This is a genomic window from Streptomyces sp. NRRL B-1347, from assembly GCF_000720325.1.
Classification (GTDB): domain Bacteria; phylum Actinomycetota; class Actinomycetes; order Streptomycetales; family Streptomycetaceae; genus Streptomyces.
Map to the genome: position 1 here is coordinate 57,257 of NZ_JOJM01000024.1, position 55,704 is coordinate 112,960.

The window sequence follows — 55,704 nt, forward strand, 5'->3', positions numbered from 1 at the left end:
GGCTGCTGCGCCGCGGGCAGGTTTCGCCAGGTGTTGCCAGCGCTCGCGCTGGTCTTAGCGTTCACGGTCACGCCGTCAACACTAAGGGGTCACCCGGCCCGTCCATTCACCCGCTCACAAAGTGAGACGGGACAGACACCGAGCGCTCGGCGGCGCTCGGCGTCACCAGCGCGAGCCTGCGGTGTGTGCGGCGCAGTGTCAGGCGGGCCAGGAAGGGGTGGCCGAGGCGGACCACGCTCCAGTAGAGGCGGCCGCGGGTCGTATCAGTCCGCACGGCTGTACTCAGGGTGACGTACTGCTCGTCGATCAGGATCGACCCCCGTGCGGTCAGCCCCTTGACCTGGACGTCCATGAGCACCTCGCCGCCCTCGCGGGCCAGCACCGGGAAGCCGCGCAGGACGCCGGTCCAGGCGTCGGGGTCGCGGGGCTGGCCGGGGAGCAGGGGCATGCGGTACGCGTCCCGGTATCCGGGGCGGTCGACGGCGGTGCGGATCAGCCGGGCCGCTTCGGGCCAGGCGACGGCTTCCGCGCGGTCCCAGGAGAGCAGGTTGAACAGTCGGACACGGGGCATCCAGCGGGCGGGGCGGGCGCAGGTGCCCGTCGCGGCGCGCTCGGCGTTGTCCAGGAGCTCCTCGACCACCGTGTCGTGCACGGGCCGGATCGCCGCGTGCCACGTGATGCGCTCCAGGCCCTTCGGCCGGGCCTCCAGGACGTGCCGCACGCGGCAGCGGCGCTCCCCCAGCGGCTCGACGGTCAGCTCGTGGAAGCCGCCCGACGGGCCGGTGAAGTCGAAGCGGACCCGGCGTCCCGGCTCGTACGCCGCCACGCGGTAGCGGATCGGGCCGTGGCCGCCGACGGCGCCGACGGCGAGCGGGCCGTCGAAGGTCATCGCGGGCCAGGCGGGGGTGGGGAAGAGCGGGTCGTCCGGCGCGGACAGGCGGTCGAGCAGGGCCCCCACCGCGTCAGCCGGGGCCTCGACCACTCGCTCGTGCTCATTGCGTACGACACCCGTGACACTCACGACGCACCTCCATACGCTGGCGTACGGAAACCATACGGTAGCGTATGGACATGGCGCAACGGCAGCGGAGGACGACCCCGGCGAAGCCCCGGCTCAGCGCGCGGGACTGGGCGGACGCGGCGCTCGTCGCGATCGGCGAGGGCGGGCTCGCGGCCGTCGCCGTGGAGCCCCTCGCGGTCCGCCTCGGCACCACGAAGGGCAGCTTCTACTGGCACTTCGCCAACCGCGACGCCCTCATCGAGGCCGCCCTCGACCGCTGGGAGGAGCGCCACACCGACGAGACCATCAGCGAGGTCGAGGCGGAGCCGGACGTGCGGCGGCGCGTCCGGCTGCTCTTCGCCGAGGCCATCGGCTCGGCGGCCGACGACCCGCTGGAGGTCGCGCTGCTCGCGACCGCGTCCGATCCGCGGGTCACCGAGGCCATGCGGCGGGTGACCGAGCGCCGCGTCGCGTACGTCGCCGAACTCTTCGCGCAGCTCGGCTTCCCCGGCCCGGAGGCGCGCCGCCGGGGCCTGCTCGCGTACTCCGTCTATCTGGGCCACGCCCAGCTCGGGCACGCGGTGCCCTCGGTGCTGCCCGGCGAAGCCGAGTTCGGTGCCTATTTGGACGAGGCGCTGGACGTGCTGATGATGCGCTAGGGTGCGGGCATGTTCACGCAGTCGACCCGTTCCTGGTGGTGGCCCGCTCTTCCGGCGGCCCACTGACTGCGCGTACCCAGCAGACATCGCGAAGGCCGCCCGAGGGGCGGCCTTCCGTGCTTCCCGGACGGTGTCCGGGACCGGCCGTTCCTCTCCCTCCCAGCGAAGGAACAGCTCCCATGCACCTCTTGGACCTCCTGACCGACGACCGTCCCTTCGCCCTGCTGCGGCGCCGCACCCCGGGCCGCGACCACGACGTGGTGGAGGTGCTGCGGGGCCCCGTGACCACGTACGAGCGCCTCGCCGACCTGCCCGAAGGGCTCGCGCTCGTACCGTTCCGGCAGATCAGGGAGCGCGGCTTCGACGTCACGGACGACGGCACGCCGCTGGCCGTGCTCACCCCCGACGAGACGTACGAACTCCCGCTGGAGCAGGCCCTGTCGGAGCTGCCCGGACACGACGTCCGGGTCACGGGCCACGGCTTCGACGTGAGCGACGACGCGTACGCGGAGATCGTCGGCCGGGTCCTGCGCGAGGAGATCGGGCGCGGCGAGGGCGCCAACTTCGTGATCCGGCGTACGTACGAGGGCGAGATCCCCGGCTTCGGCCGTGCGGACGCGCTCGCGCTGTTCCGCAGGCTCCTGGAGGGCGAGCGGGGCGCGTACTGGACGTTCGTCGTGCACACCGGGGACCGGACGCTGGTCGGGGCGAGCCCCGAGGTGCACGTGCGGATGTCCGGCGGCACGGTCGTCATGAACCCGATCAGCGGGACCTACCGCTACCCCGCCGAGGGGCCGAGCGCGGCCGGGCTGCTGCGCTTCCTCGACGACGCCAAGGAGACCGAGGAGCTCTCGATGGTCGTCGACGAGGAGCTCAAGATGATGTGCACGGTCGGCGACATGGGCGGCGTGGTGGTGGGGCCCCGTCTGAAGGAGATGGCGCATCTGGCGCACACCGAGTACGAGCTGCGCGGCCGCTCGTCGCTCGACGTGCGGGAGGTGCTGCGCGAGACGATGTTCGCGGCGACGGTGACCGGCTCGCCGGTGCAGAACGCCTGCCGGGTGATCGAGCGCCACGAGGCCGGGGGGCGCGGCTACTACGCCGGTGCCCTCGCGCTCGTCGGCCGGGACGCGGGCGGGGCGCAGACCCTGGACTCGCCGATCCTGATCCGCACCGCCGACATCGACGCGGACGGCCGCCTCCGGGTGCCGGTCGGCGCGACCCTGGTGCGCGGCTCGGACCCGGCGGGCGAGGTGGCCGAGACCCATGCGAAGGCGGCGGGGGTGCTCGCGGCCCTCGGGGTGCGGCCCGGGCGGCCGCGGGCGGAGGGCGGGCGGCCCGCGCTCGCCGACGACCCCCGGGTGCGGGCGGCGCTCGACGCGCGGCGGGCCGGGCTCGCGCCGTTCTGGCTGCGGATGCAGGAGGTGGCGCACGAGCTGTCCGGGCACGCCCTGGTGGTGGACGGCGAGGACACGTTCACGGCGATGCTCGCGCACGTGCTGCGCTCGGCGGGCCTCGGCGTGACCGTGCGGCGCTACGACGAGGCGGGGCTGCGCGCCGCGGTGCTCGGCCACGAAGGTCCCGTGGTCCTCGGCCCGGGGCCCGGCGACCCGTCGGACACCGCGGACCCGAAGATGCGGCTGCTGCGCGGGCTCGCGGCCGAGCTGCTCCGGGAGCGGCGCGGCCCGGTGCTCGGCGTGTGCCTGGGCCATGAGCTGATCGCGGCCGAGCTGGGCCTGGACATCGTCCGCAAGGACGTCCCGTACCAGGGCGCGCAGACGACGATCGACCTGTTCGGGCGGGCCGAGACCGTCGGCTTCTACAACAGCTTCGCGGCGCGCTGCGACGACGACGCGGAGCTGGAGCTGGGCGCGCACGGCATCGACGTGAGCCGGGACCCGGCCACGGGCGAGGTGCACGCGCTGCGCGGCCCCGGCTTCGCCTCGCTCCAGTTCCACCCGGAGTCGGTGCTGTCCCTGCGCGGGGCCGCGGTGGTGCGCGAGCTGCTCGGTCAGCTGGCCGGGAGCGCGGGCACCAGCACGTTCTCGGAGCGGCGGCCCGCCAGGTAGTCCAGGACGTTGGTGACGGTGGCCTCGATGATCTGCCCGACGGCGTCCTCGGTGTAGTACGCCTGGTGCGAGGTGACCACCACGTTCGGGAAGGTGACGAGGCGGGCCAGGGTGTCGTCCTCGACCACCTCAAGGGACTTGTCCAGGAAGAAGAGCCCGGCCTCGGCCTCGTACACGTCGAGGCCGACGCCGGTGAAGCGGCCCGCGCGGAGCTCGGCGACGAGGGCCTCGGTGTCGATGAGGCCGCCGCGGCTGGAGTTCACCAGGATCGCGTCGTCCTTCATGGCGCGCAGCGCTGCGGAGCCGATCAGGTGCCGGGTCGCGGGCAGCAGCGGTACGTGCAGGCTGATCAGGTCGGACTCGGCGAGGAGCTGGTCCTTGTCGACGTACTTCATGCCGAGTCCGACGCAGGCGGGGTTCTCGGCGACGTCCCAGCCGAGCAGGTTCATGCCGAAGCCGTGCGCGATCCGGGTGAAGGCCTCGCCGATCTTGCCGGTGCCGAGGACGCCCGCGGTGCGGCCGCGCAGGTCCCGGCCCATCAGGCCGTCGAGGCGGAAGTCGAAGTCGCGGGTGCGGTTGGAGGCGCGGACGATGCGGCGGTTCACGGCCATCGCCAGGGTCCAGGCGAACTCCGCGACGGAGTACGGGGAGTAGGACGAGACGCGGGCGACGGTGAGGCCCAGGCGCTCGGCGACCTGGAGGTCGATGTTGTTGAAGCCGGTCGAGCGCTGGGCGATCATCTGGGTGCCGCCGGCGGCGAGGGTCTGCAGTACGCGGTTGTCGAGGATCGCGTTGACGCTGGTGGAGATGACCTCGTAGCCGGCGGCGATGGGGGCGGTGTCCTCGGTGAGGAAGACGTCCAGGCAGCGGATGTCGTGGTGCGGGGCGAAGGCCTTCTCGATGAGGGGGCGCTCGTCGGCCTGGACGCCGAAGGCGAGAATCTCCACGGTTTCACTCCCGTTCAGGGGGCGCGGGTCCTGTACGGGGTGAATATACGTTTTGGCCTGGTCAGTGGCGCGGGGCGGTGGGGGGCTGCGCCCACAGCGGTGGAGGACGCAGGTGTCAGCCGAAGAAGACTCCTACCTCCTTGTAGAGGGCCGGGTCCACCGTCTTCAGTTTGGCCGTGGCCTCGGCGATGGGGACGCGGACGATGTCAGTGCCGCGCAGCGCGACCATCTTGCCGAAGTCGCCGTCCCGGACGGCGTCGATCGCGTGCAGGCCGAAGCGCGTGGCGAGCCAGCGGTCGAAGGCGCTGGGCGTGCCGCCGCGCTGGACGTGGCCGAGGACCGTCGTGCGGGCCTCCTTGCCGGTGCGCTTCTCGATCTGCTTGGCCAGCCACTCCCCCACGCCGGAGAGGCGCACGTGCCCGAAGGAGTCGAGGGACTGGTCCTTGAGGACCACGTCGCCGTCCTTGGGCACCGCGCCCTCGGCGACGACCACGATCGGCGCGTACGAGGCCTTGAACCGCGAGGTCACCCAGGCGCAGACCTGGTCGAGGTCGAAGCGCTGCTCGGGGATGAGGATGACGTTGGCGCCGCCCGCGAGCCCGGAGTGCAGCGCGATCCAGCCCGCGTGGCGCCCCATCACCTCGACGACCAGGACGCGCATGTGCGACTCGGCGGTGGTGTGCAGCCGGTCGATGGCCTCCGTGGCGATGCCGACGGCGGTGTCGAAGCCGAAGGTGTAGTCCGTGGCGGACAGGTCGTTGTCGATGGTCTTGGGCACGCCGACGACGGGCACGCCGTACTCGTCGGTGAGGCGCGCGGCGACGCCGAGGGTGTCCTCGCCGCCGATCGCGATGAGCGCCTCGACCTCCAGTTTGGCGAGGTTCTCCTTGATGCGGCGGATGCCGTTCTCGGCCTTGAGGGGGTTGGTGCGCGAGGAGCCGAGGATGGTGCCGCCGCGGGGCAGGATGCCGCGGACGGCCGGGATGTCGAGCTGGACGGTGTCGCCCTCGAGCGGTCCGCGCCAGCCGTCGCGGAAGCCGACGAAGTCGTAGTCGTACTCCTGTACGCCCTTGCGGACGACGCCCCGGATGACGGCATTGAGTCCGGGGCAGTCGCCGCCTCCGGTCAGAACTCCGACCCGCATGGAAATGTCCCTTCGCCGCAGTTGCGCTGACGCGGGCCACGCTAATGGTGATCCGCGTCACTCCGGGATGGGGCGAACGGTGAATTCCCTTGTGTGGGGCGGGAGTTGCTGGAGAGGCGATCGCCGCGGTTCACCCGAAGGGGGCACGCCCGGGGTCGCTCCCCGGGCACCCCCCAGGGGTCACGCGTCGTCCGTGTCGAGGCCGCGTTCGATCGCGTACCGCACGAGCTCCACCCTGTTGTGCAGCTGGAGCTTGCCGAGGGTGTTCTGGACGTGGTTCTGGACCGTGCGGTGAGAGATGACGAGGCGCTCGGCGATCTGCTTGTAGCTCAGGCCCTTGGCGACCAGGCGGAGGACCTCCGTCTCGCGGTCGGTCAGGCGCGGGGCGCCCGGCTCGTCGGCGGTCGCGGGCGCGGGCTCGGAGGCGAGGCGGCGGTACTCGCCGAGGACCAGGCCCGCGAGGCCGGGGGTGAAGACGGCGTCGCCGACGGCCGTGCGGCGCACCGCGTCGATCAGCTCGTCGGTGGACGCGGACTTCAGCAGATAGCCGGTGGCGCCGGACTTGACCGCCTCCAGGACGTCGGCGTGCTCGCCGCTCGCGGACAGGACGAGGACGCGCAGGGCCGGGTTGGCGCCGACGAGTTCCTTGCACACCTGGACGCCGGGCTTCAGCGGCAGGTTCAGGTCGAGGACGAGGACGTCGGGCGTGGCGGCCCGGGCCCGGCGCACCGCCTGCTCGCCGTCGCCCGCGGTGGCCACCACGTCGAAGCCCGCCTCGCCGAGGTCGCGGGCGACGGCGTCGCGCCACATCGGGTGGTCGTCGACGACCATGACCTTGACCGGGTCCGTGGTGTCCCGCTCCGTCGGTTCCGTGTGCTGTGCGCTCATGTCCGTGCTTCCGCCTTCCCCCGTGCGCCCTTCGGGACGCGTAGTTCCACTTCCGTGCCCTGGCCCGGTACCGAGATCAGCTCGGCCGTGCCGCCGATGTCCCGCAGCCGGCCGCGGATCGACAGGGCGACGCCGAGCCGCCCCTCCCCCTCGGCCTGCGCGAGGCGCCCCTCCGGGATGCCGGGCCCGTCGTCCCGGACGGTGACGAGCACGGCGTCCGGTTCGTCCTCGACCAGGATCCAGGCCCGGGCGCCGGTCCCCGCGTGCCTGCGCACATTGTCCAGGGCCGCGCCGACGGCCGCGGCGAGTTCCCGGGCCGCGTGCGGGGCCAGCGGCACCGGGGCGCCGGGCTCCGACAGGGTGACCTTCGAGCCGGCGTACGGGGACAGGAGCGTCCGCAGGTCGCACGGCGAGGCCTCGGCCGACGCGTCGTCCGGCTCGTCGACGACGCGGACGACGGCCCCGAGCGCGGCGTCCTCGGAGACGCGCGAGGCGGGCACCAGGCCGCCCGCGACCAGCGAGCGCAGGGCGACCTCCTGCTCGCCCGCCATCCGGCCGAGCTCGGCCGCCTCGCCGCCGATGGCGGTGCCCTGGCGCTGCACCATGGCGAGGACCTGGAGGACGCTGTCGTGGATGTCGCGGGCGAGGCGCTCGCGCTCGCGGGTCGCCGCCTCGATCTCCAGGGCGCGGGCGAGGGTGCGCTCGGAGGCGCGGGCCACCTCCACGACGTAGCCGATGGCGATGGAGGCGATGCAGACGAGCAGGACGTTGTGGACCGTGTCGCGGCTGAAGGCGCCGCGCTGCACGACGTTCGCGACGCCGACGAGCAGCGAGGCGAAGGCCGCCCAGCGCCAGCCGCCCTTGATCGCGAAGGCGAGGACGGCGCCCGCGGTCCATATGGAGGGCAGCGTCGGGCCGCCGTCGGTGATCCGCTCGGCGGCGTCGGCGGCCCGGGTCAGCAGGATGCCGGTGAGGGCGACCGCGAGGTCCACGGCGAGGAAGCGCTTGGTGCAGCTCGCGGCGTTCGCGACCTTCGGCAGCGTGGCGAGGGTCCAGACGGCGAGCACCGCGAAGTAGGCGACGGCGACCCAGGGCCGGGCGAAGTCGTCGTGCGCGGCGACGAACAGGCCGATGGCGTACAGCATCGTCAGGACCCGGTACCCGGCAAGCGCGCGCCACAGCGGCTGCTCGACCGACATCCTCATGACTCTCTCGCGCTTGGCCATGCCCCCCCACCCCACGGGACGCCCGGTGCGCCCCTCTTGCACCGACGCCGCGGGGAGCCGGACCGTTCCGTTCCCGCGGCGGCCGCCCGGAAACTACTCGGCGTCGGCCCGCTGCGCCTTGTCGGTCCCGGCCTGCTCGGTCCCGGCCTGCTCGGTCCCGGCCTGCTCGGTCTTCTCGGCTTCGGCCTTCTGGGCTTCGGCCTTCTGGGCCTCGGCCTTCTGGGCGCGCGCGAGGTCCTTGGCGGCTTCCTTCTCCGCCTTGGCCGCCTCCTGGAGCTGACGCTTCGCGGCGGTGGCGTAGATGTCCACGTACTCCTGGCCGGAGAGCTTCATGATCTCGTACATGACCTCGTCGGTGACCGCGCGCAGGACGAAGCGGTCGCCCTCCATGCCCTGGTAGCGGCTGAAGTCCAGCGGCTCGCCGATGCGGATGCCGGGGCGCATCAGCTTGGGCACGACCTTGCCGGGCGGCTGGATCTTCTCCGTGTCGATCATCGCCACGGGGATGACGGGCGCGCCGGTGGCGAGGGCCACGCGCGCGAGGCCGCCGGGCTTGCCGCGGTAGAGGCGGCCGTCGGGCGAGCGGGTGCCCTCCGGGTAGATGCCGAACAGCTCACCGCGCTCCAGGACCTCGATGCCGCTCTTGATCGCGGCCTCGCCCGCGCCGCGCGCGCCGGAGCGGTCCACCGGGAGCTGGCCGACGCCCTTGAAGAAGGCGGCCGTCATCCGGCCCTTGATGCCGGGGGTGGTGAAGTACTCGGCCTTCGCGATGAAGGTGACCTTGCGGTCCAGGACCGCGGGCAGGAAGAAGGAGTCCGAGAACGACAGGTGGTTGCTGGCCAGGATGGCGGGGCCCTCGGCGGGAATGTTCTCGAGGCCTTCCACCCAGGGCCTGAAGGCGAGCTTCAGGGGCCCTCCGATGGAAAACTTCATTGCGCCGTAGATCAAACCGAGTGCCTCCTGTGTCTGTGGATCAGACCATAACCCGAGCGGGGCTCCGGCTCTCCCCGGAGCGGGGCCGACGGGCCCGGGCCGCCGCCCGGAGCAGGGCCCGACGGACCTGGTCGGTGTCAGTCCGGTCGCGTACGGTGAGGTACTCCCCGAACGCGACGTGCCCCACCGCAGAGCCTCATCGCACGACCCTTGTCACCACCCCTGTCACGACCCTGCACGACCCCTCTCACGAACCCTCTCCCCTCTCACGAAGGAGACCGAAGGTGCCGGTCCTCCCCGGAGCCGAGCCGTACCGCCACGAGGGCGGCGAGGTCGGCGTCCTGCTGTGTCACGGTTTCACCGGATCCCCCCAGTCGCTGCGCCCCTGGGCGGAGTACCTGGCGGAGCGCGGCCTGACCGTGTCCCTGCCACTGCTGCCAGGACACGGCACACGCTGGCAGGACATGCAGGTCACGGGCTGGCAGGACTGGTACGCGGAGGTGGACCGCGAGCTGCGCCTGCTCCTGGAGCGCTGCACGGAGGTGTTCGTCTTCGGGCTCTCCATGGGCGGCGCCCTGACGCTGCGGCTCGCGGCCAAGCACGGCGACGCGGTGCGCGGCGTCGTCCTCGTCAACCCGGCGAACAAGGTGCACGGCCTGGCGGCGCACGCCCTGCCTGTAGCCCGCTTCCTGCTGCCCACCACCAAGGGCATCGCCAGCGACATCGCCAAGGACGGCTCGGAGGAGATCGGGTACGACCGGGTGCCGCTGCACGCCGCGCACTCGATGCGCCGCTTCTTCCGCCTCGTGGACGGCGAACTGCCCCAGGTCACCCAGCCGCTGCTGCTCCTGCACAGCCCGAACGACCACGTGGTGCCGCCCGCCGACTCCGCCCGGATCCTCAGCCGCGTCTCGTCCACGGACGTCACGGAGATCCTGCTGGAACAGAGCTACCACGTCGCGACGTTGGACCACGATGCGGACCGGATCTTCGAGGAGAGCTACGGATTCATCGGCCGGCTCGCCCCCAGCGCAGGCAAGGAAGGGACGGCCACCGGTGGCTGAGCAGCAGGACCGCGACGAGAGCCGCGAGCCCGACGAGCGGGCCGCGCCCCCGGGCGAGGAGCGCGCGGTGCCCCTGGACGAGGACGCCGCGTGGCGGGCCATCGTCGCGGGGTACGGCGAGGAGCCCGCGGACCCGCCCGGCGCCAAGCCGTTCAAGTCCGTGGAGGACCTGGCCCTACTGGAGACGGAGGCCAACGACACGCCGGGCGACGGGCCGCGCCCCGACCTGTCGAAGGACACCGGCGACAAGTCCGGCGGCGGCGACGCGGCACGCCCGCTGGGCAGCTCCGTCTCCTTCGCCCCCGGCGTCGGCGGCGCGGGCCCGCGCGACTACACCGAGACCGAGGCCTCGGACGACGACTTCGACGCGGACGACGAGGGCCACTTCGTGCCGCCCGAGCCGCCGCCGCTGCCGGACGCGGACGTCACCGCCAAGTTCGCCTGGCTCGCGGTGCTCGGCGGTCCGCTGCTGCTCCTGCTCGCCGTGCTGTTCGGCTGGCAGATGACGTGGTGGCTCACCACGATCGGCATCGGCGGCTTCCTCGGCGGCTTCGCGACGCTGGTGGCCCGCATGAAGAGCGGTGACGACGAGGAGGACGAGGACCCCGGGCGCGGGGCCGTGGTCTAGCCCGTCGGCTCCGCGGGCACTCTGAGCGCCGCGAGCACCGGCAGGTGGTCCGTGGCCGCCCTGAGGTCCTCGTCACGGACGCCGGGGTGGCCCAACGGGACGCCGCAGCCGAGGACTTGGACGCCCGGCGTGGCGAAGATGGCGTCGATGCGCTGGTGCGGGTCGGCCGGTGTCGAGGTCTGTTCGCCGCCCCAGGGGGCGGTGGCCCAGCAGTCCTGGAGGCCGTCGGCGAGCCTGCGGAAGGTGCGCCCGCCGGGCCGGTCGTTGAGGTCGCCGCCCGCCACCGCGTGCGGTACGCCCATCCCGGCGAGCCGGTCGAGGAGCATGCCGCCCTGCGCGTAGCGCTCCTCGCCCTGGAGGCTCAAGTGGCAGCTCAGGACGCCGAGCCGGGCGCCGCCGAAGCGGACGACGGCCGTCGCGAAGCCGCGCCGGTGCAGGCCCGGCGTCAGCGGGAGCAGCACGTCCTCGGTCCGCTCGACGGTGGCCCGCAGCGAGCACAGCAGCGCGGGGCCCGCCGCGCTGCCGCCGCCGGAGAGCATCACCAGGTCGCTGGCGCGGGCCAGCCGCGCGAGCTTCTTGCGCCAGCGGAAGAACCGGGGCGCCTCCTGCACGAGGACCAGGTCGGGCTCGCACGCGGCGACGACACGGGCGAGCGCGTCAGTGTCGTCGCGCATCGAACGGATGTTGTAGCTGAGCACCCGGATGACGGCCGAACCATCCGGTTCGGTGCGGGAGTTGGGCAGCGTACGCGTCGGGCTCGTGGGCATGGCGATCAAGATACGGGAAACGCCGGGCGAGCCGGACGGTGCCGGCTCACCCGGCAGGCATCCGGCCCGTCCGGCGTTCGGGGACGAGCGTGCGGCGCGATCGACGGCGGCCCCGGTTCCGCGCGGCGCGGTCGACAGCGGCCCCGGCTCCGCGCGGCGGGGGGGCCGGTGGCGTCACATCACCGGGTCGGGCTCCCTGGCGAGGTCGGCGGCGCCGACCAGGCCCGCCTTGTTCCCGAGCTGGGCGGCGATCACCTTGGCCTCGGGGCGCCACTGCGCGCCGACGAGCCAGCGCTTGAAGGACTTGCGGATCGGTTCGAGCACCAGCTCGCCCTCGTCCGAGAGGCCGCCGCCGATGATGAACGCCGACGGGTCGAAGAGCGAGGCCAGGTCGGCGAGGCCCGCGCCGACCCAGCGGGCCAGCTCGCGGTAGGAGTCCACGGCGACCAGGTCGCCCTGGCGCGCGGCCATGGAGATGTGCTTGCCCTCGATGCCGTCGGGGGTGCCGTCGCCGAGCGAGAGGAGGTACTCGGCGTTCTCCGGGGCGGCGTTGGCGCGCTGCTTGGCGTACCGCACGAGGGCGCGGCCCGATGCGTACTGCTCCCAGCAGCCCTGGCTGCCGCAGCCGCACAGCAGGCCGTCCGGCACCATCCGGATGTGGCCGAACTCGGCGGCGACGCCGAAGTGGCCGCGGCGCAGCTTGTTGCCGATGATGATGCCGCCGCCGAGGCCGGTGCCGAGGGTGATGCAGATGGCGTTGCGGTGGCCCTTGCCGCCGCCGAACTTGTACTCGCCCCAGGCGGCCGCGTTGGCGTCGTTCTCGACCACCACCGGCAGGCCCACGCGCTCTTCGACCTTGTCCTTGAGCGGTTCCTGGCGCCAGTCGATGTTCGGCGCGAAGTAGACCGTGGACCGCTGGCGGTTGACGTATCCGGCGGCGCCGATGCCCACGCCGACGATCTCGTGCCCGGCTCGCGCGCCCGCCACGGCGGAGGCGATCGCGTCGACGATGGCCTCGGGGGTGCCCGGCGTGGGCACCTTGAACGTCGACAGGATGTGACCGTCCTCGTCGACCACTCCGGCCGCGATCTTCGTGCCGCCGATGTCGACGCCGATGGTGAGTCCCATGTATCCCTCAGTTCGATCGAGCCCCGCTACGGCCCACCGTACCGGAGGGGGGTCAGTCCAGATCGATGTGTTCCCCGGGTCCGGGACCCTCTTCGGGACGCCCGGAGCCGTCCGGGGCCGCGGTGCGGCCGCCCGCGTCGCGGGTCCAGCGGCCCTCCTGTCCCGTGACCGCGCTGCGGTAGGCGGCGAGGAGTTCGGAGCCCGCGGCGGCGAGGTGGTCGAAGACGTCGGGGTTGCGCTCGATGACGGGCTCGACCGCGGCCCTTGCCTGCCGGACGACCTGCTGCACCGTCTCCTGCACGGCGCCCTGGGCGACCGCGCCGAGCAGCGGCGACTGGAGGCCGGACAGCTTCTCCGACACGGCGTCGACGAGCTTGCGCAGCTCCTCGGCGGCGGAGCCGGGCGGCGGTCCGTACTGCGCGCGGCGGCGGGCCTTCTCCGCCGCGAGGTCCTCGGCGCACGCGGTCGCCCAGGCGTCGTCGTCCGGGGCCGCGGCCGGGTCCTCGTGGGGCTCGGGGCCCCGGGGGGCGGCGTCCCGCGGACGCTCCGGCTCGGCGGCGTCGTACGCGTCACGCTCAGTGGCATCGCTCATGGCGGGCTGACTCCTGCGCAGGGCCGACGATTTCGTACTCTCGACGTTACCCGAATGGCGGCAGGGCGTTCACCGGGCCCGGGGCCACAGGTCCGGGTCCGGGGTGAAGCGGACGTGCAGGGCGCCGTCGCGCAGGCCCGCTCCGCTGACGGTGCAGCGGCGCAGCGCGGAGGGCAGCGAAACGATCCGGCGGAACGGGCCCGCCCGCACCACGAGTTCGTCGCCGCGCCGCACCAGGCCGAGGTCGTCGCGGACGGCGCCGGGCAGCGGGACGGTCCAGATCAGCAGGGACTCCTCGGCGAGCGCGTCGGTGACGGGCCAGTCCAGGGGCGCGGGCGCGGGCCCCGGGCCCGCCGGGCGGAGCGCGGCGAGGTCGTCGAGGCCGCGCGGGTCCTGGCCGAGGTGCGGGACGCGGTGCGTGGGGTGGGCGGCGTCCCACTCCGCAAGGGCCTTGTGCTGCTGGGCGCGGAGCGCGGCGAGCCAGGGGGCGTCGCCGTCGTCGGGCAGCACGCGGTTGGCGACGAGGCCGTCCAGGCGCAGGCCGTGCAGGGCGAGGCCGAGCGCGGTGCGGGCCACGGCGTCCACGGCGGCGGGCCCCGGTTCGACGACGAGGCGCACGCTGGTGCCCGGGGCGTCGAGCAGGCTCCGCGCGGCGGCGAGCCGGTCGTCCCAGCGGGCCGCGTTCTCGTACAGGGAGGCGGCGGGCACGGGGACGCCCGCGAGCCGGCCGAGGACCGGGCGCAGCGCGCGGGCCGCCTGCCGCTCCGGGGGCAGCAGGCGGCGCAGATAGCGGCGCAGCTGTTCGGGCAGGGCGAGCAGGGCCAGGGCGCGGGGCGCGGCGGGCAGGTCGACGACGACGGTGTCGTACGTGCCGTGCGCGCCCTCCGTGACGGCGCGCAGGGTGCGCAGCAGGGCCAGCTCCTCGGCCCCCGGCAGCGGGGTCAGCTCCTCGCCGTCGAGGCGGTCGGCGCCGAGGAGGTCGAGGGCGGATCCCGCGTGGTCCTGCAGGGCGAGCAGGTCGTCGCGGAAGGAGCCGTCCGGGTCGGGCCGCAGGGCCGTCAGACCGTCGGTGACGGCCCGGGGACGGGGTCCCGTGGGGGCGCCGAGGGCCGCGCCGAGGCTGTCGTGGGGGTCCGCGGAGAGCACGACGGCGCGCCGGCCCTCGCGGGCGGCGGCCAGGGCGGTGGCCGCCGCGAGGGTGGTCCGCCCGGCGCCGCCGGGGCCGGTGATCAGGAGGGTGCGCATGCTTCTGTACGAGGCCTAACTGTCCGGTTGCTCGGCACCTCGGGCTGCGCGCCCTCGGGGCTACTTCGTCTCCACCCGCTGCTTCAGGCCCGCCAGGGCGCGGTCGATGATGACCTTCTCCGCCTTGCGCTTGATCATCCCGAGCATGGGGATCTTGACGTCGACGGTGAGCCGGTAGGTGACCTCGGTGCCCGTGCCCGCCGCCTTGAGCAGGTAGGAGCCCTCCAGGGAGCGCAGCATCTGGGACTTGACGAGGGTCCAGGAGACCTCGTGCTCGCCGGTCCAGGTGTAGGCGAGGGTCTGGTCGTCCTTGATCGCGCCCGCGTCCATGACGAGGCGGACCTGCTCGGCGCGGCCCGCGTCGTCCGTCGCGAGGACCTCGGCCTGCTTGACCTCTCCGGTCCACTCCGGATAGCGCGCGAAGTCGGCGATCACGCCCATGACGTCGGCCGGTGCCGCCTCGATCGTGATGCTCGAGCTGGTGTGTTCCGCCATCGCGGTGGCTCCTCCAGATGCGGTCCCGTACGGGGTGGTGTGTCTGCCGCGTGAAGGCTACCTCGGGCGCTGCGGGCGCACGTCACCACTCCAGGGTCCAGGGCCGCCCGGCGCTCGCGAAGTGCCCGACGTTGACGCACTCCGTCGACCCGATCCGCATCCTCCTCACGAGCGGCTGGTGGACGTGGCCGAAGAGGGAGTAGCGCGGCCGGGTCCTGCGGATGGCGTCGAGCAGGGCGCGGCTGCCGCGCTCGAAGCGGCGGGCCACGGTGTCGTAGACGAGCTCGGGGACCTCCGGCGGGATGTGCGTGCACAGCACGTCCACCTCGCCGACGGCCTCGATCTTGGCGGCGTACTCCTCGTCGCTGATCTCGTACGGCGTGCGCATGGGGGTGCGCAGGCCGCCGCCGACGAAGCCGAAGACGCGGCCGCCGATCTCCACCCGCTCGCCGTCGAGGACGGTGGTGCCGGGCCCGGCGTATTCAGGCCAGAGACGCGGAATGTCGACATTGCCGTACGTGGCGTACGTAGGGGCGGGAAAGGCCGCGAACAGTTCCGCGTACTGCTTGCGGACCGCGCTCTCCACGGCGGGGCCGCGGTCGATGCCCGCCCACAGGGACGCGCCGAACGTGCGGGCCTCGTCGAAGCGGCGCGCGGTGCGCAGCTCGACCAGGCGGGTGGCGTTCGCCTTGCCGAACAGGTCCGGGAAGATGCCGCGCGCGTGATCCGCGTAGTCGAGGAAGAGCACGAGATCGCCCAGGCAGACCACGGCGTCGGCGCCGTCGCCCGCGCGGGCCAGATCCTTGGCGTTGCCGTGCACGTCACTGACCACATGGACCCGGAAACCTGGCATGCCGGTCACCCTAAGCCGCCCGGTACGGGGCGGGACAGGGCGGGGTGAGGGGACCGGGCGCGGCGGGGGACCTGCGGTTACTTCCGAGTCAGGAAGTGCGTGGCGTACTGTGCGGTTCAGACCACAACGTCGTGTGACGCACGGAACATCTGGCCCGGCCCCCCTACCGAACCAGCCATACCGGTGGGTAACGTCCGGGCAGTCCAGTAGCGCTCGGCCCCTCGACGAACCCCCGAAAGCCCCTTCGGCTGAGCGCCTGCCCGACCTTGGACCGCACCGTCGCATCGCACAACGTCGTGGCGTCGGCGCCCTATGTAGGAGCAGCAGTCTTGCGCGAGTTCAGCCTTCCGGCCCTGTACGAGGTCCCCGCGGACGGCAATCTGACCGACATCGTCCGCCGCAACGCCGCGCAGCATCCGGATGTCGCCGTCATCGGCCGCAAGGTGAACGGACGTTGGGAGGACGTCTCGGCGACGGCCTTCCTCGCCGAGGTGCGGGCCGCCGCCAAGGGGCTGATCGCGGCGGGCGTCGGGCCGGGCGACCGGGTGGGCCTGATGTCCCGCACGCGCTACGAGTGGACGCTGTTCGACTTCGCGATCTGGAGCGCGGGCGCGGTCACCGTGCCGGTGTACGAGACCAGCTCGGCCGAGCAGATCCAGTGGATCCTCGGCGACTCGGGCGCCGTGGCCTGCGTCGTCGAGTCGGACGCGCACGCGTCGGCCGTGGAGTCCGTGCGCGACCGGCTTCCGGCGCTCGCGCACGTGTGGCAGATCGACCGGGACGCCGTGGCGGAGCTGAACCGCACGGGCGCGGAGGTCTCCGACGAGACCGTGGACGAGCGCAGCGCGGTCGCGGGCGCCGACGACCCGGCGACCATCGTCTACACCTCGGGCACCACCGGGCGCCCCAAGGGCTGCGTCCTCACCCACCGCAGCTTCTTCGCGGAGTGCGGCAACGTGGTGGAGCGGCTGAATCCGCTGTTCCGCACGGGTGAGTGCTCGGTGCTCCTCTTCCTCCCCGTCGCGCACGTCTTCGGCCGTCTGGTGGAGGTGGCCGCCCTGATGGCCCCCATCAAGCTGGGGCACGCCCCCGACATCAAGCACCTCACGGACGAACTGGCCGCGTTCCGGCCGACGTTGATCCTCGGGGTGCCGCGCGTCTTCGAGAAGGTCTACAACGGGGCGCGCGCCAAGGCCCAGGCCGACGGCAAGCTCAAGATCTTCGACAAGGCCGCGGACACGGCGATCGCGTACAGCCGCGCGCTCGACGCCCCGAGCGGCCCTTCGCTGGGCCTGCGTCTGAAGCACAAGCTCTTCGACAAGCTCGTCTTCAGCAAGCTGCGGGCCGTCCTCGGCGGGCGCGGCGAGTACGCCATCTCCGGCGGCGCCCCGCTCGGCGAGCGCCTCGGCCACTTCTTCCGCGGCATCGGCTTCACCGTCCTGGAGGGCTACGGCCTCACGGAGTCCTGCGCGGCCACCGCCTTCAACCCCTGGGACCGGCAGAAGATCGGCACGGTCGGGCAGCCGCTGCCCGGCTCGGTGGTCCGCATCGCCGACGACGGCGAGGTGCTGCTGCACGGCGAGCACCTGTTCAAGGAGTACTGGAACAACGAGGGCGCCACCGAGGAGGCCCTCGCCGACGGCTGGTTCCACACCGGGGACATCGGCACGCTCGACGAGGACGGGTACCTGCGGATCACCGGCCGCAAGAAGGAGATCATCGTGACGGCGGGCGGCAAGAACGTCGCGCCCGCCGTCATCGAGGACCGCATCCGCGCGCACGCGCTCGTCGCCGAGTGCATGGTCGTCGGGGACGGGCGCCCGTTCGTGGCCGCGCTCGTCACGCTCGACGAGGAGTTCCTCGGGCGGTGGGCCCAGGAGCACGGGAAGCCCGCCGGGGTCACGGCGGCCTCGCTGCGGGAGGACCCCGAGCTGCTCGCCGCGGTGCAGCGGGCCGTGGACGACGGGAACGCGGCGGTGTCCAAGGCGGAGTCCGTGCGCAAGTTCCGGGTCCTGTCCGCGCAGTTCACGGAGGACTCCGGGCACCTCACGCCGTCCCTGAAGCTGAAGCGCAACGTGGTCGCGAAGGACTACGCCGACGAGATCGAGGCGCTGTACCGGGGGTAGCCCGCAGCTCGATCGGCGCTCCGCGCCTCGTCCTCAAACGCCGGACGGGCCACATCACCTCGGCCGCGTCCGGCGTTCGCCCCGCGAGGCCCTACAGCAGCTCGCGCAGCCGCTCCGCCAGGAGGTCCCAGCGCCAGCGGTCCTCCACCCAGGCGCGGCCCCGCTCCCCCATCCGCGTCCGCAGCTCCGCGTCAGCGAGCAGCGCGACGATCCGTTCGGCCGCGTCCTCGGGGGAACCGCCCCGCACGACCCAGCCGGTCTCCCCGTCGAGGACGGCGTCCGGCGCCCCGCCGGAGTCCCCGGCGACGACAGGCAGGCCGGTGGCGGAGGCCTCCAGGTAGACGATGCCGAGGCCCTCGACGTCGAGCCCGCCGCGGCGGGTCCTGCAGGGCATCGCGAAGACGTCGCCCGCGCCGTAGTGCGCGGGCAGCTCGGCCCACGGCACGGCCCCGGTGAACACCACGGAGTCCGCGACCCGCGTCTCGGCGGCGAGCTTGCGCAGCTCCTTCTCGTACGGCCCGCCGCCCACGATCAGCAGCACCGCGTCCGGCTCGGCGGCCAGTATCCGGGGCATGGCGAGGATCAGGGTGTCCTGCCCCTTGCGGGGGACGAGGCGGGACACGCAGACCACGACGGGGCGGTCGGTGAGGCCGAGCCGCGCCCGCACCGCGGCGCCGCCGGAGCCGGGGTGGAAGGTCTTCTCGTCGACGCCGGGCGGGAGTTGGACCATGCGCCCGGCCGCGGCGGGAGTCAGCGCGGCGGCGATGCGCGAGCGCGTGTACTCGCCGAGGTAGGTGATGGTGTCCGTGGACTCGCCGATGCGGCGCAGGAGCTGACGGGACGCGGGCAGCTGGGCCCAGCCCGCCTCGTGCCCGTGCGTCGTCGCCACAAGCCGCCGCGCCCCCGCCTTGCGCAGCGCGGGCGCCATCAGGCCGAGCGGCGCCGCCGCGCCGAACCACACCGACGTACAGCCGTGTTCGCGCAGCAGCGAGACGGCGCGGCGCGTCACGCGGGGCGTGGGCAGCAGCATCGTCGTCCGGTCGCGGACGACCGTGAAGGGCTGCTCGGCGTCGAAGGCGGCGGTGGCCTCGGCGCCCTCGCGGCCGTGCTTCCAGGTGGAGGCGTAGACGACGAGCTCGGCCGGGTCCAGGCGCAGCGCCATGTTGTGCAGGAACGCCTGGATGCCACCGGGCCTGGGCGGGAAGTCGTTCGTGACGATCAGGGTCTTGTGCATCGCGGCTGACAGTACCGGCCGCACGCCCCCGCGCGCCGCACGGCCCCGCCTCACGCGGCCCCGCCCCCGGTCCGGGCATCATGACGCCACGAATAGGTATGAAGTACTAGAAAACGGGCGAGGTGCGCATGGCGGGCACGAGCACGGGCGCGAGCACGAACGCTGCCGCGAGCACGGACGCTGACACGGGCTCAGGCACGGACACTGACGCGGGCCCGGCTCCGGCCTCGCCCCCGGCCCCCGCACCGCGGACCGGCGCGCACGAGCTGGGCCTCCTGGCCGGCTGGGTCCTGACCCGGGCCGTGCTGCTGCTGTGCGTGTTCCGCGTGATCGTCACGCCCGGACCCGACGTCACCAGTGACGTCACCTTCATCTACCAGGGCTGGTTCGAGGTCCTGCGCACCGGCACGTTCCCGCTCGACGACGTCACCTGGCAGTACCCGCCCGCCGCGGCGCTCGCGGTGCTCGGGCCGGGGCTGCTGCCCTTCCTCAGCTACCCCGCCGCGTTCTTCCTGCTCTCGTTCGTGGCGGACGCGGTGGTCACGGGCCTCCTCCTGTACGCGGGCGGGCGGCCGGGCCGCACGCTGCGCGGGGCGTGGGTGTGGACGGCGGGCGTGGCGCTGCTCGGCCCGACCGCCTACGCCCGGTACGACCTGATGGTGACGGCCCTCGCGGTCGCCGCCCTGCTCGCCGGGGCGCGCCGGGCCCGCGCGGCGGGGGCCCTGGCCGGCTTCGGCACCCTGGTGAAGGTGTGGCCGGTGCTGCTGCTCGTGGGCGCCCCGCGCGGTCGGGCGACGCGGCGCTCCTGGGGCGCGGCGGCGGCCACGGCGGCCGCGGTCACGGTGGTGTTCGCGGCGACGATGCCGGGCGCCCTCGCGTTCCTGGCCTTCCAGCGCGACCGGGGCACGGAGGTGGAGTCGCTCGGCGCGCTCGTCTTCCACGTGGCGCGCCACCTGGGCTGGCAGGGCTCGGTGCAGCTCAACTACGGCTCGGTGGAGTTCCTCGGCCCCTACGTCCCGGTGGTGAGCACGGCGGCGCAGGTCCTCTCGGTGGCGGCCCTCGGCTGGCTGCTGCTGTGGCGGGCGCGGGCCCGCGCCTGGTCGGTGACCACGCCCGCGGACGCGGCCTTCGCCGCGGTGCTGCTCTTCACCACGACGAGCCGGGTGATCAGCCCGCAGTACCTGGTGTGGCTGGTCGGCGTCGCGGCGGTGTGCCTGGTCCACCGGGACAGCCGCATGGCCGTGCCCGCCCGGCTCGTGCTCGTCGCCACGTTCGTGACGTTCCTGGAGTTCCCCGTGTGGTTCTCGCACGTGGTGGCGAGCGACCCGCTCGGCGTGACGCTCCTCGTCGTCCGCAACGGCCTCCTTGTGGCGGCGACGTTCCTCGCCTGCCGGACGCTGTGGCGGCGGACGGTCGTCGAGGCCGCCGCGGTCAGCCCAGTTCCCGCCGCAGGTAGTCCCGCCAGCGCGCGGTGAAGTCCTCGGGGCCGATGTCCAGGACGTCACGCAGCTCTTGGGCCACCGCGCCCGCGCGCTCGTCGTGGGCTCCGACGGCCGCGTAGAACTCCACGAGCTTCCGCTCGCCCCACTGCTCGGCGATCATCCGGCAGGCCAGCCAGGACCCCTCGTACGCCCGGGAGAGGCGGTTCGCGTCGCCGCTGAAGCCGAAGTCGGCGTCCTCGGGCAGCGCGGCGGGCAGCGCGCCGTCCACGACCGCGCGGCGCAGCTCCGGGGCGGCCTGCTCGGGGTCGCGGCCCGTCCCCCGGTAGCCGACCCAGTCCGCGAAGCCCTCGGAGAGCCACAGCGGGGTGGCCCGCGAGGTGTCGGCGCGGGTGGCGACGTGCGTGGCCTCGTGCGTGAGGACGACCTGCTTGCCGAGGTCGCCTAGGACTCCGTACGCGTCGGGGTTGATGATGATCCGGTCGGCGGGCGCCGCGCCCGAGCCGCCCGCCTCGCCGGTGGTCACCGCGGCGATGCCCTGGTAGCCGGAGGCGGGCGCGCCGAGCAGGTCGGCCATGCCGTCCAGGGACCTCGGCACGAGGACCACGACCCGGCCCGCCCAGGGGCGCGGCCAGGCGGCGCTCACGTCGGGCACCGCGTCGTCGGCCAGGCGCGCGTACCGCCTGAGGTCCGCACGCTCCCTGCCGACGCCGAGGACCAGGCTGTGGGTGCCGCGCACGGACTCGACGCGGCCCTGGTCCCACAGCTGCTCGGCGGCCTTGCGCGCGGGCCGCTCGGAGCTGACGTACCAGCGGCCGTCACGCCGGCGCAGGGCCAGCGTGCGGTCGACGCTCAGCGGCGCCCGGTCGTAGCCCGCGACGCGGTAGCGCAACGCGACGGTGGCGGTGGCCCGTGACCCGTCGCGGTCGAAGTCCTTGAGGCGGTACGACCACGACCGCAGCGGCAGCTCGCGGAGGTTGTCGTACGCGGTGACCGGGCCGCCCGTGGCCCGGTAGGCCCGCTCGTCGCGGTCGAGCACCGCCGCCGCCCGCCGGTCCAGGAGCCGCTGCACCCCGTCGGGCACGGCGTCCGCCGACTCGGGGCCGCCGCAGCCCGCGAACGCGAGGGGAGCGAGCACCGCGAGACCGAGTCCCGCCGCCCGCACTCCACGTCCACGCCGTCGACCAGCCACGTTGTCGATCGTACGGGGGCGGGCCGCGCCGCCCCCGGCCGACGGCGGCCCACCCGCACAATCGCGTCACTCAGACGCGTGTCACGGACGACACCGGCATCATGCCCACCGGGTCGTAGCGCACCGCCGCGCCCGGGTAGGGCGCGTGCACCACCTGGCCGTTGCCCACGTACATCCCGACGTGGCTGGCGTCGTCGCGGTAGGTGACCAGGTCACCGGGTTGCGCCTGGGAGAGCGGGACCTGCGTCCCGGCGTACCGCTGCGCCTGCGAGGTGCGCGGCAGACCGACGCCCGCCTGCGCGTACGACCACTGGGTGAGGCCCGAACAGTCGAAGCCGGAGGGGCCGTTGGCGCCCCACACGTAGGGCTTGCCGACCGCCGAGCGGGCCGCGGCGATGGCGGCGGCCGCGCGCGAGGACGCCGGTGCCCCGGCAGTGGAGAGGTCGGGCCGGGACTCGCCGCCGCCCGTGGAGCGCGAGGACCTGTCGTACTCCTCGCGCTGCGCCGCCGAGAGGGAGTTGAGCAGCCGCCTCGCCTTGGCCAGCTTGTCCTCGACGGAGCGCTTGTGGCGGGCGACGGTCTTGCGGCTCGACTCCAGTTCGGCCAGTTTGCGTCCCGCCTCGGTGCGCTCCTGGGCGAGCGCGCGCTGGGCCCGCTGGAGCTTGGTGAGGTGGCCGGTCTGCCGGGAGCTGATGCGGTCGAGGGCCGAGGCCTTCTCCAGATAGGCGTCCGGGTCGGAGGAGAGCATGAGGGCGAGCGAGGGGTCGATGCCGCCCGAGCGGTACTGGGCCTCGGCGAGCGTGCCGATCGCGCCGCGCATCTCGTTGATGCGCTCCTGGCCGCGGGCGACCTTGTCCTTGGACCGCTCGACCTGGCGGCGCAGCGTGTCCGCGCGCTCGTCCGCCTTGTTGTACGCCTCCGTCGCCTGCTCGGCCTGCTCGTAGAGCCGGTCCACCCTGGCCTTTGTCGCGGCCGGTGTATCGACGGGGGCGGCGCTCGCGGGGACCGCGAGGGCCGCGGCCGCGGTGGCGGCGGACAGCACGGTGACGGTGGCGGTGCGCGCGCTCCGGTCGAGGCCGGTGATGGCGGGACGGCGATGGGACCCCACGGGTAGCCGCTCTCCCTTCCGCTGGACGGACCCCCGCCGAGGCGGGAGCCGCACCCCGGTTGTCGGGGAACGCGCGCGACAGTAGCCGCGTGATCAGGTCGCGGCCAAAGACCCTCGGTGCCTACGCACGGTGACGCCCCGCCTCAGACGCAGGTCATCGGCGGGGCGCGGGGTCACTGGAAGGTGGCAGAATTCGCCCGATTGGGCGGTGCCGCTACGGCCGTCGGGGTCAGATGCGGACGCCGAACTGGAACGGCATGTTGTTGATCGACTCGTAGCGCACCACGGCGCCGGTGCGCGGGGCGTGCAGCACCTGGCCGTTGCCCGCGTAGAAGCCGACGTGGTGCAGGTCGCCGTAGAAGATGACCAGGTCGCCGACCTTGAGGTCGCTCTGCGACGCGATGCGGGTGCCGAAGCTGGCCTGGGCCTGCGAGGTCCGGGGTATGGAGACGTCGGCCTGGGCGTAGGCCCAGGAGGTCAGGCCGGAGCAGTCGAAGGAGCTGGGGCCGCTGGCGCCGTAGACGTACGGCGAGCCGATCTTGCTCTGCGCCGCGGCGTAGGCGGCCATGGTGCGGCTCGAGCCCTTGACGCCGCCCTTGGGCGCGTCGGTCTTGGGCGCGTCGGCGGCGTCCGACGCCTTGCGCTCGGCGTCGCGGCTGGCGCGGTCCTCCTTGGCCTTGAGGGCGGCGCGCTCCTTGGCGGACAGCGTGTTGAGCAGCCGCTGCGCCTCGCCGAGCTTGCCCTGGACCTCGCGCTTCTTCTTGCCGAGCTCCTCGCGCGTGGTGGCGAGGTCTGCGAGCTTGTCGGAGGCCTCCTTGCGCTGCTGCGCGAGGGTGCGCTGCTTCGCCTGGATCTTCTTGAGGGCCTCGGCCTGCTTGGTGCTCAGCTGGTCGAGCGCGGAGGCCTTGTCCAGATAGCTGTCCGGGTCGGAGGAGAGGAACAGCTGCAGGGAGGGGTCGATGCCGCCGGAGCGGTACTGCGCGCTGGCGAGCGAACCGAGGCCGCCGCGCAGGTCGTTGAGGTCGTCCTGGCCGCGGGCGACCTTGTCCTGGAGGCGGTCGACCTGCTTCTCCAGCTTCTGCTGCTTCTCCTTGGCGCCGTTGAACTTCTCGGACGCCTTCTCCGCCTCTTCGTAGAGCTTGTCGACCTTGGACTTCACCTCGTCCTTGCTCGGCTTCTCGCTCGGCGCGGCGTTGGCGGCCTGCGAGGTGAGCGCCACGGCCGCCGCCGCGGTCGCGGTGAGCACGGTCACGCGGGCGCGGCCCGGCTGCTTGAGACGACGGTGGGAAGCCACGAAGGCGGCTCCTTCGATGAGTGATCAACAGAGCGGAGGTCTGGCCGCGACCCTAGTGACCCCGTTGTGATCAGATCAAATCCTGACCGCGAAAAATTCGGTCAACGAGCGTTTTCTTTACAGTTGATCGACGGACCGTAGCGGTCAGTTGACGCTCCGTCGCATGCGACAGCGGTCCAATTCGGGCATAGGGAACGCCAGTTACGGATCCCGGCTAGCCGCGCGTAAGCCGCTTCAGGAGCACCGCGGACGCCACGGGCCGCGCCCCGGCCTTGGCGATGCCGTCGGCCACCTCGCGGTCGGTGGAGGCGACGATCACCGGCCGCCCCGGCGGCTCGGCGCGCACCAGCTGACGGATCAGCTCGTCCGCCGTGACGCCCGGCTTCGAGAAGAGCACCCGCACCCCGCGCGGCGGCGCGAGCAGCACGGGGGCGGCCAGCTCGGCGCCGTCGAAGACGCAGGTGACCTCGGCCCCGGTCTGCAGCGCCAGCTGCGAGAGCGAGCCGAGAAGGCGCAGGCGCTGCTTCTCCAGGGGCATCGTGGGATAGCCGGTCTTGGTGACGTTGTAGCCGTCGACGACCAGATGGGCCTGCGGCAGCGCGAGCAACTGGTCCAGGATCGCCGGGTCGTTCTCGGACAGGGCGCGGGCCGCGATGTCCTTGGGCGTCATCCGGCCGGGCTCGACGGCGTCCACGGTCTCGGCGGGGCGCACCGACACCGGCGGCAGCGCGAGTTCGCGGCGCAGCCCCTGGGCCGCGTCGAGCACCGTGTCGAGCAGCAGGCGCAGCCGCATGTCCTCGACGCTGCGGCCCTCGCGCGCGGCCCTGCGGGCGGCCTCGAGGGCCGCCTCCGCCTCACTGAGGCGGGACTTCAGCCGCCGGGTCTCGCTGTCGGCCGCCGACAGCTGCGCCTGGTCCTCGGCGCGCGCGGCCTCGGCGTCGGCGGCGGCCTTGCGCAGGGCCGCCTCGCCGCGTTTGACGTCGCTGAGTGCCCCGCGCAGCTTGCGGTGCATCGATTCGGCTTCCTTCTTCGCCGCGTCCAGCTCCGTGCGCAGGCGTTCGGTCTCGGCCTTGGTGTGGGCGCGGGCTGCGGTGAGCTCCGTGCGCAGGCGCTCCAGCTCGGCCCGGGTCTCCTCGTCGGCGCGCTCGGCGTCCGCCCGCTGGGCCTCCTCGCCCGCGGCGGTGACGAGCTTCACCCAGCCCGTGGGGCGCAGCACATAGGCGGCGGCCGCCACGTCGAGGGGGTCGGCGGCGGGCGGCGGGGTGCCCGCGTCCAGGGCGGCGGTCAGCTCGGGCTGGGCCTCGCGGAGGCGTTCGCCGATGCGCTGGCGGAACACCGGGTCGTTCTCCAGGGCCGTGGCCATGGCGTTGCCCGCGAACTTCACGCGCCTGGTGGGCGTGAAGCGCGCGTACTGGCGCAGCTGCGGCGGCAGTTCACCCACCGTGAGCCCGCCGAAGCCGTCCGACACGATCTGTACGACCGCCCGCCGCACGCCGTCGGGCAGCGGACGGTCGAGCACCTCGGCGGCGCCGTCCTCCGGCGTTCCGCCCGCGCTCTCCACCATCGGTCACCCCACTAGCTGTGCGGGGCCCGCTCCGTTCAGGAGCCGGCCCCGGGCCTGTCCACGAGTTCCACCTGGTCCACCGCGTTGCACCAGCGGCAGCGGACCGACTCGATGGTCTCACTGACCACCTCGCGTTCCTCGACCTTCGGCTCTCCGGCCAGGTCGAGGTGCACATATTCGACGACCTTCGAGGAGCGGGTCACGTCGAACCGCGTGAGGTTGCCGCAGAGCGTGCAGCGCCATCGGGTGGTGTCGGTCGGCAGGGGAACCGTCATCGTGACGTTCGCTTTCCTTCGGGAGGCCGTGATGCGTATTTCCCGTAACCCTAAGGCCTGCGTAAGGACCACCGTGCGCACCTCTGGAGGGTGCCCCTCTGGCACACGGGACCGCCCGGGCGAGGCGGTCTGTACCGTTTGGCTCGCTTACGCCATGCTCTGCGCATGATCAACACGTGGGGCGTGGCGACGGGCCGCGCACTCAGGCACCCGACCGCCCCGGTGACGTACGCGCTGATCGCCGTCTGCTGCGCCGTCTTCGTCCTGTCCCCGCTGTCCGGGCTCAACCCCTCGTACGGCACGGGCGACCGGATCGTCGCCGCCCAGCAGGCCTACTTCGAACGCTGGGGGGTGGTACCCGTCGAACTCCTCAGCGGCAAGCCGCGCGCCGCCCTCACCCCTCTGACGGCGCTCTTCGTCCACGGCAGCTGGCTGCATCTGCTGGGCAACATGCTGTTCTTGTACGTGTTCGGGGTCATGGTCGAGGAACGCATGGGCCACCTCCAGTACGCGCTCTTCACCGTGGGCTGCGGCTGCCTCGCCCTGTTCGGCTACGCCGTGGCGCACGCCGGGTCCGGCCAGACGCTCGTCGGCGCGTCCGGGGCGATCTCCGCCGTGCTCGGCGCCTTTCTCTATCTCTTCCCGAAGGCGCGCGTCACCAGCCTCTTCCCGTTCCTGTTCTTCCTGCCGCTGCGGTTTCCCGCCTGGGTGGTGCTGCCGTTCTGGGTGGCGCTGCAGTGGGTGGCGGCGGGGCAGCAACGGCAAGGGCCGGGCGTGGCGTATCTGGCGCACCTGGTGGGCTTTTCGCTCGGGTTTGTCTACGCCTGGGTGCGCTACCGGCGGGCGGATAGAGTGAATGCCTCAGGACCGGCCACCGAGGGAGACAGCCAGCCGTGATCACCGCGATCGTGCTCATCAAGACCAGCGTGGACCGGATCCCGGAGATCGCCGAGTCGATCGCCGCCCTCGACTGCGTCAGCGAGGTCTTCTCCGTGACGGGCACGTACGACCTGATCGCCATGGTCCGGGTGTCCCGCCACGACGACCTGGCGGACGTCATCCCCGGCCGGATCAGCAAGATCCCGGGCGTCGAGGGCACGGACACGCACGTCGCGTTCCGCACGTACTCGCAGCACGACCTGGAGGCCGCGTTCGCGATCGGCCTCGACTCCTAGCGGCAGCGCGCCGCCGGATGAGGGTTTCTTCATCCCCGGCTCATCCAGATGACGCGGTACGCCCCGCACGCTCGCTGCCATGGTCTTCTCCCACCGCATGGCAGCCCTGGCGGCCGTCGTGGCGATCCCCCTCGGCATCGCCGCGACCAGCTACGCCCTGACGGACTCCCCGTCGGAGCCGAAGGTCCCGCCCAAGGTGGAGCTGGAGAGCGGCTCCCCGTCGGGCACGCCGACCGCGCCGGAGCCCACCCCGAGCGACCAGGTCGTCGACCGGCCTCCGGTCAGCGAGAGCTCCGAGGAGAGCGGCAAGGGCAAGGGCGGCACGGGGGACGCGGATGACGATGACGACGACCGGGGCTCCGGATCCGGCACCCCCGGGAAGCCGGGGGACGACGCCGACGACGCCGACGACGGGCCGGGCGACGACGGCTGAACCCCACGGCTCCCAGGGCCCCCACAGCTCGGCCGACTCCCCTGACGCCCCCGGCTCCCGTGCCGCGCACGACGCCCGGGGAGCCGTGCGCCGCCGCATCTCGGCGCGCGTCCGGATCCTGCTGTGGCTGCTCGTGGTGATGGCGGTGGCGTTCGCCGCGGTCGCCGCGACCACCCGCTCGATCCTGCTGCGCGACGTCGACCACCGGGTGAGCCGGCTGCTGACGCAGGAGACCGGCGAGTTCACCCACTTCGTGGACCGGGGCGTCGACCCGGTGACCGGCGAGCCGTTCACCGACCCGCGCCGCCTCCTGGAGGTCTTCCTGGAGCGGCAGTACGCCGACCCGGGTGAGGAGCTGATCGGCCTCGTGCGCCGCTCAGGACAGGGCCCCGCCCAGCTCACCCAGGCCCGCGAGCTGTCCGTCGCGCACCCGCTGCACCGCGACCCCGCGGCCCGCCGCCAGATCTTCGCGGCCGCGGGCTCCACCGGCACCCTGGACCGGCCCTCCGGCGAGCTGCGCTGGGCCAAGGTCGAGGTGGCCCCGCACGGCGGCGAGCCGGAGGCCGCCTTCGTCGTCGCCTTCCACCCGGGCGCCGAACAGGCCAAGGCGGACGACGTGTTCCGCATCCTCCTCGCCATCTCCGGCGTGGCACTGCTGCTCACGACCGGCATCGGCTGGGTGGTCGCCGGGCGCATCCTCAAGCCGGTCCGCCTGGTGCGCACCGCCGCAGCCCAGCTCACCGAGCAGGACCTGACCCGGCGCATCCCGGTGCGCGGGCACGACGACATCGCCGCGCTCGCCGAGACGTTCAACGGCATGCTGGACCGCCTGGAGCGGGCCTTCGCGGCCCAGCGCGAGTTCGTCGACGACGCCGGGCACGAGCTGCGCACCCCGATCACCATCGTCCGCGGCCACCTGGAGCTGATGGGCGACGACCCGGCCGAGCGCGAGGAAACCGTACGCCTGGTCACCGACGAACTGGACCGGATGAGCCGCATCGTCGAGGACCTGCTGCTGCTCGCCAAGGCCGAGCGCCCGGACTTCATCACCCCGGAGCCGGTGCGGCTCGCCGAGCTCACCGCCGACGTCTTCGTCAAGGTCCGCACGCTCGGCGAGCGCCGCTGGGAGCTGGCCGAGGTCGCCGACCGCGAGGCCGTCCTCGACCCGCAGCGCATCACCCAGGCCATGGTCCAGCTCGCCCAGAACGCCGTGCAGCACACCACCCGCGGCGAACGCATCCGTGTGGGCTCCCGCATCGCGGGCCCGCACGTCGAGCTGTACGTGGCCGACAGCGGGCCCGGCGTGCAGGCACAGGACGCCGAGGTCATCTTCGAGCGCTTCCGGCGCGGCACGTCCCGGCGCGGCGCCCGCACCAGCGGCGCGGGCCTGGGCCTCGCCATCGTCCGCGCGATCGCGGAGGCCCACGGCGGCCGCGTCGGCCTCGACGCCACCGAGGGCGGCGGCGCCACCTTCGCCCTCACCCTGGAACTCGTCCGACCCCTGGAAGAGGTACGCACGTGAACCGCATCCTCATCGTCGAGGACGAGGAACGCATCGCCTCCTTCGTCGAGAAGGGCCTGCGCGCCAACGGCTTCACCACCACCGTGGTCGGCGACGGCGACGCGGCCTACGAATACGCCCTCACCGGCGGCTTCGACCTGGTCGTCCTGGACATCGGCCTGCCCGGCCGCGACGGCTTCACCGTCCTTCGCGAACTGCGCGAGGCCCGGGTGACGGTGCCGGTGATCGTGCTGACCGCCCGGGACTCCGTGCGGGACACGGTGGCCGGCCTGGAGGGCGGCGCCGACGACTGGATGACCAAGCCGTTCCGCTTCGAGGAGCTCCTCGCCCGGGTGCGCCTCCGGCTGCGCACGGCGGCCCGGGCGCCGGAGGTGACGGTCCTCAAGTCGGGCTCGCTCTCCCTGGACCTGCGCACCCGCAGGGCCCGCGCCGGGGAGCGGACGGTGGACCTGACGGCCCGTGAGTTCGTGCTCCTGGAGCTGTTCCTGAGACACCCCGGACAGGTGCTCGCCCGCGAACAGATCCTGTCCCACGTGTGGGGCTACGACTTCGACCCCGGGTCCAACATCGTGGACGTCTACGTACGGGCGCTGCGCAAGAAGCTGGGCGCGGAGCGCCTGGAGACGGTGCGCGGGATGGGGTACCGGCTGCCTGCGTGAACTTTCCTTCATGCGGGCCTCATTGAGGGCTCACCGCGCCCCGTGACGCTGAACGCGTGACAGCGACACCGCGGCAACTGATCCTCCTGTGCCTGGCCCTGAGCCTGTGCGCGCTCCTCGCCGTCCCCGGCAACTTCGCGGGCCTGAGCAGCGACGCCCGGCTCACGCTCGCCGTGTTCGCGCTCGCCACCTGTGCCTGGATCGGCACGCCCATCGACGACACGTACATCGCGCTCGGCGCGGGGCTCGCCCTCACCGCCACCGGGGTGATCAGCAGCGACACCCTCTTCGGCACCCTCGGGGACGCGACGGTGTGGCTGCTGATCTGCGCGTTCGTGCTCGCGGCCGCCGTGGCGCGCAGCGGCCTCGCGGGCCGGGCCGCGGCGTTCCTCGTCAGCGGGGCGCGCAGCGTCCGGCAGCTGACGCATCTGACGACCGCCGCGCTCGTGGTCACGGCGTTCGCGGTGCCCGCCACCTCCGGCCGGGCCGCGCTCGCGCTGCCCGTCTTCCTCGCCCTCTCCAAGGTCCTCGCCGACCGCAGGCGCCTGGTCGTGATGCTGGCGCTGCTCTTCCCGACCGTCATCCTGCTGTCGGCGGTGGCGACCCTGATCGGGGCCGGCGCGCATCTGATCACGGTGTCCGTCCTGTGGGAGAGCACCGGGCAGGAGATCGGCTTCACGAAGTGGCTGCTGCTCGGCCTGCCGCTGGCGATCGCCTCGTCCCATCTGGCCGCCGAGGCCGTGCTCCTGACGACCACGCGCCGCGCGGACCGCGAGGGTCCGGTCGCGATCACCGCCGAGGACATCCAGGCGCACAGCGACCGCCCCGTGACCGGCCCCTGGGAGCCCGCGGAGACGCGCTGCGCGCTGCTGCTCGCCACGGTCGTCGCGCTGTGGTGCAGCGAGCCGCTGCACCGCGTACCGCCCGCCGTGGTCGCGCTGATCGGCGCGGTCGTCGCGTCCTCGCCCGCGCTCGGCACCGTCCGGCTCAAGGACGCCCTGAAGACCGTGCCGTGGTCGCTGCTGCTCTTCATGGCGGCGACGATGGCGATGGGCGTGGCGCTCGCCGAGTCCGGCGCCGCGAAGTGGCTGGTGACGGGGGTTCCCGTCGACGTGCCACCCTGGGTCTTCCTCGCCGTCGTCATCGCGGTCAGCACGGCGGCCCACCTGGTCCTCCAGTCCCGCTCGGCCCGCTCGTCGGTGCTCGTGCCGCTGGTCGTGGCCGCCGCCGTCGGCGCGGGCGTGAACCCGGTCGCCGCGGCCCTCGCGTCCACGGCCGCCGCGGGCTTCTGCCACACCCTGCCCGCCTCCGCGAAGCCGGTGACCCTCTTCGCGGAGATACCAGGGACCCCCACCTACACCCCGCGTGACCTGCTGCGGCTCTCCGCCGTCCTGGCCCCGCTCACGGCCGCGCTCGTCCTGCTGTTCGCCCTCGCGGTGTGGCCGCTGCTCGGCGTGCCCGTCAGCCGCTGAGCCCGCCCCCGCCCCAAGGAGTACGCCCCATGCCGCACACACCCCCCGCCCCGTCCTCGCTCAGCCGTGTCGCTGTCGCCCCCAGCGGCTTCAAGGAGTCCCTGTCCGCCCAGTCCGCGGCCGAGGCCATCGCGCAGGGCGTCCGGCGCGTCCTGCCCGCCGCCGAGGTCGATCTGATCCCGCTCGTGGACGGCGGCGAGGGCACCGCTCAGGCCCTCGCGGCGGCCACCGGCGGGCGGCTCGTCGCGCTGCCCGCGACCGGCCCGGTCGGCGAGCGCATCGGCACCCACTTCGCGCTCCTGGACTCGGGCACCGCCGTGGTGGAGATGGCGGCGGCCGCGGGCCTGCGCCTGGTGCCGCGCGAGCTGCGCGACCCCGGCGCCACCACGACGTACGGCGTGGGCGAGCTGATCCGCGCCGCGCTCGACGCGGGCGCCCGGCGCATCCTGGTGGGCTGCGGCGACTCGGGCACGTCGGACGGCGGCGCGGGCGCGCTCCAGGCCCTCGGCGTCCGCCTCCTGGACGCGGACGGCTGGGAGCTGCCGCGCGGTGGCCGCGAACTGCCGCGCCTGCACCACGTCGACGCCTCCCGCGCCGACCCGCGCCTCGCCGAGGCCGAGCTGCTCGTCGCCTGCAACCAGCACAACGTCCTGTGCGGCGAGCAGGGCGTGGCCCGCGTCTTCGGCCCGCAGAAGGGCGCGACACCGGCCCAGGTCGAGGAGCTCGCCGCGGGCCTGGAGCGCTGGGCGTACGTCCTCACCCGCGATCTGAAGGTCACCACCGACCTGTTCCACGGCCCCGGCACCGGCGCCTCCGGCGGCCTCGGCGCGGGCCTGGCCGCGCTCGGCGCCCGGCTCCTGCCCCGCTTCGACGTCCTCCTCGACCACCTCGACCTGGACGCCCGACTGGCCCGCGCCGACCTGGTCGTCACCGCCGAGGGCGCCCTCGACCGGCAGACCCCGCGCGGCAAGGTCCCGGCCGAAGTGGCCCGCCGCGCCAAGCTGTTCGGCCGCCCGGTGCTCGCCCTCGCGGGCACCATCGGCGACGGCGCGCACCTGGTGCGGGCCGCGGGCGTGGACGCCTACAGCGCGATCCTGCCCGCCCCGGTGACGCTCACGGAGGCGCTCGGCCGGGGCGGTGAGTTCCTCACCGACGCCACCGAGCGGGCCCTGCGGATGATCGTGCTCGGCTCGCGCCTGCCGGGTCAGGCGGCCGTGGCCCCGCTGTCGGTGTCGGGCACGCAGCGCCCGTCCTCGGTGCGGTAGCTCCACCGCGCGCCGTCGCTCACCAGCTCCTTGACGGCCCGTACGAACCGCTCGACGTGCTCGTCCGGAGTGCCCGCGCCGAAGCTCACGCGGATCGCGTTCAGCGACCGCTCGCCGGGCGCGGCCTCCGGGGCGCCGCACTCGCCGGGCTCGTCGGGCGCGCTGCCGAGGAGCGTGCGCACCAGCGGGTGCGCGCAGAACAGGCCGTCGCGCACGCCGATGCCGTACTCGGCGGACAGCGCGGCGGCGAAGTGCGAGCTGTTCCAGCCGTCGACCACGAAGGAGATGACACCGACGCGGGGCGCGTCGTCGCCGAACAGCGACAGCACCCGCACCTCGGGCACCTCGGCGAGCCCCTCGCGCACCTTCTGGATCAGCTGCTGCTCCCGCGCGACCAGGGCCTCGAACCCGGCCTCGTTCAGGGCCTTGCAGGCGGCGGCGATGGAGTAGGCGCCGATGACGTTGGGCGAGCCCGCCTCGTGCCGGGCGGCCGTGTCGTGCCACTCGACGTCCACTCCCCCGTCGGTGCGCCGCGTCACCGTGCGCGAGGCGCCGCCACCGGCCAGGTAGGGCTCGGCGGCGCGCAGCCAGTCGGCCCGCCCCGCGAGCACGCCTGAGCCGAAGGGCGCGTACAGCTTGTGCCCGGAGAAGGCGACCCAGTCGACGTCCAACTCCGCGATGTCCACGGGGTGGTGGGGCGCCAGCTGCGCGGCGTCGAGGACGATCCGGGCGCCGTGCGCGTGCGCCGCGGCGGCCAGCTCCCGCACCGGCCACAGCTCACCGGTGACGTTCGACGCGCCGGTCACGCACACCAGGGCGGGCCCGTAGGGGTCCCGGTCGGCGAGCGCGCGCTCCAGGTTCCGCACCGCGTCGCCGGGCGTGCGGGGGGCGTTCAGGTACGTGACGCGCGCGTCGCGCCAGGGAAGCAGCGAGGCGTGGTGCTCGGTCTCGAAGACGAAGACCTGGCAGTCGGCGGGCAGGGCGGCGGCCAGCAGGTTCAGCGAGTCCGTCGTGGACCGGGTGAAGACCACCTGGTCGCCCTCCCGGCAGCCGAGGAACTCGGCCACGGTCCTGCGGGAGTTCTCGAACAGGTCGGTCGACAGCTGGGACAGGTATCCGGCGCCGCGGTGCACGCTGCCGTAGTACGGCGCGTACGCGGCCACGTCGTCCCACACCCGCTGGAGCGCCGGGGCGCTCGCCGCGTAGTCGAGGGCCGCGTACGTCACCTCGCCGCCGGTGACGAGGGGCACGGTGACGTCGCGCCCGAGCACGGGCAGCGGCTCGGCGCAGCAGGGGTCGGCGGAGTCGGCGGCGGTGGCGGTGGCAGCGGTGGAGGCAGACATGGCGAACTCCCGTAAGAGGCAGGCGAGATCACTGTGCGGACAACGGCCGACGCGACCGGTCAACGGCACAGGAGAAGTGAGAAAGGGGTACGGAGAACGGGGCCTTCGGCCCTATCGCATTCGCTGGCTCACGAGACTGCTCCCTCGACGACCAGGACCCCTGGTGACGCGAGGGGTCCGCGCTTGCGGTGAACCTTGCTGTTCACCGCCTGGTCTTCACCCGGGGCACCCCGCCACGGACGGAGGGTTGCCGGACAGCGGGCCGGGGCCGTAGTCGCTGTCACTCATGACCTGCGCAGCATCTTGCCACACGATCTTGCGGGCGCAACACCGACGTCCACGATCCGGACCGGCGGGCCCCGTCAACCGGGCCGGGTTGAGGTGCCCCGAAGGGGCGCGGGGAACTGCGCGCTCAGCGCGCGAAAAGCCGCAGACGCGTCTGCTGAGATCCCGGCGGACGCGTCTGCGGCTTTGTGGGGGCTGGTCGCGCAGTTCCCCGCGCCCCTCACGGGCGGGGCTCAGGCGTTGCTGGCTGCTACCCAGCGCGCCAGCGCCGCCCTCGCCGCGCCGGAATCGATGGCGTCGGCCGCCTTGGCCATCCCCGCGCGGATTCGCTCCACGAGCGGGCCCTCGCCCGGCTCCAGGGCGACCAGGGCCGCCGCGGCGTTCAGCAGCACCGCGTCCCGCACGGGGCCCGTCTCACCGTCCAGGAGCCGCCGCGCGACCTCCGCGTTGTAGGAGGCGTCGGCGCCCCGGAGTGCCTCGACGGGCACCACGTCGATGCCGACGTCACGCGGGTCGAAGGCCTCCTCGCGGACACTGCCGTCGCGGACCACCCACACCCGGGACGTGGCGGTGGTGGTGAGCTCGTCCAGGCCGTCGTCGCCGCGGAAGACGAGGGCGGAGGAGCCGCGCTCGGCGAGCACGCCCGCGAGGATCGGCGCCATCCGCGCGTCCGCGACACCGGTGGCCTGGGCCCTGACCTTCGCCGGGTTGGTCAGCGGGCCGAGGAAGTTGAACGTCGTGCGGATGCCCAGTTCGCGCCGCGCGGGCGCCACGTGCCGCAGCGCCGGGTGGAACTTCACCGCGAAGCAGAAGGTGATCCCGGCCTCCTCCGCCACCTCGCGCACCCGCTGCGGCGTCAGCTCCAGATTGACGCCGAGCTTCTCCAGGACGTCCGAGGCACCGGAGGCGCTGGACGCCGCCCGGTTGCCGTGCTTGACGACCTTCGCGCCGGTCCCGGCGACGACGATCGCGGACATGGTGGAGATGTTGACGGTCTTGGCGCCGTCGCCGCCGGTGCCGACGATGTCGACGCTCGGCCCGGGCACGTCGATGACGTGCGCGTGCTCGTACATGGCGCGGACGAGACCGGAGATCTCCTCGACGGTCTCCCCCTTGGCGCGCAGCGCGACGGCGAAGCCCGCGATCTGCGCGTCGGTGGCCTCGCCGCGCATGATGCGGTCCATCGCCCAGGCGGTGTCGTCGGCGCTCTGGTCGCGGCCGTCGAGGAGGCCGTTCAGCACGTCGGGCCAGGAACGGGCCGCCGCGGTGTCGCCTCCTGCGGGGGTCACAGCGCTCATGGCCGCTCCTGAGTTTCGTCGAGGGATCCGTCCCCACCTCTGGGGGTGAACCCCACCCTATCCAGCCCGGGGACGGCGAAGAGCCCCGTCCAGGTGCTGGACGGGGCTCTTGCCGTGGCGACCGTTAACGGTCTGGAACCTCAGGGATCAGTGGTGACCGTGGCCGCTCGTGATCTCCTTGTACTCGTCGACCGTCGGCTTCGGGATCTGGCCGTCCTCGCCGTACATGCCCTTGGACAGCTTCGCCCGCAGCTTCTGCGAGCCCGTCACCTTGCGCTGGACGCCGTTCTCGTCGACCGTCGGGCCGATCTCGAGCGGCTTGTACTGCTCGTGCGCGGTGAGGGTGTGCAGCTGGTCCTGGTCGAGCGGCTCGTGCACCTCGATGAACTCACCGTGCGGCAGGCGCTTGATGATGCCGGACTCGCGTCCGTGCAGCACCTTGTCCTTGTCGCGGCGCTGGAGGCCCAGGCAGATCCGCTTGGTGACGACGAACGCGATGACCGGTCCGACGAAGAAGAAGATCCGGACGAACCAGGTGATCGAGTTGATCGACAGGTGGAAGTGCGTGGCCCAGAGGTCGTTTCCACCACCGACCAGCATGATCATGTACGCGGTGATCCAGGCGACACCGAACGCGGTCCGGGTCGGGGCGTTGCGCGGGCGGTCCAGGATGTGGTGCTCGCGCTTGTCGCCGGTGACCCAGGACTCGATGAACGGGTAGACGGCGATGGCCGCGAGGACCAGCGGGAAGATGACCAGCGGGATGAACACGCCCAGGACCAGGGTGTGGCCCCAGAGGTTGATCTCCCAGCCCGGCATGACACGGATCAGACCCTCGGCGAAGCCCATGTACCAGTCGGGCTGGGCGCCGGTGGACACCTGGTCCGGACGGTACGGGCCGATCGCCCAGATCGGGTTGATCGAGGCGATCGCGGCGACGACCGCGATGACGCCGAAGACCAGGAAGAAGAAGCCTCCGGCCTTGGCCATGTAGACCGGGAGCAGCGGCATGCCGACGACGTTCTTGTTCGTCTTGCCGGGGCCCGCGAACTGCGTGTGCTTGTGGTAGAAGACCAGGATCAGGTGCGCCACCACGAGGCCGAGCATGATGCCCGGCAGCAGCAGGATGTGGACCGAGTAGAAGCGGGCCACGAAGTCGCCGCCGGGGAACTCGCCGCCGAACAGGAACATCGACAGGTACGTACCGACGATCGGCACGGACAGGACCGCGCCCTGCATGAAGCGGACACCGGTGCCGGAGAGCAGGTCGTCGGGCAGCGAGTAACCGGTGAAGCCGGTGAACATGCCGAGGACGAACAGCAGGAAGCCGAACAGCCAGTTGACCTCACGCGGCTTGCGGAACGCACCGGTGAAGAACACGCGCATCATGTGCACGAACATGCCGGCGAGGAAGATCAGCGCCGCCCAGTGGTGGATCTGCCGGATCAGCAGACCACCGCGCACATCGAAGGAGATGTGCATGGTCGAGTTGAACGCCTCGGACATCAGCTGGCCCTGCAGGGGCACGTAGCTGCCGTGGTACTCCACCTCGTTCATCGACGGGTGGAAGAACAGCGTCAGGTACACACCCGTGAGGATGATGATGATGAAGCTGTAGAGGCAGATCTCACCGAGCATGAAGGACCAGTGGTCCGGGAAGATCTTGCGCATGTTGGCCTTGGCCAGGGAGTAGATCCCAAGGCGGCCGTCGGCCCAGTCGGCGACCCGCTCGCCGGCGGGCGCTTTCTTGCGTGAGTCGGTCGACGGGGCCGCCGTCGCCGTGGTGTTCTCGGTGCTCATCCGCGCTCCCAGAAGGCAGGACCGACGGGCTCTTCGAAGTCGCCGTGCGCCTCGAGGTAGCCCTCCTCGTTCACGCCGATCTTCAGCTGCGGAAGGGCGTGACCGGCGGGGCCGAAGATGACTCGGGCGCCGTCGGAGAGGTCGAAGGTGGACTGGTGGCACGGGCAGAGGACGTGGTGCGTCTGCTGCTCGTACAGGGAGATCGGGCAGCCCACGTGGGTGCAGATCTTGGAGTACGCGACGATGCCCTCGTGCGACCACGCCAGCTCGCGCTTGTCCTTGATGTCGGCCGGCTGGAGCCGGACGATCATCAGGGCGGCCTTGGCGATCTGGGTCTGGAAGTCGTGGTCGTGCTCCTCCAGGCCTTCCGGCTTGGCGAAGGTCAGCGAACCGACTGCCACGTCCGAGGGACGCAGCGGCTCGTTCGTGTTCATGTTCACGAGCAGCTTGCCCTTGGACCACAGGGTGTGCCGCAGCTTGTCCTCCGGCAGCGGACCGAGGTCACGCAGCAGGACGACACCGGACAGCGGAACCAGGGTCAGCGCGCCGAACATGGTGTTGCGGATCAGCTTGCGCCGGCCGAGCTGGGACTCCTTCGCGCCCTCCGCGAAGTCCGCCATGACCTTGGCCTTGACCTCGGGCTCGGCCTCGATCGGGTGCCGGTCGTCGGCGACCTCGACGTCGGACATCAGGGTGCGGGCCCAGTGGACCGCGCCCGCGCCGATGCAGAACAGCGCCACGCCGAGGGTCATGCCGAGCGCGAAGTTCAGCGCGCTGATGTGCCCGATCGGCCAGATGTAGACGTTCTTGTCGACCGGGAACGCCACGTACGAGGCGATGAAGGCGACGGTCGCCAGCATCGAGATCGTGAAGAGCATCGCGACCGTGCGCTCGGAGCGCCGGGCGGCCTTCTCGTCGATGTCCTGGACGCGGTTCTCGTGCGGCGGCAGGCCCGGGTCCGCGAACGGGTCCTCGGCCACGGCCACCGCGCCGTGCGCGGACTCCTGCTCGCTGGGCAGGTTCTCTTCTGGGGTTTCTTGGCTACTCATGACTTCTTGGCCTTTGCGGTCCGGGCGGCGACCCACACGGCGACCGCGATCAGCGCGCCGAGGCCGAAGATCCAGGCGAACAGACCCTCACTGACCGGTCCGAGACCGCCCAGCTTGAGACCGCCGGGGCTCTCGGTCTTCTCGCTGTTGACCGCGTCGATGTACGCGATGATTTCCTTCTTGTTCTTCTCCGGCATCGTCGTGTCGGGGAAGGAAGGCATGTTCTGCGGGCCGGTCTGCATGGCCTCGTAGATGTGCTTCTTGCTCACGCCTTCGAGGCTCGGCGCGAACTTGCCGTGGGTCAGCGCGCCGCCCTCACCGGTGAAGTTGTGGCACTGGGCACAGTTCGTGCGGAACAGCTCGCCACCCTTGGCGATGTCGGCGCCCTTCGGGTCGACCTGCTTCTCGGTCGGGACGGAGGGGCCGGCGCCGAGCGAGGCGACGTACGCGGCCAGCTGGTCGATCTCAGCCTGGCTGTAGATGACCTTCTTCTTCGGCGCCTGGGCGCCCTGCTGCTGCAGCGGCATGCGGCCGGTGCCGACCTGGAAGTCGACAGCCGCGGCGCCGACGCCGACCAGGCTCGGGCCGTCGGTGGTGCCCTGACCGCCGGTTCCGTGGCAGCTGGAGCAGCCCACGGCATAGAGCTTCTTGCCCTCGTCAATGGCGAGGGACTGAGCGGTTTCGTCGGCCTGCGCCTTGTCCGCCGGCGCGAACGCGGCGTACAGCCCCCCGGTGGCCGCCAGCGCGAGGAGTAGGACGACGACCGCCGCCAGCGGATGGCGTCGTCGTGCGGAGAGCTTTTTCACGGATTACCCCGGTGTCAGGATCTTCTGCGTCGATGCTTCTGGAATGTGTCGGTACGTCGGGCTCTTCGGACGGCACGGGGCCGCCGTGATCCCGGCGTCGACTACTTGATCATGTAGATCGTGGCGAAGAGGCCGATCCAGACGACATCGACGAAGTGCCAGTAGTAGGACACGACGATGGCGGCGGTCGCCTGCTCGTGAGTGAACCTTCGAGCCGCGTAGGTACGACCGAGGACCAGCAGGAAGGCGATGAGTCCGCCTGTCACATGCAGTCCGTGGAAACCGGTGGTCAGGTAGAACACTGAGCCGTACGGGTCAGACGAGAGCGAGAGGCCCTCGTGCTTGACCAGCTCCGTGTACTCGAAGACCTGACCGCCGATGAAGACCGCACCCATGATGAAGGTGACGATGAACCACATCCGGAGCTTCTTCACGTCCCCGCGCTCGGCGGCGAACACGCCGAGCTGGCAGGTGAGGGAGGAGAGCACCAGGATCGTGGTGTTCGTCGCAGAGAACGGGAAGTTCAGGCTTGACGCCATTTCCTTCCAGTGATCTGGACCGGTCACCGATCGCAGGGTGAAGTACATCGCGAAGAGGGCCGCGAAGAACATCAGCTCGGAACTCAGCCAGATGATGGTTCCGACGCTGGTGAGGTTCGGTCGATTGACCGGCGGGTGCGCGTGCCCGGTGTCTACTGTCGTTGCTGTCGCCACGACCGACATTATGTCGGTCGCTTATCCCGCCCTCACCCCGGGGGGTGCCGTTCGGAGTGTCTGCGGCGTGTGTCCTGCCCGGATGGCCCATCGCGGCACTGTCCGAACCGGTGTTGACGGGGTGTCGGGAGGAGTAGCATCCGCGCGAGATCCCTCGACGACGCGGAGGAACCATGCAGCCGACCGCCACGGTGTTGATCTACAGCGATGACGCGAGCACGCGCGAACAGGTCCGCCTCGCGGCCGGGCGCAGGCCCGCCAGTGACGTCCCCGAGGTCCGCTTCGTCGAATGCGCGACGCTGCCCGCGGTCCTCAAGGAACTCGACCACGGCGGCATCGACGTGTGCGTGCTCGACGGCGAGGCCGCGCCCGCGGGGGGCATGGGCGTCTGCCGCCAGATCAAGGACGAGGTCTTCCAGGCCCCGCCGGTGCTGCTGCTCATGGGGCGGCCGCAGGACGCGTGGCTGGCCACCTGGAGCCGCGCCGAGGCGGCGGTGACCCTCCCGGTCGACCCGGTGGAGTTCGCCGCCGCCCTGGCCTCCCTGCTGCGCTCCAGGGCCGCCCTGAGCGCGTAGGAGCGCGGCTTTCCGCCGTTCGTCGGGGGCGGGGCGCCTGTGGTTGCTCGCGCGGTTCCCCGCGCCCCTTCGGAGCGCCCCTCCGACCGGCCCCGGCTAGACGGACCGGGGGCGCAAGCGGGTCGCCTGGAGGGCCGCATGGCCCTTCTTCGTGTCCGCCAGGAGGGCGCTGCCCTTGCGCCAGGTCTTCCACGGGACGTTCCAGTCGCCGTAGCCGTTGCCGAAGTGGTCCATGTCGGCGCCGTAGCTGTTGACGACCTCGACGATGTCACCCTGACGGACCGTCTCGTAGAACCAGGCGGCGTTGCCCGTGCTCATGCCGGTGCAGCCGTGGCTGGTGTTGGCGTAGCCCTGGGAGCCCACCGACCAGGGGGCGGCGTGGACGTATTCGCCACTGTCCGTCACCCTCGTCGCGTAATAGACCATTTTGTCGTAGAAGTCCGAGGCGCCGATGCTGGCGCTGGTCATCCGTACGACGTACTCCTTGCCGAGCACCACCTTGATGCCGTTGCGCGTGGAGTACCCGGGCTTGCCGGTGGTCACCGGGATGGAGTTGATCTCCTCGCCGTTGCGGTAGACCGTCATCCAGTGCGAGCCGGCGTCCGTGACGGCCACGACCTTGTCGCCGGTGGTCAGCTTCAGGGGCTTGGACTCGGCGCCCCAGAGCTTGTCGGTGACCTTCACGCCCTCCAGGTTGCTGTGGGCGTGGATGGTGGCGTGGGTGGGCCAGAACTCCTTGGGGCGGTAGTGCAGCGTCTTGCTGTCCACCCAGTGCCAGGAGCCCTCCGTCGCGGGCTGCGAGCGGACCTTGAGCGCCCGTTCGACGACGGCCCTGGCCGCCTTGGCCTTGACGGGGGCGCTGAGCTTCGCGGTGACGGGCTGGCCCACGCCGTACTTGCCCGCCTCCGGGCCGAAGGTGACCTTCAGCTGCCGCTTCTTGGCGGCGGCCGCGGTGTCGAAGGCCAGGACCTTGCGGCCGGGCGAGCCCTCGTCGTCCTCCGTGCTCACCCGGACGGTGTAGCGGGCGCCCGCCGCCAGGGGCACGGTGCTGTGCCAGCGGGTGCCGTCGGCGGCGAGTTCGCCCGCCACGTAGCGGCCCTGCTGGTCGGTGGCCGTGACGTCCGTGATGCGCCCGTCCTCGCCCTGTGCGGTGACTTCCAGGGGCTTGTCCGGGTCGGCCTTCCCGCTGCTGCCCGCGGGGCCGTTGAAGGCGACCTGGCTCGCCGCGTCGTACGGCTTCGCCGAGAGCGGATGGCCGCCCGCCCCGCAGGCCGTGGTGACCGTGCCGACGGCGACCACAAGGAGGGTGCAGCTCAGTACCGTGCGGATTCGCGGAGAGTGGCTCATGACCACACGGTATGAAGGTTCGACACGCCGTGCGCGGTGAGTGACCCGTACGAGGGTTCACCCGGAAGGCGGACGCGGGAGGGCGGCGGGAAAGGCCAGGGGCCCGGACGCTCCTGACGGAGTGTCCGGGCCCCTGGGGGTGCGGCGGGAGTTCCCTACTGGTTCTGGTTCTCGCCGCGGTAGTACTCGAAGACCCAGCCCCACAGGCCGATCAGGATGATCGGGGCCGAGAAATACAGCAGCCACCAGCCGAAGACGACGCCCATGAAGGCGAGCGCGCCACCGACGGCCAGGGACAGCGGCTGCCAGCTGTGCGGGCTGAAGAAGCCCACCTCGCCGGCCTCGTCCGCGACGTCCGCTTCCTTGTTGTCCTGCGCGGCAGCGTCGACACGCCGGGCCGTGAAGGCCAGGTAGTAGCCGATCATGATGCACAGGCCGAAGGCCAGGAAGAGCGCGGTGGTACCGGCGGGCTCCTTCGACCACCAGCCATAGACGATCGCCATGGCCAGTACGAAGACGCTCAGCCAGATGAACATCTTGCCCTGGATCTTCACTTGCCGGCCTCCTTGTTGCCAGCGAGCGCCTTCTCGCCGTGACCGGCGTTCTCGAGCTGGTCGAGTGCGGCGATCTCCGGGTGGTGCAGGTCGAACGCCGGGGATTCGCTACGGATGCGCGGCAGCGTGAGGAAGTTGTGCCGCGGCGGCGGGCAGGACGTGGCCCACTCGAGCGAGCGGCCGTAGCCCCACGGGTCGTCGACCTCGACCTTCTTGCCGTACTTGGCGGTCTTCCAGACGTTGTAGAAGAACGGCAGGATCGACAGGCCGAGCAGGAACGAGGCGATCGTCGAGATCGTGTTCAGGGCGGTGAAGCCGTCGGCGTCCAGGTAGTCCGCGTAGCGGCGCGGCATGCCCTCGGCACCCAGCCAGTGCTGAACGAGGAACGTGCCGTGGAAGCCGATGAACAGCGTCCAGAAGGTGATCTTGCCGAGCCGCTCGTCGAGCATCTTGCCGGTGAACTTCGGCCACCAGAAGTGGATCAGGAAGCCGACGGCCCAGAGCATCGGTGTTTCGAAACTCAGTGAGCCCTTCCACATCGTTCCGATCCAGTTGAAGAACTTCACGCCCGTTGGCACGGCGATGAGGAACGTCATGAAGGAGAAGAACGGAAGTAGCACGCCACCGGTGACGTACATGTGGTGCGCCCACACCGTCACGGACAGACCGGCGATCGCGATGGTCGCACCGACCAGGCCCATGTAACCGAACATCGGCTTGCGCGAGAAGACCGGAATGACCTCGGAAATGATTCCGAAGAATGGTAGGGCGATGATGTACACCTCTGGATGGCCGAAGAACCAGAAGAGGTGTTGCCAGAGCAACGCGCCGCCGTTGGCCGCGTCGAAGATATGGGCACCGAACTTGCGGTCCGCCTCGAGGGCGAACAGCGCGGCCGCCAGGACCGGGAAGGCGAGCAGGACCAGAACACCGGTCAGGAGCACGTTCCAGGTGAAGATCGGCATGCGGAACATCGTCATGCCGGGAGCGCGCATGCAGATGATCGTGGTGATGAAGTTGACCGAGCCGAGGATCGTGCCGAAGCCGGAGAAGGCCAGACCCATGATCCACATGTCGGCGCCGATGCCCGGGGAGCGGACCGCGTCCGACAGCGGGCTGTAGGCGAACCAGCCGAAGTCGGCCGCGCCGTTCGGCGTGAGGAAACCGCCGACCGCGATGAGCGAGCCGAACAGGTACAGCCAGTAGGCGAACATGTTCAGCCGCGGGAAGGCGACGTCGGGTGCGCCGATCTGGAGCGGCATGATCCAGTTCGCGAAGCCCGCGAACAGCGGCGTCGCGAACATCAGCAGCATGATCGTGCCGTGCATCGTGAACGCCTGGTTGAACTGCTCGTTCGACATGATCTGCGTGCCAGGACGGGCGAGCTCGGCGCGCATGAAGAGCGCCATGACGCCGCCGATGCAGAAGAACGCGAACGACGTGACCAGATAGAGCGTGCCGATCGTCTTGTGGTCAGTGGTGGTCAACCACTTGATGACGACGTTGCCCGGCTGCTTGCGCCGTACCGGCAGCTCATTCTCGTACGAGTCGTCTGCTGCCGCGGCACCCTGAGATTCGTTGAGGATGCTCACAGTTGGTTCGTCTCCCGGTTCTTCTCGCGGTCCGTCTGCTCGATGCCGGCCGGGATGTAACCGGTCTGGTTCTTCTTCGCGAGGTCTTCGAGGTGCTTCTTGTAGCGCTCGGGGGAGACGACCTTGACGTTGAAGAGCATCCGGGAGTGGTCGACGCCGCACAGCTCGGCGCACTTGCCCATGAAGGTGCCCTCCTTGTTGGGAGTCACCTCGAACGCGTTGGTGTGGCCCGGAATGACGTCCTGCTTCATGAGGAACGGCACCACCCAGAAGGAGTGGATGACGTCACGCGAAGTCAGGACGAAGCGGACCTTCTCGCCCTTGGGGAGCCAGAGGGTCGGACCGGGGTTGCCGTTCTGCGGGTTCCGCTCGCCCGGCGTGCCGACCTCGTAGACGCCGCCGGCGTTCGCCGGGAAGTCGTCGCGGAAGCGGTCCGGGATCGCCTTGAGGTCCTTGGACGTCTTGGCGTCGCCCTTGTTGGAGCCCGGAACGTCCTCGATGTAGTTGAAGCCCCAGCTCCACTGGTAGCCGACCACATTGATGGTGTGGGCCGGCTTGTCGTCGAGCGCGAGGAGCTTCGACTCGTCCCGGGCGGTGAAGTAGAACAGCACCGAGACGATGATGAGGGGGACGACCGTGTACAGAGCCTCGATGGGCATGTTGTAACGGGTCTGCGGAGGTACCTCCACCTTGGTGCGGCTGCGCCGGTGGAAGATGACGCTCCACAGGATCAGGCCCCAGACCAGCACGCCCGTGGCGAGCGCAGCCGCCCACGAGCCCTGCCAGAGGGAGAGGATCCGCGGAGCCTCCTCCGTGACCGGGGTCGGCATACCCAGGCGGGGAAAGTCCTTGTATGTGCAACCGGTGGCGGTTACCAGGACCAGGCCCGCAGTCAGTGCCTGCAGCAGCTTCCGCCGCATCGGGCGCCGCGGCGAGCGGTCGGAGCCGTTGGGACTCACGTAGCGCCTTCCCGAGAGTCTCGCCCGCGCTGTTCGGCTGCGGCCTTCTCGCTGGTAGGTCGCCGCCCTGCGTCGGGCAGGGGTTTGGATGTTTATGCGGACCAAACCCTACTGGACGCTATTTGGGGTCGCGCGGGGAGGGTGCCTAACGCGCCGCGGGTCACTCCGAAGGGGGGCGGATCGCCGCCCACGGCGGCGATCTGACGGTCGTTCGGGGCGCCCACCAGCCCGGGAGGCTCCCCCCTCTTCGGCGGGGGGGGGGGCGCCCCCCCCCCCCCCCCCCGCCCCCGCGCCCCCCCCCGGCCCCCGCCTCTCTGGCGGGTGGTTGACGCGGCGCGGGAGGCGGCGGCCGAGACCGTGGGCTGCCGCCCGGACGAGCTGGTGTTCACCACGTCCGGGACGCGGTCCCTGTGCGACGGCATGGCGGGGGCCCTCGCCGGGCGGCGCCGGGCGGGGCGGCATCTGGTGGTGTCCGCGGTGGAGCACTCCGCCGTACTCCATTCGGCCGCGGCGCACGAGCGGGCGGGCGGCACGGTGACCGAGGTGGGCGTGGACCGCGCCGGGGCGGTGGGCGTGTCGGCGTTCGCGGCCGCCCTCCGGGACGACACCGCGCTCGCCTGTCTGCAGTCCGCCAATCACGAGGTCGGCACCCGCCAGCCGGTGGCCGAGGCCGCGGCGGCGTGCCGGGCGGCCGGGGTGCCGCTGCTGGTGGACGCGGCGCAGTCACTGGCGTGGGGCCCGGTGGACGGGGACTGGTCGTTGCTCACGGCGAGCGCCCACAAATGGGGCGGCCCGTCAGGCGTCGGGCTCCTCGTGGTCCGCAAGGGCGTGCGGTTCGCGCCCCAAGGGCCGGTGGACGAGCGGGAGTCGGGCCGGTCGGCCGGGTTCGAGAACATCCCGGCGATCGTGGCGGCGGCCGCGGCGCTGCGGGCCGTACGGGCCGGGGCCGCGGCCGAGGAGGCCCGGCTGCGGGAGCTGACCGAGCGGATCCGGGCCCGGGTGCCCGCCCTGGTGCCGGACGTGCAGGTCGTCGGCGACCCCGAGCGGCGCCTTCCGCACCTGGTCACCTTCTCCTGTCTCTACGTCGATGGCGAATCGCTCCTGCACGAGCTGGACCGGGCGGGGTTCTCCGTCTCCTCCGGCTCCTCCTGCACCAGCAGCACGCTGACCCCGAGCCATGTGCTCAAGGCGATGGGGGTGCTCAGCGAGGGCAATGTGCGGGTGTCGCTGCCCGTCGGTACGGCCGAAGCGGACGTCGAGCGCTTCCTGGAGGTGCTGCCGGAGGCGGTCGCCCGGGTCCGCGCGACGCTGGGCGCGCCGCCGTCCGCCGCCGCCGTGGCCGGCGCGCTCGACGAGCTCACCGTCGACGCCCTGGGCGAGCGCTGCCCGCACCCGGTCATCGAGCTGGCCAAGGCGCTGCCGCGGGTGCGGGTCGGGGGGACGGTGACCGTGCTCGCGGACGACGAGGTGGCCGCGGTGGACATTCCGGCGTGGTGCTGGACGCAGGGCCAGGAGTACGTGGGTACCGAGCCCCGGGGGCTCGGCGCCGCCTATCTCGTACGCCGCCTCGCCTGAGGCTCTGCCCCCCACCCGCCCGCCCTTCGCATTCGGCGCTCCGCGCCTCGTCCTCAAACGCCGGACGGGCTGGGTGGTCTCGCCTGAGCGCCGTCGCCGCCCGCCCGCCCCTGAGAGGGCGGGCGGGTGGGGTACGCCGCGGAGCGGCGAAGCAGACGGACGACGGCGTGCAAGCCGCCAGGTCGGGGTCGCCCCGGGTCCGGCCGGGTCAGGACAGGTGGGTGCGGACCTCGGCTGCGGCGGGCTCGCCGTAGGCCTCGGTGAAGCGGTCCATGAACTGGCTGCGCCGCAGCTCGTACTCCTGCGTGCCGGTCGTCTCGATGACCAGCGTCGCGAGCATGCAGCCCACCTGCGCCGCCCGCTCGTGCGAGACGCCCCAGATGAGTCCGGAGAGGAACCCGGCGCGGAAGGCGTCGCCCACGCCCGTCGGCTCGACCTTGGCCTCCTCCTGGGGCACGCCGACCTCGATCGGGTCCTGCCCGGCGGTCTCGATGCGGACGCCCTTCGCACCGAGGGTGGTCACGCGGTGGCCGACCTTGCCCAGGATCTCCGCGTCGGACCAGCCGGTCTTGGACTCGATGAGCCCCTTCTCGTACTCGTTGGAGAAGAGGTACGTCGCGCCGTCCATGAGGGTGCGGATCTCGTCGCCGTTCATGCGGGCGATCTGCTGGGAGAAGTCCGCGGCGAAGGGGATGTTCCGGCTGCGGCACTCCTCGGTGTGGCGCAGCATCGCCTCGGGGTCGTCGGCGCCGATCAGGACGAGGTCGAGGCCGCCCACGCGGTCGGCGACGGTCTTGAGCTCGATGAGGCGGGCCTCGCTCATGGCGCCGGTGTAGAAGGAGCCGATCTGGTTGTGGTCGGCGTCCGTGGTGCAGACGAAGCGGGCGGTGTGCAGCGTCTCGGAGATGCGCACCGACTCGGTGTCCACGTTGTGCCGGTCGAGCCAGGCGCGGTACTCGTCGAAGTCGGGGCCCGCGGCACCGACCAGAACGGGCCGGGTGCCCAGCTGCCCCATGCCGAAGCAGATGTTGGCACCGACGCCACCGCGACGGACATCGAGGGCGTCGACGAGGAACGAGAGGGAGACCGTGTGCAGTTGGTCGGCGACCAGTTGGTCGGCGAAGCGGCCGGGAAAGGTCATCAGGTGGTCGGTGGCGATGGAGCCGGTGACTGCGATACGCACGGCTGGAAGCTCCTGCGGCGTGTAGCGGCGGCGTACCGCCCTCGTGGTCAAGGCGGTGACGGACGTCGCGTGGGCGGTTGACGGTTAACGCTATCCGGTCGGACCCGAAACGATGAACGGCTGAAAATACCCGATAGTAGGTCTTTCTCCTTGCGCCCGGCGGTGCATACGGTTCCGGTATGACCCTCTTTCCGCAGGACAGCGCGGCGCCGCAGGCTTCCGAACAGGGAGTCGAGACCTGGGAGACATTGCGTGGTGCTTGCACGCGCATGGTCCGGCACTGGGCGGTGCCCGCGGTGCCCACCGGCACGCCGGTGCCGCCGTCCCGCATCCACGGCGTCACGGTCCCGGCGGCGTCCGCGCGCCTCCTCGACGGGATGTCCGAGTACGGGGACTGAAACCGGCCTCGTCGCCGGACCCGCACCGGGCCGGGGGAACCGGTCGCTCCCCCGCCGCGTCCCATCGCCGTCCCCCGTCGGGGGGATGTCATGTACGACGGGACGCCGCGGCGCGCATGCACCGCGACGGATCGCCGTGCAGGCTCGTGAGGAAAGCCCGGCACGCGAAGGAGCGATGCGGTGAGCACCGAGCAGGCACAGGACGGACGGCGGCGACGGCCCTCGCTGGTGGTCGCGTCGGTGGCGGCCGCGGTCCTGCTGGCGGGCGGCGGCGGGGCCTATCTCGCCGTGGACTCGGCAGGCAAGGACGGCACTCCGGCGGGCGACGGCGGGAATCCCCCTCCGCTCGCCCTGGACGGATACGCGGACGGATCGGGCGGACACTCCGATTCCGGTACGGCGCGTACGGACCCCACGGACGGCACGAACGGCGGAGGCGGCACCACCGAAGGCATCGCCCCGGGCGAGCCCGACCCCTCCGGCGTGGTCTACCGGGCCGTGGGCGAGCTGCCCGAGGGCCCGGACGGGGCCGCCGTGTACGAGCCGCGCGGCGAGGTCACCAAGGACCAGGTGGTCCGCCTCGCCAAGGCGCTCGGCCTGTCCGGCACGCCGACCGTGCAGGGCGGCGCCTGGCGGCTCGGCCCGGCGAACGACGGCTCGGGCCCCTCGCTCCAGGTGGCCCGCAAGGCGCCCGGCACCTGGTCGTTCACCCGGTCCGAGCCCGGTGGCGGCGACAACTGCCTGAAGGGCAGGCCGTGCCCGCCCCGGACGTCCCCGGATCCGCTCGGCACCCCGGTCGGCGAGCGGGCCGCGAAGGACGCCGCCGCCCCCGTCCTGAAGGCCGTCGGCCAGGACGGCGCCAAGCTGGACGCGCGCCAGCTCATGGGTTCGGTACGGGTGGTCAACGCCGACCCCGAGGTGGACGGGCTGCCGACGTACGGCTGGTCGACCGGCGTCCAGGTGGGGACGGACGGCGAGGTGGTAGGCGGCAGCGGCCAGCTGGTCAAGCCGCACAAGGGCGCGACGTACCCGGTCGTGGGCGCGGCCGAGGCCCTCGCCCTGCTGAACGCGGCGGGCAAGGGCGGCGGCGTGAGCATCGGCGGCTGCGCGACGCCGGTGCCGCACAAGGGCGACGGGCCGAGCAGGCGCGACGTGAAGCCGTGCAAGCCGACCGTGCCGCCGAAGCAGGAGCCGATCGCCGTGGAGGGCGCCGCCTTCGGCCTGGCCGCGCACTTCGTGGCCGGGCGGCAGACGCTCGTACCGTCGTGGCTGTTCGAGGTGCGGCCGCAGGGCGCGCGGGACGCCTACACGGTGTCGCACCCGGCGGTGGAGCCGGCGTATCTCAAGGCGCCCGGAGCGCCGGGTGACCCCGAGCCCAGGCCGAAGCCCGAGCCGGACCAGGGCGACACCTACACCAGCGACATCAAGGTCGAGGGGTACAGCGCGTCGGGTCGGACGCTGACGCTGCACTTCACGGGCGGGGTGTGCAGCACGTACGAGGCGTCCGCGCGGGAGAGCGGCGGGCGGGTCAGCGTGAAGGTCACGGCGACCGAGGAGCGGGGCAAGGTGTGCATCGCGCTCGCGAAGTTCTACACGCTGCCCGTGACCTTGGAGAAGCCGCTCGGCGACCGGAAGGTCGTCACGACCGGCGGCACGGCGGTGCCGCGCGACAAGGGCGAGGTGAAGGGCGAGCCCGCGCCGCGGTCGTAGGCCCTGACGTACGAAGGCGGCGGCTCCCCGTGGAGGAGGAGCCGCCGCCTTCGTACGTACGGCTTAGCTGAAGGAGTCGCCGCAGGCGCAGGAACCCGTGGCGTTCGGGTTGTCGATCGTGAAGCCCTGCTTCTCGATGGTGTCGACGAAGTCGATGGAGGCGCCGCCCAGGTACGGGGCGCTCATGCGGTCGGTGACGACCTTCACAGTGCCGAACTCCTTGACGACGTCGCCGTCGAGCGAGCGCTCGTCGAAGAAGAGCTGGTACCGCAGACCCGAGCAGCCACCGGGCTGAACGGCGACGCGCAGCGCCAGGTCCTCACGGCCTTCCTGGTCGAGCAGGGCCTTGACCTTGGCCGCGGCGGCGTCGGTCAGGATGATGCCGTCGGTGACGGTGGTGGTCTCGTCCGATACGGACATCTACATCGCTCCCGGGTAGTACGGAGACTGCTTGCCGACCGGTTCCAACCGGCGTGGCCGCGAATTCATTCCCATGCTCGCACACGGGCGCCCACAGGGGATGCGTCACATCGACACTATGGCCATCGTCAAACTGACGTGAAGCGGTTATGATAGATAACGTCAATTAGACGAAAAGGCATCGTCTGCAGAACAGAAAGGGTGCGTGACGTGACCACCGCCCAATCCCCCGCGGCCCCCGTGGACCTCGACGTCGAGCCGACCCCGCTCGCCCTCCTGCTGCTCGGCCGCGAGGCCGACCCGAGGAGCGAGCGCGGCGTGGAGTGCCCGGGCGACCTGCCCTCGCCGTCGGACCCCGGCCTGGTGGAGCGCGCCCGCGCCGCCAAGGAGAAGCTCGGCGACAAGGTGTTCGTGCTCGGCCACCACTACCAGCGCGACGAGGTCATCCAGTTCGCCGATGTCACCGGCGACTCGTTCAAGCTGGCCAAGGACGCGGCCGCCCGGCCGGACGCCGAGTACATCGTGTTCTGCGGCGTGCACTTCATGGCCGAGTCCGCGGACATCCTGACCACCGACGACCAGAAGGTCGTGCTCCCCGACCTGGCCGCGGGCTGTTCGATGGCCGACATGGCCACGGCCGAGCAGGTCGCCGAGTGCTGGGACGTGCTGACCGAGGCCGGGATCGCCGAGCAGGTGGTGCCCGTCTCGTACATGAACTCCTCCGCCGACATCAAGGCGTTCACGGGCAAGCACGGCGGCACCATCTGCACGTCGTCCAACGCCCAGCGGGCCCTGGAGTGGGCCTTCGAGCAGGGCGAGAAGGTCCTCTTCCTGCCGGACCAGCACCTGGGGCGGAACACCGCCGTCCGTGACCTGGGGATGTCCCTGGACGACTGCGTCGTCTACAACCCGCACAAGCCGAACGGCGGCCTGACCGCCGAGCAGCTGCGCGCCGCGAAGATGATCCTGTGGCGCGGCCACTGCTCCGTGCACGGCCGCTTCTCGCTGGAGTCGGTCGAGGACGTCCGGGCCCGCATACCCGGCGTGAACGTCCTGGTCCACCCCGAGTGCAAGCACGAGGTCGTGGCGGCGGCGGACCACGTCGGCTCGACCGAGCACATCATCAAGACCCTGGAGGCGGCCCCGGCGGGCTCCAAGTGGGCCATCGGCACCGAGCTGAACCTGGTGCGCCGTCTGGCCAACCGCTTCGCGCCCGAGGGCAAGGAGATCGTCTTCCTCGACAAGACGGTGTGCTTCTGCTCCACCATGAACCGCATCGACCTGCCGCACCTGGTCTGGGCCCTGGAGTCCCTCGCCGACGGCAAGCTCGTCAACCGCATCGAGGTCGACCGCGAGACCGAGCAGTTCGCGAAGCTGGCCCTGGAGCGGATGCTGGCGCTGCCGTAGCCGGTACGCCGTACCGCCGCCGGGCGGTGGTACGGCGTCAGTCGCCCCGCGGCCGGACGAGGCCCGACTCGTAGGCGATCACGACGAGTTGGGCCCGGTCGCGGGCGCCCAGTTTCGCCATGGCCCGGTTCACATGGGTCTTCACCGTCAGCGGGCTGACCTCCAGGCGCTCGGCGATCTCGTCGTTCGAGAGTCCGCCCGCGACCTGGACGAGGACCTCGCGCTCCCGCCCGGTGAGTGCGTCCAGGCGCTCGCCGCGACCGGGCGCGTCGCTCGAACCGTCGCTCTGCGCGAGGAACTTGGCGATGAGCCCCTTCGTCGCCGTGGGCGAGAGGAGCGCCTCGCCCGCGGCCGCGATCCGGATGGCGCCGAGGAGTTCGTCGGGCTCCGCGCCCTTGCCGAGGAACCCGGACGCCCCGGCCCGCAGGGACTGCACCACGTACTCGTCGACCTCGAAGGTCGTCAGCATGACCACGCGTACGTGGGAGAGCGCCGGGTCCTCGCTGATCATCCGGGTGGCGGCGAGGCCGTCCGTGCCCGGCATGCGGATGTCCATCAGGACGACGTCCGCCGCCTCGGCCTTCGCGAGGCGCACGGCCTGGGCGCCGTCCGAGGCCTCGCCGACGACCTCCATGTCGGGCTCGGAGTCGACGAGGACCTTGAACGCGCTGCGCAACAGCGCCTGATCGTCGGCGAGCAGCACCCGGATCGTCACGCGGTCCCTCCCCTGGCCGGGCTGTGCTCCCGGCCGCCCTGTTTCACGGTCGTGACCGGCAGGATCGCATGCACCCGGAAACCACCTCCGTAGCGGGGGCCGACACTGCACCGCCCGCCGAGCGCGCTGACGCGCTCGCGCATGCCGATGAGGCCGTGGCCGCCGCCGCGGTCGGGGTCGTCGACGGGCTGCGCGTCGTCGCCCGCCCCGTCGTCGAGGACCGTGATCTCCAGGTTCGGCCCCACCCGCACGACGCTGACCTCCGCCTTGGCCTGCTCGCCCGCGTGCTTCTGCACGTTCGTCAGCGCCTCCTGGATGATGCGGTACGCCGCCAGGTCCACGGCGCCGGGAGGCGTCTGGCCGCTGTCGCCGCGGGCCACCTCCACGGGCAGGCCCGCGTGCCGGAACGTGTCGACGAGGTCGTCGAGGCGGGCGAGGCCGGGCGCGGGCTCCGTGGGCGCCTCCGGCTCGCCGTTCTGGCGCAGCAGGCCGACGGTGGCGCGCAGTTCGCCGAGCGCGGACCTGCTGGCCTCACGGACGTGCGCGAGCGCCTCCTTCGCCTGGTCGGGCCGCTTGTCCATGACGTGTGCCGCGACCCCCGCCTGGACGTTGACCAGGGCGATGTGGTGGGCGACGACGTCGTGCAGGTCGCGGGCGATGCGCAGCCGCTCCTCGGCGACCCGGCGCCTGGCCTCCTCCTCGCGGGTGCGCTCGGCCCGCTCGGCGCGCTCCCTTATGGCGTCGACGAAGGCGCGGCGGCTGCGCACCGCGTCGCCCGCGGCGGCGGCCATACCGGTCCAGGCGAAGATGCCGAGGTTCTCCTGGCCGTACCAGGGCAGGGGGCCCGCGACCATGGCGACGCCGGTGAGGCCGCTCATGGTGATCAGGCCGATGCGCCAGGTGGTGGGGCGGTTGGTGCGCGCGGCCACGGTGTACAGGGCGACGACGGCGCACATCACGACCGGCGCGCGGGGGCCGGTCGACACGAGCTCCACGATGGAGAACGCGGAGGTGGCGGCGAGCACCGTCCACGGGGTGCGGCGCCGGAAGACGAGCGTGGCCGCGCCCGCGCCCATGAGTGTGAGGCTCATGGTGCCCGGGGCGTGCACGTTCCACGTGGAGCCCTGCTCCCTGTAGGGCTCGGCGAAGGTGCCGATGACCATGAAGACGAGGGCGGCGGCCGCGAGGACCGCGTCGACGGCCAACGGGTGCGTTCTGGCCCAGCCGCGGCACCGTTCAAAGTTGGTCACGGCTAAACGGTACGGGGCGCCGTCCGGCGGGGGGAACGGAAAGTGGGTTCAGGGGGGTGGGGGGTTGACGTCACCCCCGGCCCCCGGGGGCTTGGGCCCCGTCACGCGGTTGCTCGGCACCTCGGTGCTGTGCCCACCCGTCCCGCCCCGCGGGACGATTGCCCACAGCTGGCGGGGGCTGCGGTGTCAGCCGGGGATCAGGCCGTCGTCGGAGAGCATGTCGCGGACTTCCGCGAGGGTGGCGTCGGGGGCGGGGAGGATGAGTTCCGAGGGTTCCAGGGCGTCGTCGGGGAGGGGTTCTCCCAGCTCTCGGACCTTGTCCAGGAGGGCGTGCAACGTGCGGCGGAAGCCGGGCTCGTCGCCGCCCTCCATCTCTTCGAGCAGTTCGTCGTCCAGCTTGTTCAGTTCGGCGAAGTGGCTGTCCGCCAGCTTCACCTGCCCCTCCCCCATGATCCTTACGATCATGACGCCCTCCTCGGACGTGAGCGGTGGCTACTGCTTGTCGAAGCGCGTGACGTCCTTCGACTGCGCCTGGGACTGGCCCTGGCCGCCCTCGATGGCCGGCTTCGACGTGCTGGAGCCGCCGGCCAGCTCGGCCTTCATGCGCTGCAGCTCCAGCTCTACATCTGTACCACCGGAGAGGCGGTCCAGCTCGGACTGGATGTCGTCCTTGGCGAGGCCGGAGGGGTCGTCGAGGGCGCCCGAGGCGAGGAGCTCGTCGATCGCGCCGGCGCGGGCCTGGAGCTGGGCCGTCTTGTCCTCGGCGCGCTGGATCGCCATGCCGACGTCGCCCATCTCCTCGGAGATGCCGGAGAAGGCCTCGCCGATGCGGGTCTGGGCCTCGGCCGCGGTGTACGTGGCCTTGATGGTCTCCTTGCGCGTACGGAACGCGTCGACCTTGGCCTGCAGGCGCTGGGCCGCGAGGGTGAGCTTCTCCTCCTCGCCCTGCAGGGTCTGGTGCTGCGTCTCCAGGTCGCTGACCTGCTGCTGGAGCGCCGCGCGACGCGAGAGCGCCTCACGGGCCAGGTCCTCGCGGCCGAGCGCGAGCGCCTTGCGGCCCTGGTCCTCGAGGGTGGAGGACTGCTTCTGGAGCTGGTTCAGCTGCAGCTCGAGGCGCTTGCGGGAGGTCGCCACGTCGGCGACGCCGCGGCGCACCTTCTGCAGCAGCTCCAACTGCTTCTGGTACGAGTAATCGAGGGTTTCGCGCGGGTCCTCGGCCCGGTCAAGGGCCTTGTTCGCCTTCGCGCGGAAGATCATCCCCATACGCTTCATGACACCGCTCATGGGCTTCGCGCGCCCCCTTCTGACGGACTCCAGCTCCAGCTGCTGCAACAGAACCCACGGTACGGGGTCTGTATCCATTACCGCACTGTTCGCGGGTGGATGCGCTCATCCCCAAGGACGACTGCACCGCCCGCCTCTCCGGCGCAAGGAGTAGGTGCGCCCCCGGGAACGGCCCGGGACGGCACCCTCCGTCGCTCCGCCACATCTGCAAGACGGCCGGTGTTGCGGGATCGTTCCCCGGGGAGCGGGGGTCCATGCGCCCGCCGGTCTCCCGCCGGTGCGCCCCGGGGAAAGCGCGGGAGAGCCGGGAATGCCGGGGGAAGCCCGGAAAGGGGAGTCCTCCGGCCCCGCGCCTCCCGCTTACCCCGTACCCTTGGCTTTTGTGTTCCGTAGCCGATCCAAGGACGAGAAGGCCCCGGCCGCCAAGGCGCCGGTAGCCGAGAGCGCGTCTTCCCAGTCCTCGCCCCGTGACCCCGAGGCCCCTAAGGGCCGCCCCACCCCCAAGCGCGCCGCGGCCCAGTCGCAGCGCCGCAGCGTGATGAACACGCCGACGTCGCGCAAGGAGGCAGCCAAGCGGTCGCGCGCGGAGCGCCGCGCGAACATGGAGAAGCAGCGCCAGGCGCTGGCCAGCGGCGACGAGCGGTATCTGCCGCCGCGGGACAAGGGCCCGGTGCGCAAGTACGCCCGCGACTTCGTGGACTCGCGGTTCTGCGTCGCGGAGTTCTTCCTGCCGATGGCCGTGCTCATCCTCGTGCTGAGCCTGGTCCGGGTCGCGCAGCTGCAGAACATCGCGCTGCTGCTGTGGCTCGTCGTGATCGTCCTGATCGTGCTCGACTCCGTCGTCACGGGCTTCCGCCTGAAGAAGCGCCTGAACGAGCGCTTCCCCGACGAGCACCGGAAGGGCGCCGTCGCGTACGCCCTGATGCGTTCGCTCCAGATGCGACGGCTGCGGCTGCCGAAGCCGCAGGTCAAGCGCGGGGAGCGACCCTGAGCGAGGGCCAGGGCGCAGGCCCTGGAGAGCGTACGGCCGTGTGCCAGGAACTGG

56 protein-coding genes and 1 riboswitch (2 of these 57 only partly in view) are annotated in these 55,704 nt (G+C 72.1%); of the genes, 21 read left to right on the plus strand and 35 right to left on the minus strand.

Going from position 1 to position 55,704, the window contains the following annotated elements:
• Window positions 1–71, minus strand: partial view of a class II 3-deoxy-7-phosphoheptulonate synthase gene (locus IG74_RS0121190; protein ID WP_030679437.1) — the 5' portion only. Its footprint begins 1,282 nt before the window's first position; the window shows 71 of its 1,353 coding nt (coding positions 1–71); it begins with the start codon at window positions 69–71; its stop codon lies off the left edge, out of view.
• 35 nt (window positions 72–106) lie between these two features.
• Window positions 107–1,021: a DUF2867 domain-containing protein gene (locus IG74_RS0121195; protein ID WP_030679440.1), complete on the minus strand. Its 915-nt coding sequence runs from the start codon at window positions 1,019–1,021 to the stop codon at window positions 107–109.
• A gap of 44 nt (window positions 1,022–1,065) precedes the next feature.
• Here IG74_RS0121195 and IG74_RS0121200 point away from each other — a divergent pair, with 44 nt between their 5' ends.
• The 3 genes from IG74_RS0121200 (at window position 1,066) to IG74_RS0121205 (ending at window position 3,728) form a co-directional block, all read left to right on the plus strand.
• Window positions 1,066–1,659 carry a TetR/AcrR family transcriptional regulator gene (locus tag IG74_RS0121200; protein ID WP_030679442.1) on the plus strand — a complete coding sequence of 198 codons (594 nt, stop codon included), beginning with the start codon at window positions 1,066–1,068 and terminating at the stop codon, window positions 1,657–1,659.
• 9 nt (window positions 1,660–1,668) lie between these two features.
• On the plus strand, window positions 1,669–1,725 hold the full coding sequence (locus tag IG74_RS54705; protein WP_107058992.1) for a trp operon leader peptide: 57 nt from the start codon (window positions 1,669–1,671) through the stop codon (window positions 1,723–1,725).
• 113 nt (window positions 1,726–1,838) lie between these two features.
• A complete protein-coding gene (locus tag IG74_RS0121205; RefSeq protein WP_030679445.1) occupies window positions 1,839–3,728 on the plus strand; it encodes an anthranilate synthase family protein in 1,890 nt (629 codons plus the stop codon).
• Here IG74_RS0121205 and IG74_RS0121210 read toward each other — a convergent pair.
• The 5 genes from IG74_RS0121210 to IG74_RS0121230 form a co-directional block, all read right to left on the minus strand.
• Window positions 3,671–4,675 (minus strand): 2-hydroxyacid dehydrogenase, encoded by a 1,005-nt coding sequence (locus IG74_RS0121210; RefSeq protein WP_030679448.1) that lies wholly within the window; start codon window positions 4,673–4,675, stop codon window positions 3,671–3,673. The two genes, IG74_RS0121205 and IG74_RS0121210, sit on opposite strands and share 58 nt — an antisense overlap.
• Before the next feature lie 115 nt (window positions 4,676–4,790).
• Window positions 4,791–5,819 (minus strand): 6-phosphofructokinase, encoded by a 1,029-nt coding sequence (locus tag IG74_RS0121215; RefSeq protein WP_030679450.1) that lies wholly within the window; start codon window positions 5,817–5,819, stop codon window positions 4,791–4,793.
• A gap of 180 nt (window positions 5,820–5,999) precedes the next feature.
• Entirely contained in the window at window positions 6,000–6,707 is a 708-nt protein-coding gene (locus tag IG74_RS0121220; RefSeq protein ID WP_234334396.1) for a response regulator, read from the minus strand.
• Window positions 6,704–7,933, minus strand: a complete 1,230-nt coding sequence (gene macS, locus IG74_RS0121225) for a MacS family sensor histidine kinase (protein WP_078868926.1) — start codon at window positions 7,931–7,933, stop codon at window positions 6,704–6,706. Before macS ends, IG74_RS0121220 begins: the two co-directional genes overlap by 4 nt.
• A gap of 93 nt (window positions 7,934–8,026) precedes the next feature.
• Complete coding sequence (locus IG74_RS0121230) at window positions 8,027–8,866, minus strand: lysophospholipid acyltransferase family protein (RefSeq protein WP_030679459.1); 840 nt, start codon at window positions 8,864–8,866, stop codon at window positions 8,027–8,029.
• Window positions 8,867–9,150: 284 nt separating this feature from the next.
• Here IG74_RS0121230 and IG74_RS0121240 point away from each other — a divergent pair, with 284 nt between their 5' ends.
• On the plus strand, window positions 9,151–9,930 hold the full coding sequence (locus IG74_RS0121240) for an alpha/beta hydrolase (protein ID WP_030679462.1): 780 nt from the start codon (window positions 9,151–9,153) through the stop codon (window positions 9,928–9,930).
• Complete coding sequence (locus IG74_RS0121245; protein ID WP_030679465.1) at window positions 9,923–10,558, plus strand: hypothetical protein; 636 nt, start codon at window positions 9,923–9,925, stop codon at window positions 10,556–10,558. Before IG74_RS0121240 ends, IG74_RS0121245 begins: the two co-directional genes overlap by 8 nt.
• Here the strand turns inward: IG74_RS0121245 and IG74_RS0121250 are convergent.
• The 6 genes from IG74_RS0121250 to IG74_RS0121275 form a co-directional block, all read right to left on the minus strand.
• Window positions 10,555–11,325: an endonuclease/exonuclease/phosphatase family protein gene (locus IG74_RS0121250; protein WP_030679468.1), complete on the minus strand. Its 771-nt coding sequence runs from the start codon at window positions 11,323–11,325 to the stop codon at window positions 10,555–10,557. The two genes, IG74_RS0121245 and IG74_RS0121250, sit on opposite strands and share 4 nt — an antisense overlap.
• Before the next feature lie 174 nt (window positions 11,326–11,499).
• The gene (locus IG74_RS0121255) at window positions 11,500–12,453 is read right to left on the minus strand and encodes an ROK family glucokinase (RefSeq protein ID WP_030679471.1); all 954 of its coding nucleotides are present in this window, start codon (window positions 12,451–12,453) and stop codon (window positions 11,500–11,502) included.
• A 52-nt stretch (window positions 12,454–12,505) separates the two neighbouring features.
• Window positions 12,506–13,045: a DUF5304 domain-containing protein gene (locus IG74_RS0121260; protein ID WP_030679473.1), complete on the minus strand. Its 540-nt coding sequence runs from the start codon at window positions 13,043–13,045 to the stop codon at window positions 12,506–12,508.
• A 69-nt stretch (window positions 13,046–13,114) separates the two neighbouring features.
• Complete coding sequence (locus IG74_RS0121265; protein ID WP_030679476.1) at window positions 13,115–14,290, minus strand: ArsA family ATPase; 1,176 nt, start codon at window positions 14,288–14,290, stop codon at window positions 13,115–13,117.
• A gap of 60 nt (window positions 14,291–14,350) precedes the next feature.
• Window positions 14,351–14,785, minus strand: a complete 435-nt coding sequence (locus tag IG74_RS0121270) for an SRPBCC family protein (protein ID WP_030679479.1) — start codon at window positions 14,783–14,785, stop codon at window positions 14,351–14,353.
• Window positions 14,786–14,867: 82 nt separating this feature from the next.
• Window positions 14,868–15,638, minus strand: coding sequence for a metallophosphoesterase family protein (locus IG74_RS0121275; protein WP_078868927.1), 771 nt, complete (start codon window positions 15,636–15,638; stop codon window positions 14,868–14,870).
• 329 nt (window positions 15,639–15,967) lie between these two features.
• On the opposite strand from IG74_RS0121275, the gene IG74_RS0121280 reads away from it, so the two are divergent.
• On the plus strand, window positions 15,968–17,764 hold the full coding sequence (locus IG74_RS0121280; RefSeq protein WP_030679483.1) for an AMP-dependent synthetase/ligase: 1,797 nt from the start codon (window positions 15,968–15,970) through the stop codon (window positions 17,762–17,764).
• Window positions 17,765–17,855: 91 nt separating this feature from the next.
• On the opposite strand, the gene IG74_RS0121285 is transcribed toward IG74_RS0121280, so the two are convergent.
• Entirely contained in the window at window positions 17,856–18,998 is a 1,143-nt protein-coding gene (locus tag IG74_RS0121285) for a glycosyltransferase family 4 protein (RefSeq protein WP_030679485.1), read from the minus strand.
• A gap of 128 nt (window positions 18,999–19,126) precedes the next feature.
• Here IG74_RS0121285 and IG74_RS0121290 point away from each other — a divergent pair, with 128 nt between their 5' ends.
• Entirely contained in the window at window positions 19,127–20,473 is a 1,347-nt protein-coding gene (locus tag IG74_RS0121290) for a glycosyltransferase 87 family protein (protein ID WP_078868928.1), read from the plus strand.
• Here IG74_RS0121290 and IG74_RS0121295 read toward each other — a convergent pair.
• The 5 genes from IG74_RS0121295 to IG74_RS0121315 form a co-directional block, all read right to left on the minus strand.
• The gene (locus tag IG74_RS0121295) at window positions 20,430–21,629 is read right to left on the minus strand and encodes a hypothetical protein (RefSeq protein ID WP_234334397.1); all 1,200 of its coding nucleotides are present in this window, start codon (window positions 21,627–21,629) and stop codon (window positions 20,430–20,432) included. The two genes, IG74_RS0121290 and IG74_RS0121295, sit on opposite strands and share 44 nt — an antisense overlap.
• A 70-nt stretch (window positions 21,630–21,699) precedes the next feature.
• The gene (locus IG74_RS0121300) at window positions 21,700–22,737 is read right to left on the minus strand and encodes an NlpC/P60 family protein (protein WP_030679490.1); all 1,038 of its coding nucleotides are present in this window, start codon (window positions 22,735–22,737) and stop codon (window positions 21,700–21,702) included.
• A 229-nt stretch (window positions 22,738–22,966) separates the two neighbouring features.
• Window positions 22,967–24,031, minus strand: a complete 1,065-nt coding sequence (locus IG74_RS0121305) for a C40 family peptidase (RefSeq protein WP_030679492.1) — start codon at window positions 24,029–24,031, stop codon at window positions 22,967–22,969.
• Window positions 24,032–24,245: 214 nt separating this feature from the next.
• Window positions 24,246–25,595 carry an NYN domain-containing protein gene (locus IG74_RS0121310; protein ID WP_030679494.1) on the minus strand — a complete coding sequence of 450 codons (1,350 nt, stop codon included), beginning with the start codon at window positions 25,593–25,595 and terminating at the stop codon, window positions 24,246–24,248.
• A 35-nt stretch (window positions 25,596–25,630) separates the two neighbouring features.
• Window positions 25,631–25,870: a hypothetical protein gene (locus tag IG74_RS0121315; protein ID WP_030679496.1), complete on the minus strand. Its 240-nt coding sequence runs from the start codon at window positions 25,868–25,870 to the stop codon at window positions 25,631–25,633.
• Between the two features lie 165 nt (window positions 25,871–26,035).
• On the opposite strand from IG74_RS0121315, the gene IG74_RS0121320 reads away from it, so the two are divergent.
• From IG74_RS0121320 to IG74_RS0121350, 7 genes are all read left to right on the plus strand, one after another.
• On the plus strand, window positions 26,036–26,767 hold the full coding sequence (locus IG74_RS0121320; protein WP_030679499.1) for a rhomboid family intramembrane serine protease: 732 nt from the start codon (window positions 26,036–26,038) through the stop codon (window positions 26,765–26,767).
• Complete coding sequence (locus IG74_RS0121325) at window positions 26,764–27,045, plus strand: Lrp/AsnC family transcriptional regulator (RefSeq protein ID WP_030679502.1); 282 nt, start codon at window positions 26,764–26,766, stop codon at window positions 27,043–27,045. Before IG74_RS0121320 ends, IG74_RS0121325 begins: the two co-directional genes overlap by 4 nt.
• A gap of 79 nt (window positions 27,046–27,124) precedes the next feature.
• Window positions 27,125–27,478 carry a hypothetical protein gene (locus IG74_RS0121330; protein ID WP_030679505.1) on the plus strand — a complete coding sequence of 118 codons (354 nt, stop codon included), beginning with the start codon at window positions 27,125–27,127 and terminating at the stop codon, window positions 27,476–27,478.
• A gap of 139 nt (window positions 27,479–27,617) precedes the next feature.
• Complete coding sequence (locus IG74_RS0121335; protein WP_030679507.1) at window positions 27,618–29,000, plus strand: sensor histidine kinase; 1,383 nt, start codon at window positions 27,618–27,620, stop codon at window positions 28,998–29,000.
• The gene (locus IG74_RS0121340; protein WP_030679510.1) at window positions 28,997–29,659 is read left to right on the plus strand and encodes a response regulator transcription factor; all 663 of its coding nucleotides are present in this window, start codon (window positions 28,997–28,999) and stop codon (window positions 29,657–29,659) included. The genes IG74_RS0121335 and IG74_RS0121340 overlap by 4 nt, the downstream gene beginning before the upstream one ends.
• Before the next feature lie 56 nt (window positions 29,660–29,715).
• The gene (locus IG74_RS0121345; protein WP_030679512.1) at window positions 29,716–31,131 is read left to right on the plus strand and encodes an SLC13 family permease; all 1,416 of its coding nucleotides are present in this window, start codon (window positions 29,716–29,718) and stop codon (window positions 31,129–31,131) included.
• Between the two features lie 29 nt (window positions 31,132–31,160).
• On the plus strand, window positions 31,161–32,396 hold the full coding sequence (locus tag IG74_RS0121350) for a glycerate kinase (protein WP_030679514.1): 1,236 nt from the start codon (window positions 31,161–31,163) through the stop codon (window positions 32,394–32,396).
• Here IG74_RS0121350 and IG74_RS0121355 read toward each other — a convergent pair.
• From IG74_RS0121355 to IG74_RS0121380, 6 genes are all read right to left on the minus strand, one after another.
• The gene (locus IG74_RS0121355) at window positions 32,336–33,739 is read right to left on the minus strand and encodes an aminotransferase class V-fold PLP-dependent enzyme (protein ID WP_030679517.1); all 1,404 of its coding nucleotides are present in this window, start codon (window positions 33,737–33,739) and stop codon (window positions 32,336–32,338) included. The two genes, IG74_RS0121350 and IG74_RS0121355, sit on opposite strands and share 61 nt — an antisense overlap.
• Before the next feature lie 174 nt (window positions 33,740–33,913).
• Window positions 33,914–34,031: riboswitch (SAM riboswitch) on the minus strand.
• 226 nt (window positions 34,032–34,257) lie between these two features.
• Entirely contained in the window at window positions 34,258–35,322 is a 1,065-nt protein-coding gene (gene trpD / locus IG74_RS0121360; protein WP_030679520.1) for an anthranilate phosphoribosyltransferase, read from the minus strand.
• Window positions 35,323–35,469: 147 nt separating this feature from the next.
• On the minus strand, window positions 35,470–37,122 hold the full coding sequence (locus IG74_RS0121365; RefSeq protein WP_030679522.1) for a cytochrome b: 1,653 nt from the start codon (window positions 37,120–37,122) through the stop codon (window positions 35,470–35,472).
• Window positions 37,119–38,171: a ubiquinol-cytochrome c reductase iron-sulfur subunit gene (locus IG74_RS0121370; protein WP_030679523.1), complete on the minus strand. Its 1,053-nt coding sequence runs from the start codon at window positions 38,169–38,171 to the stop codon at window positions 37,119–37,121. Before IG74_RS0121370 ends, IG74_RS0121365 begins: the two co-directional genes overlap by 4 nt.
• The gene (locus tag IG74_RS0121375; RefSeq protein WP_030679525.1) at window positions 38,168–38,977 is read right to left on the minus strand and encodes a c-type cytochrome; all 810 of its coding nucleotides are present in this window, start codon (window positions 38,975–38,977) and stop codon (window positions 38,168–38,170) included. Before IG74_RS0121375 ends, IG74_RS0121370 begins: the two co-directional genes overlap by 4 nt.
• Window positions 38,978–39,078: 101 nt before the next feature.
• Window positions 39,079–39,699 carry a cytochrome c oxidase subunit 3 gene (locus IG74_RS0121380; RefSeq protein ID WP_016639576.1) on the minus strand — a complete coding sequence of 207 codons (621 nt, stop codon included), beginning with the start codon at window positions 39,697–39,699 and terminating at the stop codon, window positions 39,079–39,081.
• Window positions 39,700–39,863: 164 nt separating this feature from the next.
• On the opposite strand from IG74_RS0121380, the gene IG74_RS0121385 reads away from it, so the two are divergent.
• Window positions 39,864–40,265 (plus strand): response regulator transcription factor, encoded by a 402-nt coding sequence (locus tag IG74_RS0121385; protein WP_030679529.1) that lies wholly within the window; start codon window positions 39,864–39,866, stop codon window positions 40,263–40,265.
• Between the two features lie 96 nt (window positions 40,266–40,361).
• Here IG74_RS0121385 and IG74_RS0121390 read toward each other — a convergent pair whose 3' ends face one another.
• The 4 genes from IG74_RS0121390 to coxB form a co-directional block, all read right to left on the minus strand.
• Window positions 40,362–41,612 carry a L,D-transpeptidase gene (locus IG74_RS0121390; protein ID WP_030679534.1) on the minus strand — a complete coding sequence of 417 codons (1,251 nt, stop codon included), beginning with the start codon at window positions 41,610–41,612 and terminating at the stop codon, window positions 40,362–40,364.
• Between the two features lie 155 nt (window positions 41,613–41,767).
• Window positions 41,768–42,166, minus strand: a complete 399-nt coding sequence (locus tag IG74_RS0121395) for a cytochrome c oxidase subunit 4 (RefSeq protein ID WP_030679536.1) — start codon at window positions 42,164–42,166, stop codon at window positions 41,768–41,770.
• The gene (locus IG74_RS0121400) at window positions 42,163–43,758 is read right to left on the minus strand and encodes a cytochrome c oxidase subunit I (protein WP_030679538.1); all 1,596 of its coding nucleotides are present in this window, start codon (window positions 43,756–43,758) and stop codon (window positions 42,163–42,165) included. The genes IG74_RS0121395 and IG74_RS0121400 overlap by 4 nt, the downstream gene beginning before the upstream one ends.
• Window positions 43,755–44,717, minus strand: a complete 963-nt coding sequence (gene coxB, locus IG74_RS0121405; RefSeq protein ID WP_030679541.1) for a cytochrome c oxidase subunit II — start codon at window positions 44,715–44,717, stop codon at window positions 43,755–43,757. The genes IG74_RS0121400 and coxB overlap by 4 nt, the downstream gene beginning before the upstream one ends.
• A gap of 321 nt (window positions 44,718–45,038) precedes the next feature.
• Between coxB and IG74_RS0121410 the strand changes: the two genes are divergently transcribed.
• Entirely contained in the window at window positions 45,039–46,292 is a 1,254-nt protein-coding gene (locus tag IG74_RS0121410) for a cysteine desulfurase/sulfurtransferase TusA family protein (protein ID WP_030679543.1), read from the plus strand.
• A gap of 208 nt (window positions 46,293–46,500) precedes the next feature.
• On the opposite strand, the gene IG74_RS0121415 is transcribed toward IG74_RS0121410, so the two are convergent.
• Entirely contained in the window at window positions 46,501–47,475 is a 975-nt protein-coding gene (locus IG74_RS0121415; RefSeq protein WP_030679546.1) for a carbohydrate kinase family protein, read from the minus strand.
• Window positions 47,476–47,654: 179 nt separating this feature from the next.
• Here IG74_RS0121415 and IG74_RS0121420 point away from each other — a divergent pair, with 179 nt between their 5' ends.
• Both IG74_RS0121420 and IG74_RS0121425 read left to right on the plus strand, forming a co-directional pair.
• Window positions 47,655–47,873 (plus strand): hypothetical protein, encoded by a 219-nt coding sequence (locus IG74_RS0121420; RefSeq protein ID WP_030679549.1) that lies wholly within the window; start codon window positions 47,655–47,657, stop codon window positions 47,871–47,873.
• Window positions 47,874–48,053: 180 nt separating this feature from the next.
• The gene (locus IG74_RS0121425) at window positions 48,054–49,583 is read left to right on the plus strand and encodes a hypothetical protein (RefSeq protein ID WP_030679552.1); all 1,530 of its coding nucleotides are present in this window, start codon (window positions 48,054–48,056) and stop codon (window positions 49,581–49,583) included.
• Window positions 49,584–49,646: 63 nt separating this feature from the next.
• Here IG74_RS0121425 and IG74_RS0121430 read toward each other — a convergent pair whose 3' ends face one another.
• On the minus strand, window positions 49,647–50,003 hold the full coding sequence (locus IG74_RS0121430; RefSeq protein ID WP_030679554.1) for an iron-sulfur cluster assembly accessory protein: 357 nt from the start codon (window positions 50,001–50,003) through the stop codon (window positions 49,647–49,649).
• Between the two features lie 201 nt (window positions 50,004–50,204).
• On the opposite strand from IG74_RS0121430, the gene nadA reads away from it, so the two are divergent.
• Window positions 50,205–51,410 (plus strand): quinolinate synthase NadA, encoded by a 1,206-nt coding sequence (gene nadA, locus IG74_RS0121435; protein ID WP_420709926.1) that lies wholly within the window; start codon window positions 50,205–50,207, stop codon window positions 51,408–51,410.
• 37 nt (window positions 51,411–51,447) lie between these two features.
• On the opposite strand, the gene IG74_RS0121440 is transcribed toward nadA, so the two are convergent.
• From IG74_RS0121440 to IG74_RS0121455, 4 genes are all read right to left on the minus strand, one after another.
• The gene (locus tag IG74_RS0121440; protein WP_030679559.1) at window positions 51,448–52,125 is read right to left on the minus strand and encodes a response regulator; all 678 of its coding nucleotides are present in this window, start codon (window positions 52,123–52,125) and stop codon (window positions 51,448–51,450) included.
• Complete coding sequence (locus IG74_RS0121445) at window positions 52,122–53,375, minus strand: sensor histidine kinase (protein ID WP_037825833.1); 1,254 nt, start codon at window positions 53,373–53,375, stop codon at window positions 52,122–52,124. The genes IG74_RS0121440 and IG74_RS0121445 overlap by 4 nt, the downstream gene beginning before the upstream one ends.
• A 186-nt stretch (window positions 53,376–53,561) precedes the next feature.
• Window positions 53,562–53,840 (minus strand): PspA-associated protein PspAA, encoded by a 279-nt coding sequence (gene pspAA, locus IG74_RS0121450; protein WP_030679566.1) that lies wholly within the window; start codon window positions 53,838–53,840, stop codon window positions 53,562–53,564.
• A 27-nt stretch (window positions 53,841–53,867) separates the two neighbouring features.
• A complete protein-coding gene (locus tag IG74_RS0121455) occupies window positions 53,868–54,659 on the minus strand; it encodes a PspA/IM30 family protein (RefSeq protein WP_078868929.1) in 792 nt (263 codons plus the stop codon).
• Between the two features lie 310 nt (window positions 54,660–54,969).
• Between IG74_RS0121455 and IG74_RS0121460 the strand changes: the two genes are divergently transcribed.
• Both IG74_RS0121460 and IG74_RS0121465 read left to right on the plus strand, forming a co-directional pair.
• Window positions 54,970–55,650: a DUF3043 domain-containing protein gene (locus tag IG74_RS0121460; protein WP_051855103.1), complete on the plus strand. Its 681-nt coding sequence runs from the start codon at window positions 54,970–54,972 to the stop codon at window positions 55,648–55,650.
• Window positions 55,651–55,703: 53 nt separating this feature from the next.
• Window position 55,704: a 1-nt sliver of a class I SAM-dependent methyltransferase gene (locus tag IG74_RS0121465; protein ID WP_030679572.1), read on the plus strand. 692 nt of this gene lie beyond the right edge of the window; only 1 of the gene's 693 nt is visible here; its start codon straddles the right edge of the window (only 1 of its three bases is visible, at window position 55,704); the stop codon falls past the right edge of the window.

Bases quoted from the DNA above. Each gene is read 5' to 3' on its own strand.
- IG74_RS0121255 (WP_030679471.1), bottom strand. From the start codon at position 12,453: ATGGGACTCACCATCGGCGTCGACATCGGCGGCACGAAGATCGCGGCC.
- IG74_RS0121355 (WP_030679517.1), bottom strand. From the start codon at position 33,739: ATGTCTGCCTCCACCGCTGCCACCGCCACCGCCGCCGACTCCGCCGAC.
- IG74_RS0121460 (WP_051855103.1), top strand. From the start codon at position 54,970: ATGCCGGGGGAAGCCCGGAAAGGGGAGTCCTCCGGCCCCGCGCCTCCC.
- IG74_RS0121260 (WP_030679473.1), bottom strand. From the start codon at position 13,045: ATGAGCGATGCCACTGAGCGTGACGCGTACGACGCCGCCGAGCCGGAG.
- IG74_RS0121365 (WP_030679522.1), bottom strand. From the start codon at position 37,122: ATGAGCACCGAGAACACCACGGCGACGGCGGCCCCGTCGACCGACTCA.
- IG74_RS0121385 (WP_030679529.1), top strand. From the start codon at position 39,864: ATGCAGCCGACCGCCACGGTGTTGATCTACAGCGATGACGCGAGCACG.
- IG74_RS0121380 (WP_016639576.1), bottom strand. From the start codon at position 39,699: ATGTCGGTCGTGGCGACAGCAACGACAGTAGACACCGGGCACGCGCAC.
- macS (WP_078868926.1), bottom strand. From the start codon at position 7,933: ATGGCCAAGCGCGAGAGAGTCATGAGGATGTCGGTCGAGCAGCCGCTG.
- IG74_RS0121430 (WP_030679554.1), bottom strand. From the start codon at position 50,003: ATGTCCGTATCGGACGAGACCACCACCGTCACCGACGGCATCATCCTG.
- IG74_RS0121420 (WP_030679549.1), top strand. From the start codon at position 47,655: ATGACCCTCTTTCCGCAGGACAGCGCGGCGCCGCAGGCTTCCGAACAG.
- IG74_RS0121350 (WP_030679514.1), top strand. From the start codon at position 31,161: ATGCCGCACACACCCCCCGCCCCGTCCTCGCTCAGCCGTGTCGCTGTC.
- IG74_RS0121270 (WP_030679479.1), bottom strand. From the start codon at position 14,785: ATGGCGGAACACACCAGCTCGAGCATCACGATCGAGGCGGCACCGGCC.
- IG74_RS0121455 (WP_078868929.1), bottom strand. From the start codon at position 54,659: ATGAGCGGTGTCATGAAGCGTATGGGGATGATCTTCCGCGCGAAGGCG.
- IG74_RS0121285 (WP_030679485.1), bottom strand. From the start codon at position 18,998: ATGCACAAGACCCTGATCGTCACGAACGACTTCCCGCCCAGGCCCGGT.
- IG74_RS0121310 (WP_030679494.1), bottom strand. From the start codon at position 25,595: ATGGTGGAGAGCGCGGGCGGAACGCCGGAGGACGGCGCCGCCGAGGTG.
- IG74_RS0121205 (WP_030679445.1), top strand. From the start codon at position 1,839: ATGCACCTCTTGGACCTCCTGACCGACGACCGTCCCTTCGCCCTGCTG.
- IG74_RS0121275 (WP_078868927.1), bottom strand. From the start codon at position 15,638: ATGCCAGGTTTCCGGGTCCATGTGGTCAGTGACGTGCACGGCAACGCC.
- IG74_RS0121200 (WP_030679442.1), top strand. From the start codon at position 1,066: ATGGACATGGCGCAACGGCAGCGGAGGACGACCCCGGCGAAGCCCCGG.
- IG74_RS0121330 (WP_030679505.1), top strand. From the start codon at position 27,125: ATGGTCTTCTCCCACCGCATGGCAGCCCTGGCGGCCGTCGTGGCGATC.
- IG74_RS0121220 (WP_234334396.1), bottom strand. From the start codon at position 6,707: ATGAGCGCACAGCACACGGAACCGACGGAGCGGGACACCACGGACCCG.
- IG74_RS0121370 (WP_030679523.1), bottom strand. From the start codon at position 38,171: ATGAGTAGCCAAGAAACCCCAGAAGAGAACCTGCCCAGCGAGCAGGAG.
- IG74_RS0121290 (WP_078868928.1), top strand. From the start codon at position 19,127: ATGGCGGGCACGAGCACGGGCGCGAGCACGAACGCTGCCGCGAGCACG.
- IG74_RS0121265 (WP_030679476.1), bottom strand. From the start codon at position 14,290: ATGCGCACCCTCCTGATCACCGGCCCCGGCGGCGCCGGGCGGACCACC.
- IG74_RS0121335 (WP_030679507.1), top strand. From the start codon at position 27,618: ATGGCGGTGGCGTTCGCCGCGGTCGCCGCGACCACCCGCTCGATCCTG.
- IG74_RS0121250 (WP_030679468.1), bottom strand. From the start codon at position 11,325: ATGCCCACGAGCCCGACGCGTACGCTGCCCAACTCCCGCACCGAACCG.
- IG74_RS0121215 (WP_030679450.1), bottom strand. From the start codon at position 5,819: ATGCGGGTCGGAGTTCTGACCGGAGGCGGCGACTGCCCCGGACTCAAT.
- trpD (WP_030679520.1), bottom strand. From the start codon at position 35,322: ATGAGCGCTGTGACCCCCGCAGGAGGCGACACCGCGGCGGCCCGTTCC.
- IG74_RS0121315 (WP_030679496.1), bottom strand. From the start codon at position 25,870: ATGACGGTTCCCCTGCCGACCGACACCACCCGATGGCGCTGCACGCTC.
- IG74_RS0121320 (WP_030679499.1), top strand. From the start codon at position 26,036: ATGATCAACACGTGGGGCGTGGCGACGGGCCGCGCACTCAGGCACCCG.
- pspAA (WP_030679566.1), bottom strand. From the start codon at position 53,840: ATGATCGTAAGGATCATGGGGGAGGGGCAGGTGAAGCTGGCGGACAGC.
- IG74_RS0121390 (WP_030679534.1), bottom strand. From the start codon at position 41,612: ATGAGCCACTCTCCGCGAATCCGCACGGTACTGAGCTGCACCCTCCTT.
- IG74_RS0121230 (WP_030679459.1), bottom strand. From the start codon at position 8,866: ATGAAGTTTTCCATCGGAGGGCCCCTGAAGCTCGCCTTCAGGCCCTGG.